The 57,671-nt window shown below is 31.6% G+C and carries 60 protein-coding genes (1 of these 60 running past the window's edge); 53 read left to right on the forward strand and 7 right to left on the reverse strand.

What is annotated here, in order from left to right; all coding sequences use genetic code 11:
• Positions 1-57: 57 nt before the first annotated feature.
• The 6 genes from murB to ABWP20_RS08645 all read left to right on the forward strand — a co-directional run bounded on the left by murB (position 58) and on the right by ABWP20_RS08645 (position 5,588).
• On the forward strand, positions 58-969 hold the full coding sequence (murB, locus tag ABWP20_RS08620; RefSeq protein ID WP_353095391.1) for a UDP-N-acetylmuramate dehydrogenase: 912 nt from the start codon (positions 58-60) through the stop codon (positions 967-969).
• Positions 970-1,737 carry a PHP domain-containing protein gene (locus tag ABWP20_RS08625; protein ID WP_353095392.1) on the forward strand — a complete coding sequence of 256 codons (768 nt, stop codon included), beginning with the start codon at positions 970-972 and terminating at the stop codon, positions 1,735-1,737.
• Between the two features lie 12 nt (positions 1,738-1,749).
• The gene (gene rapZ, locus ABWP20_RS08630) at positions 1,750-2,607 is read left to right on the forward strand and encodes an RNase adapter RapZ (RefSeq protein WP_353095393.1); all 858 of its coding nucleotides are present in this window, start codon (positions 1,750-1,752) and stop codon (positions 2,605-2,607) included.
• 12 nt (positions 2,608-2,619) lie between these two features.
• On the forward strand, positions 2,620-3,624 hold the full coding sequence (gene mgfK / locus ABWP20_RS08635) for a gluconeogenesis morphogenetic factor MgfK (protein ID WP_353095394.1): 1,005 nt from the start codon (positions 2,620-2,622) through the stop codon (positions 3,622-3,624).
• A 248-nt stretch (positions 3,625-3,872) separates the two neighbouring features.
• Positions 3,873-4,796, forward strand: coding sequence for an ABC transporter ATP-binding protein (locus tag ABWP20_RS08640; protein ID WP_353095395.1), 924 nt, complete (start codon positions 3,873-3,875; stop codon positions 4,794-4,796).
• Positions 4,797-5,588, forward strand: coding sequence for an ABC transporter permease (locus tag ABWP20_RS08645; protein WP_353095396.1), 792 nt, complete (start codon positions 4,797-4,799; stop codon positions 5,586-5,588). It begins immediately after the preceding gene.
• Positions 5,589-5,720: 132 nt separating this feature from the next.
• Here ABWP20_RS08645 and ABWP20_RS08650 read toward each other — a convergent pair whose 3' ends face one another.
• Positions 5,721-6,242 (reverse strand): hypothetical protein, encoded by a 522-nt coding sequence (locus ABWP20_RS08650; RefSeq protein ID WP_353095397.1) that lies wholly within the window; start codon positions 6,240-6,242, stop codon positions 5,721-5,723.
• Between the two features lie 149 nt (positions 6,243-6,391).
• On the opposite strand from ABWP20_RS08650, the gene ABWP20_RS08655 reads away from it, so the two are divergent.
• Both ABWP20_RS08655 and ABWP20_RS08660 read left to right on the forward strand, forming a co-directional pair.
• Positions 6,392-6,784 carry a hypothetical protein gene (locus ABWP20_RS08655; RefSeq protein WP_353095398.1) on the forward strand — a complete coding sequence of 131 codons (393 nt, stop codon included), beginning with the start codon at positions 6,392-6,394 and terminating at the stop codon, positions 6,782-6,784.
• 313 nt (positions 6,785-7,097) lie between these two features.
• Complete coding sequence (locus ABWP20_RS08660) at positions 7,098-7,343, forward strand: hypothetical protein (protein ID WP_353095399.1); 246 nt, start codon at positions 7,098-7,100, stop codon at positions 7,341-7,343.
• Positions 7,344-7,425: 82 nt separating this feature from the next.
• On the opposite strand, the gene ABWP20_RS08665 is transcribed toward ABWP20_RS08660, so the two are convergent.
• On the reverse strand, positions 7,426-8,451 hold the full coding sequence (locus tag ABWP20_RS08665) for a M42 family metallopeptidase (RefSeq protein ID WP_353095400.1): 1,026 nt from the start codon (positions 8,449-8,451) through the stop codon (positions 7,426-7,428).
• Positions 8,452-8,603: 152 nt separating this feature from the next.
• On the opposite strand from ABWP20_RS08665, the gene ABWP20_RS08670 reads away from it, so the two are divergent.
• The 12 genes from ABWP20_RS08670 to ABWP20_RS08725 all read left to right on the forward strand — a co-directional run bounded on the left by ABWP20_RS08670 (position 8,604) and on the right by ABWP20_RS08725 (position 24,751).
• Positions 8,604-9,011: an NUDIX hydrolase gene (locus ABWP20_RS08670; RefSeq protein WP_353095401.1), complete on the forward strand. Its 408-nt coding sequence runs from the start codon at positions 8,604-8,606 to the stop codon at positions 9,009-9,011.
• Positions 9,012-9,027: 16 nt separating this feature from the next.
• On the forward strand, positions 9,028-9,987 hold the full coding sequence (gene whiA, locus ABWP20_RS08675; protein WP_353095402.1) for a DNA-binding protein WhiA: 960 nt from the start codon (positions 9,028-9,030) through the stop codon (positions 9,985-9,987).
• Positions 9,980-10,366, forward strand: a complete 387-nt coding sequence (locus tag ABWP20_RS08680; protein ID WP_353095403.1) for a GrdX family protein — start codon at positions 9,980-9,982, stop codon at positions 10,364-10,366. Before whiA ends, ABWP20_RS08680 begins: the two co-directional genes overlap by 8 nt.
• A 245-nt stretch (positions 10,367-10,611) precedes the next feature.
• The gene (locus ABWP20_RS08685) at positions 10,612-14,085 is read left to right on the forward strand and encodes a DNA polymerase III subunit alpha (RefSeq protein ID WP_353095404.1); all 3,474 of its coding nucleotides are present in this window, start codon (positions 10,612-10,614) and stop codon (positions 14,083-14,085) included.
• A 41-nt stretch (positions 14,086-14,126) separates the two neighbouring features.
• Positions 14,127-14,321, forward strand: a complete 195-nt coding sequence (locus ABWP20_RS08690) for a hypothetical protein (RefSeq protein ID WP_353095405.1) — start codon at positions 14,127-14,129, stop codon at positions 14,319-14,321.
• A gap of 23 nt (positions 14,322-14,344) precedes the next feature.
• Complete coding sequence (gene pfkA / locus ABWP20_RS08695; RefSeq protein ID WP_353095406.1) at positions 14,345-15,304, forward strand: 6-phosphofructokinase; 960 nt, start codon at positions 14,345-14,347, stop codon at positions 15,302-15,304.
• A gap of 11 nt (positions 15,305-15,315) precedes the next feature.
• Positions 15,316-17,073 carry a pyruvate kinase gene (pyk, locus tag ABWP20_RS08700; protein ID WP_353095407.1) on the forward strand — a complete coding sequence of 586 codons (1,758 nt, stop codon included), beginning with the start codon at positions 15,316-15,318 and terminating at the stop codon, positions 17,071-17,073.
• Between the two features lie 15 nt (positions 17,074-17,088).
• Positions 17,089-18,099 carry an aldo/keto reductase gene (locus tag ABWP20_RS08705; RefSeq protein WP_353095408.1) on the forward strand — a complete coding sequence of 337 codons (1,011 nt, stop codon included), beginning with the start codon at positions 17,089-17,091 and terminating at the stop codon, positions 18,097-18,099.
• A gap of 177 nt (positions 18,100-18,276) precedes the next feature.
• On the forward strand, positions 18,277-19,653 hold the full coding sequence (locus ABWP20_RS08710; RefSeq protein ID WP_353095409.1) for an MATE family efflux transporter: 1,377 nt from the start codon (positions 18,277-18,279) through the stop codon (positions 19,651-19,653).
• A 69-nt stretch (positions 19,654-19,722) separates the two neighbouring features.
• Positions 19,723-20,517: a polysaccharide deacetylase family protein gene (locus ABWP20_RS08715; protein ID WP_353095410.1), complete on the forward strand. Its 795-nt coding sequence runs from the start codon at positions 19,723-19,725 to the stop codon at positions 20,515-20,517.
• Between the two features lie 141 nt (positions 20,518-20,658).
• The gene (locus ABWP20_RS08720; protein WP_353095411.1) at positions 20,659-22,551 is read left to right on the forward strand and encodes an ABC-F family ATP-binding cassette domain-containing protein; all 1,893 of its coding nucleotides are present in this window, start codon (positions 20,659-20,661) and stop codon (positions 22,549-22,551) included.
• Positions 22,552-22,567: 16 nt separating this feature from the next.
• Positions 22,568-24,751, forward strand: a complete 2,184-nt coding sequence (locus ABWP20_RS08725; protein ID WP_353095412.1) for a DNA topoisomerase III — start codon at positions 22,568-22,570, stop codon at positions 24,749-24,751.
• Positions 24,752-24,869: 118 nt separating this feature from the next.
• Here the strand turns inward: ABWP20_RS08725 and ABWP20_RS08730 are convergent, their stop codons facing one another.
• From ABWP20_RS08730 to ABWP20_RS08745, 4 genes are all read right to left on the reverse strand, one after another.
• Positions 24,870-25,322: a DUF5412 family protein gene (locus ABWP20_RS08730; protein ID WP_353095465.1), complete on the reverse strand. Its 453-nt coding sequence runs from the start codon at positions 25,320-25,322 to the stop codon at positions 24,870-24,872.
• Between the two features lie 64 nt (positions 25,323-25,386).
• On the reverse strand, positions 25,387-25,629 hold the full coding sequence (locus ABWP20_RS08735; RefSeq protein ID WP_353095413.1) for a hypothetical protein: 243 nt from the start codon (positions 25,627-25,629) through the stop codon (positions 25,387-25,389).
• Positions 25,626-26,777 carry a M56 family metallopeptidase gene (locus tag ABWP20_RS08740; RefSeq protein ID WP_353095414.1) on the reverse strand — a complete coding sequence of 384 codons (1,152 nt, stop codon included), beginning with the start codon at positions 26,775-26,777 and terminating at the stop codon, positions 25,626-25,628. Before ABWP20_RS08740 ends, ABWP20_RS08735 begins: the two co-directional genes overlap by 4 nt.
• Before the next feature lie 5 nt (positions 26,778-26,782).
• Positions 26,783-27,190, reverse strand: coding sequence for a BlaI/MecI/CopY family transcriptional regulator (locus ABWP20_RS08745; RefSeq protein ID WP_353095415.1), 408 nt, complete (start codon positions 27,188-27,190; stop codon positions 26,783-26,785).
• Positions 27,191-27,754: 564 nt separating this feature from the next.
• On the opposite strand from ABWP20_RS08745, the gene ABWP20_RS08750 reads away from it, so the two are divergent.
• From ABWP20_RS08750 to ABWP20_RS08905, 32 genes are all read left to right on the forward strand, one after another.
• Positions 27,755-28,534, forward strand: a complete 780-nt coding sequence (locus tag ABWP20_RS08750; RefSeq protein WP_353095416.1) for a hypothetical protein — start codon at positions 27,755-27,757, stop codon at positions 28,532-28,534.
• Between the two features lie 321 nt (positions 28,535-28,855).
• The gene (locus tag ABWP20_RS08755) at positions 28,856-30,511 is read left to right on the forward strand and encodes a phosphoenolpyruvate carboxykinase (ATP) (RefSeq protein WP_353095417.1); all 1,656 of its coding nucleotides are present in this window, start codon (positions 28,856-28,858) and stop codon (positions 30,509-30,511) included.
• Between the two features lie 109 nt (positions 30,512-30,620).
• Complete coding sequence (locus ABWP20_RS08760; RefSeq protein ID WP_353095418.1) at positions 30,621-31,454, forward strand: CvfB family protein; 834 nt, start codon at positions 30,621-30,623, stop codon at positions 31,452-31,454.
• A gap of 23 nt (positions 31,455-31,477) precedes the next feature.
• Positions 31,478-32,008, forward strand: coding sequence for a TDE2712 family protein (locus ABWP20_RS08765; RefSeq protein WP_353095419.1), 531 nt, complete (start codon positions 31,478-31,480; stop codon positions 32,006-32,008).
• 23 nt (positions 32,009-32,031) lie between these two features.
• On the forward strand, positions 32,032-32,352 hold the full coding sequence (locus ABWP20_RS08770) for a putative heavy metal-binding protein (RefSeq protein ID WP_353095420.1): 321 nt from the start codon (positions 32,032-32,034) through the stop codon (positions 32,350-32,352).
• A gap of 140 nt (positions 32,353-32,492) precedes the next feature.
• On the forward strand, positions 32,493-33,857 hold the full coding sequence (gene rlmD / locus ABWP20_RS08775; protein ID WP_353095421.1) for a 23S rRNA (uracil(1939)-C(5))-methyltransferase RlmD: 1,365 nt from the start codon (positions 32,493-32,495) through the stop codon (positions 33,855-33,857).
• A 219-nt stretch (positions 33,858-34,076) separates the two neighbouring features.
• Complete coding sequence (locus ABWP20_RS08780) at positions 34,077-34,973, forward strand: hypothetical protein (RefSeq protein WP_353095422.1); 897 nt, start codon at positions 34,077-34,079, stop codon at positions 34,971-34,973.
• 200 nt (positions 34,974-35,173) lie between these two features.
• Complete coding sequence (locus ABWP20_RS08785; RefSeq protein WP_353095423.1) at positions 35,174-35,863, forward strand: hypothetical protein; 690 nt, start codon at positions 35,174-35,176, stop codon at positions 35,861-35,863.
• 16 nt (positions 35,864-35,879) lie between these two features.
• Positions 35,880-37,076 (forward strand): antirestriction protein ArdA, encoded by a 1,197-nt coding sequence (locus tag ABWP20_RS08790; RefSeq protein ID WP_353095424.1) that lies wholly within the window; start codon positions 35,880-35,882, stop codon positions 37,074-37,076.
• A complete protein-coding gene (locus ABWP20_RS08795) occupies positions 37,069-37,362 on the forward strand; it encodes a DUF4314 domain-containing protein (RefSeq protein ID WP_353095425.1) in 294 nt (97 codons plus the stop codon). The genes ABWP20_RS08790 and ABWP20_RS08795 overlap by 8 nt, the downstream gene beginning before the upstream one ends.
• On the forward strand, positions 37,359-38,378 hold the full coding sequence (locus ABWP20_RS08800) for a hypothetical protein (protein WP_353095426.1): 1,020 nt from the start codon (positions 37,359-37,361) through the stop codon (positions 38,376-38,378). The genes ABWP20_RS08795 and ABWP20_RS08800 overlap by 4 nt, the downstream gene beginning before the upstream one ends.
• A gap of 65 nt (positions 38,379-38,443) precedes the next feature.
• Positions 38,444-38,731, forward strand: coding sequence for a hypothetical protein (locus tag ABWP20_RS08805; protein WP_353095427.1), 288 nt, complete (start codon positions 38,444-38,446; stop codon positions 38,729-38,731).
• A gap of 125 nt (positions 38,732-38,856) precedes the next feature.
• Positions 38,857-39,195, forward strand: coding sequence for a hypothetical protein (locus ABWP20_RS08810; RefSeq protein ID WP_353095428.1), 339 nt, complete (start codon positions 38,857-38,859; stop codon positions 39,193-39,195).
• 18 nt (positions 39,196-39,213) lie between these two features.
• Positions 39,214-40,041, forward strand: a complete 828-nt coding sequence (locus ABWP20_RS08815) for a DNA adenine methylase (RefSeq protein WP_353095429.1) — start codon at positions 39,214-39,216, stop codon at positions 40,039-40,041.
• 18 nt (positions 40,042-40,059) lie between these two features.
• Entirely contained in the window at positions 40,060-40,560 is a 501-nt protein-coding gene (locus ABWP20_RS08820; RefSeq protein WP_353095430.1) for a hypothetical protein, read from the forward strand.
• Between the two features lie 134 nt (positions 40,561-40,694).
• Entirely contained in the window at positions 40,695-41,246 is a 552-nt protein-coding gene (locus ABWP20_RS08825) for a YodL domain-containing protein (protein WP_353095431.1), read from the forward strand.
• Between the two features lie 26 nt (positions 41,247-41,272).
• Complete coding sequence (locus tag ABWP20_RS08830; RefSeq protein WP_503012521.1) at positions 41,273-41,503, forward strand: DUF6133 family protein; 231 nt, start codon at positions 41,273-41,275, stop codon at positions 41,501-41,503.
• A gap of 17 nt (positions 41,504-41,520) precedes the next feature.
• On the forward strand, positions 41,521-45,045 hold the full coding sequence (locus ABWP20_RS08835) for an S-layer homology domain-containing protein (RefSeq protein ID WP_353095432.1): 3,525 nt from the start codon (positions 41,521-41,523) through the stop codon (positions 45,043-45,045).
• 17 nt (positions 45,046-45,062) lie between these two features.
• Positions 45,063-45,293 carry a DUF6133 family protein gene (locus tag ABWP20_RS08840; RefSeq protein WP_503012522.1) on the forward strand — a complete coding sequence of 77 codons (231 nt, stop codon included), beginning with the start codon at positions 45,063-45,065 and terminating at the stop codon, positions 45,291-45,293.
• Positions 45,283-45,711 (forward strand): prepilin peptidase, encoded by a 429-nt coding sequence (locus tag ABWP20_RS08845; RefSeq protein WP_353095433.1) that lies wholly within the window; start codon positions 45,283-45,285, stop codon positions 45,709-45,711. Before ABWP20_RS08840 ends, ABWP20_RS08845 begins: the two co-directional genes overlap by 11 nt.
• A 12-nt stretch (positions 45,712-45,723) precedes the next feature.
• The gene (cpaB, locus tag ABWP20_RS08850) at positions 45,724-46,542 is read left to right on the forward strand and encodes a Flp pilus assembly protein CpaB (protein ID WP_353095434.1); all 819 of its coding nucleotides are present in this window, start codon (positions 45,724-45,726) and stop codon (positions 46,540-46,542) included.
• A 1-nt stretch (position 46,543) separates the two neighbouring features.
• Positions 46,544-47,353: an AAA family ATPase gene (locus ABWP20_RS08855; RefSeq protein WP_353095435.1), complete on the forward strand. Its 810-nt coding sequence runs from the start codon at positions 46,544-46,546 to the stop codon at positions 47,351-47,353.
• Positions 47,347-48,912 (forward strand): ATPase, T2SS/T4P/T4SS family, encoded by a 1,566-nt coding sequence (locus ABWP20_RS08860; RefSeq protein WP_353095436.1) that lies wholly within the window; start codon positions 47,347-47,349, stop codon positions 48,910-48,912. Before ABWP20_RS08855 ends, ABWP20_RS08860 begins: the two co-directional genes overlap by 7 nt.
• Positions 48,912-49,841: a type II secretion system F family protein gene (locus ABWP20_RS08865; RefSeq protein WP_353095437.1), complete on the forward strand. Its 930-nt coding sequence runs from the start codon at positions 48,912-48,914 to the stop codon at positions 49,839-49,841. Before ABWP20_RS08860 ends, ABWP20_RS08865 begins: the two co-directional genes overlap by 1 nt.
• Positions 49,842-49,846: 5 nt before the next feature.
• Complete coding sequence (locus ABWP20_RS08870; RefSeq protein ID WP_353095438.1) at positions 49,847-50,719, forward strand: type II secretion system F family protein; 873 nt, start codon at positions 49,847-49,849, stop codon at positions 50,717-50,719.
• An 11-nt stretch (positions 50,720-50,730) separates the two neighbouring features.
• The gene (locus ABWP20_RS08875; RefSeq protein WP_353095439.1) at positions 50,731-51,126 is read left to right on the forward strand and encodes a DUF4320 family protein; all 396 of its coding nucleotides are present in this window, start codon (positions 50,731-50,733) and stop codon (positions 51,124-51,126) included.
• An 85-nt stretch (positions 51,127-51,211) separates the two neighbouring features.
• Positions 51,212-51,757 carry a hypothetical protein gene (locus tag ABWP20_RS08880; protein ID WP_353095440.1) on the forward strand — a complete coding sequence of 182 codons (546 nt, stop codon included), beginning with the start codon at positions 51,212-51,214 and terminating at the stop codon, positions 51,755-51,757.
• Between the two features lie 84 nt (positions 51,758-51,841).
• Positions 51,842-52,453 carry a DUF6550 family protein gene (locus ABWP20_RS08885; protein ID WP_353095441.1) on the forward strand — a complete coding sequence of 204 codons (612 nt, stop codon included), beginning with the start codon at positions 51,842-51,844 and terminating at the stop codon, positions 52,451-52,453.
• Between the two features lie 64 nt (positions 52,454-52,517).
• On the forward strand, positions 52,518-54,209 hold the full coding sequence (locus tag ABWP20_RS08890; protein ID WP_353095442.1) for a DUF8193 domain-containing protein: 1,692 nt from the start codon (positions 52,518-52,520) through the stop codon (positions 54,207-54,209).
• Positions 54,210-54,234: 25 nt separating this feature from the next.
• On the forward strand, positions 54,235-54,492 hold the full coding sequence (locus ABWP20_RS08895; protein WP_503012523.1) for a DUF3852 family protein: 258 nt from the start codon (positions 54,235-54,237) through the stop codon (positions 54,490-54,492).
• Positions 54,493-55,072: 580 nt separating this feature from the next.
• Positions 55,073-56,890 carry a reverse transcriptase domain-containing protein gene (locus ABWP20_RS08900; RefSeq protein WP_353095443.1) on the forward strand — a complete coding sequence of 606 codons (1,818 nt, stop codon included), beginning with the start codon at positions 55,073-55,075 and terminating at the stop codon, positions 56,888-56,890.
• Positions 56,891-56,965: 75 nt separating this feature from the next.
• Complete coding sequence (locus tag ABWP20_RS08905) at positions 56,966-57,100, forward strand: DUF3852 family protein (RefSeq protein ID WP_503012524.1); 135 nt, start codon at positions 56,966-56,968, stop codon at positions 57,098-57,100.
• A gap of 59 nt (positions 57,101-57,159) precedes the next feature.
• Here the strand turns inward: ABWP20_RS08905 and ABWP20_RS08910 are convergent, their stop codons facing one another.
• Entirely contained in the window at positions 57,160-57,360 is a 201-nt protein-coding gene (locus tag ABWP20_RS08910; protein WP_353095444.1) for a hypothetical protein, read from the reverse strand.
• Between the two features lie 186 nt (positions 57,361-57,546).
• Between ABWP20_RS08910 and ABWP20_RS08915 the strand changes: the two genes are divergently transcribed.
• Positions 57,547-57,671, forward strand: the 5' end (the start) of a protein-coding gene (locus ABWP20_RS08915) for a conjugal transfer protein TrbL family protein (RefSeq protein ID WP_353095445.1). Its footprint extends 778 nt past the window's final position; 125 of the gene's 903 nt are visible here — the first part of the coding sequence; its start codon is at positions 57,547-57,549; its stop codon lies beyond the right edge, outside the window.

Below are 57,671 nucleotides of genomic sequence, written 5' to 3' on the forward strand. Positions count from 1 at the left end.
TGTTTTAACTGCATGGTCATTACTGACTATGACATTATTATACTAGGAGTGATTTATTTGAAAAAAGAAGAAATTAAAAATTTGTTTGAAAATAAATCTTTTGGAAAAATTTTATTAGATGAACTGATGAAAAATCATACTACATTTAAAATCGGTGGACCAGTAGATATAATGATTATTCCATCTAATGAAGAAGAATTAATAGGAGCAATTAAATTCTCAAGAGAAAATAATATAGATTTTTTAATTATGGGTAATGGCAGCAATTTACTTGTTAGAGATGGTGGTATAAGAGATGCTGTAATTAAAATAAATGAAGGATTTAATAATATAGAAGTAAAAGGCAATAAAATTTATTGTCAAGCTGGAGCTTTACTATCCACTATTAGCAAAGTGGCTTTAAAGAATAGTTTAAAAAATTTTGAGTTTGCATCTGGTATACCAGGAACCATAGGAGGAGCTATTACTATGAATGCAGGAGCCTATGGCGGAGAAATGAAGGATGTAGTGACTAAAGTTAGAGTATTGAATAAGAATAATGAAATAATAGAATATACAAATGAGGAAATGAATTTTAGATATAGAAATAGCAGAGTAGGAGATGAAGGATTAATTGTCCTTGGAGTGGAATTGGACTTAGAAGAAGGAGATCACTCTTCCATTGAAGAACTAATGAAGGAATTAACATATAAAAGAACATCAAAACAACCACTTGAGCTGCCAAGCGGAGGCAGTACATTTAAAAGACCAGAAGGATATTTTGCTGGAAAATTAATTGAGGATTCAGGACTTCGTGGGTTAAGACATGGAGGGGCTCAAGTTTCAGAGAAACATTGCGGATTTGTAGTTAATATTGATAATTCTACTTGTAAAGATGTATTACATTTGATTTCTGTAGTACAAAAAGTAGTAAGGGATAAATTTAATGTAGAACTAGAAACGGAGATAAAACTATTAGGGGAGGATTAGATGATAAAGCTAATAGGTGATTATCATACCCACACTATTTATAGCAGTGGTTTTAGAAAAGAAGGTAAACATGCAATAGGTACTATTAGAGATAATGCAGAAGCTGCCTTAGCCAAGGGACTTAAGGAAGTTGCAATTACGGAACACGGACCTTCTCATTATCTATATGGTGTCAGAGAAAAAAGAATTCCTCTTATGAGGGAGGAAATAAATAGATTAAATGAAGAGTTCATACCTAGGGGACTAAAGATTTTACTTGGAGTTGAGTCTAATTTAATAGGATTAGATGGAACGATTGATGTAGATGAAAAGTTTTTTAAATATATTGATTTCTTAATCATGGGATATCACTATGGAGCTACTCCAAGAACTTTAAGTGATGGTATGGGATTATATGTATTAAATCCTATATCTAAAATTCTTCCTTTAGGTAAGGAAAAGGCCAAAGAGCTAAATACCAAGGCATATATAAAAGCCTTAGGTAAATATCCAATAAATATGATTTCTCATCCAGGGTCTAAGGCAGCTGTGGATATTGTAGAATTAGCAAAGGAATCCATTAAACATAAGACTGCTCTTGAAATATCTGCAAAACATAGTCAGCTATCTGTAGAAAGTATCAAACTTTTATTAGATATGGACGTTATTTATATGGTAAATAGTGATGCCCATAGACCAGAGGATGTTGGAAATGTTGAAAAAGGAATACAGAAGGCAATAGAGGCAAAGTTGCCTCTTAATAGGATAAAAAATATTGAGATTAACTAATGAGGTGCTTTTATGGAATTTTTATTGATTACTGGTATGTCGGGAGCTGGTAAATCCCAAGCTATGAAGGTAATGGAAGATATAGATTATTATTGTATGGATAATTTACCTCCTGCCCTTCTGGCAAAATTTGCAGAATTATGTTATGAATCTAAGAGAGATATAGATAAAGTGGCTGTAGTAGTCGATATTCGTTCTGGTGAATTCTTTGAACATTTATTTAAAGGATTACAAGATCTAAGTGATAGTGGAATAACATATAAAATATTATTCTTAGATGCAGCTAATAATGTATTAATAAAAAGATATAAGGAACTAAGACGGCCTCATCCACTAAATCCAGAGGGAAGTATAATTGAAGGGATTAAAGAGGAAAGAGAACTTCTAGAAGATGTAAAGAAAAGAGCAGATTATATAATAGATACTTCTAATCTGACTTTAGGGATGTTAAAAAAAGAGATGTCAAAGATATTTTTAGAGGGAAAGAAGTCTAGGAATATATCTTTATCAATTATTTCTTTTGGGTTTAAGCATGGTACTTTGTTAGATGGGGATTTAGTATTTGATGTAAGGTTTATTCCAAATCCTTTTTATATCCCAGAATTAAAGGAACTTACAGGAGAAGATAAAAATGTAAGGGACTATGTGTTTAGATGGCCTGAAACCAATATATTCATATCGAAGGTTATAGATATGCTAGAGTTTTTGATTCCCAATTATATAAAAGAAGGAAAAACCCAACTTATTGTAGGAATAGGATGTACAGGAGGGGTTCATAGGTCTGTAGCCATAGCTAATGAGATAGCTAAAACATTAGAAACCAATGGTCATAGAGTAGCAGTAAACCATAGGGACTATAGATTAAAATAAAGGGGAATATTTATGAAAGATTTTAAATTAGAGAAAGAATTATCCACAGCACCTAAATTTGTAGTCATAGGTGGAGGAACAGGACTCTCAATATTACTTAGGGGTCTTAAAAAGTTTACATCAAATATTACAGCCATAGTTACTGTAGCAGATGATGGCGGAGGCTCGGGAAAACTTAGAGAGGACCTTGGAATGCTTCCTCCAGGGGATATTCGTTCTTGTCTATTAGCTCTTGCCAATACAGAGCCTACTATGGAAAAACTTTTACAATATAGATTTACAGAAGGAATACTAAAGGGACAAAATTTTGGCAATTTATTTATAGCAGCTATGAATGAGATATATGGCAGTTTTGAGAAGGCAATAAAAGAAGCGAGTAATGTATTAGCTGTAACTGGTAAGGTACTTCCTATGACTTTGGAAGATGTAAAGCTTTGTGCTGTTTTAGAAAATGGAGATATATTAAAGGGAGAATCACATATACCACTTGATGCAATAAAAGCAGGAAGCAAAATAGATTATATTTATACTGAACCTAAAATATCTTACCCTTTAGAAGAATCTGTAGAGGCTATTAATGAGGCAGATTTAATAGTCCTTGGTCCTGGAAGTTTATATACTAGTGTTATACCTAATCTCTTGGTAAATAATATAGTAGATACTATATATAAAGTAAAGGCACCAAAGGTATATATTGCAAATGTAATGACTCAGCCTGGAGAAACTGATAAATATAATGTATTAGACCATGTAGAGGCAATACTTAAACATAGTAATTTAGATTTTTTAGATTATGTAATAGCAAATACAGAGGAAATTCCTATGGACACCCTTCAAAAATATATACTGGATGGTTCTAAACCAGTATTGATGGAACTAAATGATGAAGAAATATTAAAATCCAAAAATATAAAACTAATAGGTGAAAATTTAATAAATATTAGAAAAGATTATATTAGGCATGACAATATTAAACTTAGTAAATTATTAATTGAAATAGCTAAAAAAGAAAAATAAGCAGAGATGCTTATTTTTTCTTTTATAAAGATAAATTATAACTAATTAAATGATTTTAGCTTATTGAGATATCTTAAAGCATATTTTTAGAATTATATAGTTTCAATATGACCTTAGTCATGTATAAATATGAATTTAGTTTATAGAAATATCCAGAATTTTCATATATACTATAGATAGATATAGAAATAGGTATATAGAGGTTTAATGGTGGATAATGTTAAAAGTACAATTGAGGAGATGATGGAATGGAGGCTGTGGAAGTTGTTAATTTGACAAAGCATTATGGTAAGGTCAAGGCAGTAGATGATATTTCCTTTGGAGTTGAAAAAGGTAGTATTTGCGGAATACTTGGACCAAATGGTTCTGGTAAAACCACAACAATTAAAAGTATTTGCAATTTAATAATTCCTGATAAGGGTAGTATTAAAATATATGGAAAAGACAACAAGAGATCTACCAACCGAGTATCAGCTGTATTTGAAGGCACTAGAAATCTTTATTGGAGGCTAACACCAAGAGAGAATTTACGTTATTTTGCGGGCATAAGAGGCCTTGGAGGAAAGAAACTAGAAAAAGACATAGATATACTATTAGATAGATTTAATCTGAAGGATAAAAAGGATATTATGGTAAACAATTTATCAAGGGGAATGCAGCAGAAAGTTGCTATAGCCATGACATTGATTTGCAATACTGATGTTATTTTACTAGATGAACCTACTCTTGGGTTAGATGTCCAAAGTCATTTGGATATTAAGAATATTTTAATGGATATAACTTCTGATCTAAACAAAACTGTTTTACTTAGTACCCATGATATGAATTTAGTTCAGGATATTTGTAATGATATAGTTATTTTGAATAAGGGAAAAATAGTTGCAAAAGATAATATGGAAAATTTATTGAATATGTTTAGAACTATGACGTATGAAATTGTACTTTCTGAAAGTATCTCAGAAGAAAACAAAAATTTCTTAATGGAATTAGACTATAAATTTTATTTTACAAATAATGAATCCAAAATAGAAATAGATATATTGGAGCTTCAAGATATATATAAAATCATAGAAGAATTAAAAAGTATAAATATTCTTGTAAAAGAGATAAAGCAAAAGGATATTGATTTTGAGAGAGTATATCTAAGCTTTACAGATGGGAAGGTGAATTAATTGACTAAGTATTTCTATCTATTTAAAGTATCTATAGAAAAGACCTTCAAGGAATTGAGCAGATATAAGTTTAATACAATTTCAGACATTATAATCTTTTATGTATTGTTTATGGCAATGTTCTTAGGAATTAAAAGTTTTGGCATAAGCTTTGGAATTTCTCCTGTGGATATGGGAAGTAATTTAGAAGGATTTGTAGTAGGATATTTTCTGTGGACAATTATGCTTATGGCTTATACAGGTGCAGCTTATGGCATAATACATGATGCCAACAGGGGGACATTGGAGCAATTAAACATGTCAGGTATAAAACTTTCCACTATAGTAACTGTAAGGAGTCTTTCTGATTTATTAATAAATTTTATAATCTCCATTGTACTACTATTTATTATTATGATAACAACTAATTATAAACTTGAGATAAAGATATTTTCAATTTTATTGCCTATATTTATAGGGATATTTAGTATATTAGGTATAGGATTGATTTTTGGAGGTTTAGCACTTATTTTTAAAAAGGTTCAATCTTTATTAAATATAGTCCAGTATTTTTTAATAGCTTTAGTTATGGTAAGTCCTGAAAATTCTATTATATACAATCTAATACCTTTTAGACCAGCGGCAGATAAAGTCATGCTATCTATGATGAAGGGGTACTCTTTTATTGATTTTTCAATATATGATTATGGAATTATGATAGGAAATTCTATTTTGTATTTTACTATAGGTTTATTAGTGTTTAATAAATGTGTTAATTTATCTAAAAGGCAAGGTTTATTAGGTCAATATTAGATTAATAAGAATTAATTAAGGACAATATGGCACTGTTTTTTAAATAAAAAATCCCTTTGATATAAATCGTATAGTCAAGGGATTTTTTGCTGTATTAATATTTAATTTTTTAGATTAACATTAAAAATACATTTATTTTTTCTTTTCTTCAATTAATCTTGATATTATACTTCCAGCTGTTCTTTTAGTTAAAGTATCATAGTTTACTTGATAATTTAATTCACCAGCTAATTTTTTAATGGTTTCCATTTGCCTAGGAGTAGGAGGTTCTTCTTGATAAGTTGTATAATTTTCTTCTCCATCAGTTACAACAGAATCTTCAATGGATAATTCTTCTATAGCAGTCATTCCAACATTGGTTAAGTCCCTAAGAACACGAGCTTTTGCACGAGTTGATGCCATTCTAATTAGATGGGGAACTAAGGCAGAATTAACAGATTGAGGAGAAGCATCTCCTATATCTTGAAATTTTTCCTTATCTGTAGTAGCTATAGCCTTACAGATGGCAGTCATATTGTTTTCCTTAGTAGGTATTTGGATTATTTCAACCTCTATAGATAAAAGATTTCTTTGATGAGCTAAATCAAGAAGTCCTTCATAAGTAACAAAAGACTTTCCCTGCAAATTTATAATAAAATTTTCATTTACTGTCATAAAATCACCTCTAAATATATATTTCCCTTATAATAATAAAATAGTCGTTTATTAGCCTTAGATAACACTGGGGAATTATGGTAATATTATATCATATAGATAATTTTATTATATATTGTAATTAGTAAAAGAGTATAAGGGGGAATTAAATGGATTTTTTTAAAAGAGACTATCATTTTATTTTTAATGCATCAAAATGGAGTGAAACTAGAGAAAAAGGGTACCTTAAATTTACTATTTTTCCTGTAATAGTTGTTTTTTTATGTTCATTATGGTATTCTTTTATATTTTTAAAAGACACAACACAGTATTATAAGCATATAATAAGAGGTTTTATTCTATTAAATAGCGGATCTGTATTTTTATTTAGAAGTTTAGCTTGGCTATGGAAAGAATACAAATACAAGAGATATATTGAAAATGAAACTAATTTTACAAAAATTGACTATCTTATATCAATAGTAAATTGTATTAGGATTGTTGGCAATTTTATTGCTGCAGCAGTAATCTTATATATAATGTATCGTCTTAGATTTGATTAAGGAAATGATGCTAGTTGATCTTAAAAAACAAAAAGGATCATATTCTAAATTTTAAAACACTTATTATATAAATAGCATAAAAATATAACATACAGTTCTGGTTGTTTATACTAAAATATATAAATTAAAGATTAAAATTAGAAAAACAACTAAACAAATTACTAAAAGTAGAATCAAGTAATTTAATATATAAAAGGTTGAGATTTGTAAAGCAAAGCCATTAGTATATGAAGGGAGGAAATATGAGGATGTAATTGAGTAATTATATTAGGGCAATAAATTAAGTCTATAAACATTAAGGAGGAAATCAAATATGAATGAGCGTGAATATCAAAGATGGAAAGAAATTAGTAGTAAAGGTATTCTTAGATATGTAGTATATAGAGCTATTATTTTTACAATAGTATATATAATTATATTTTTTATTTTATTTAAAGAAATCAATTTACTCAAAGAGTTTTTACAATGGTTTTTTGTTAATATATTAATATGTTTGACAAATTGGTCTGTGAATCAGAAAAGATATTCTAGTTATAATAAATTTGAAGATGGAAAATAGTCTATATTATGAAATATGAATATTTTTAAATTTAACAATGGTCTTAAAAATAAAAAACCCAGAGCTAATCTGGGCTTTATCATTACTTAGTTAAATAAGCTATTCCAAGCTTTATTGTATTGTCTATTGCTTCAATATGAGTTCTTTCAAAACTATGGGAAGAATCAACTCCAGGTCCAATTAAGCCAACTTTAAAATCATATCCTGCTCTAAGAGCTGCTGAACCGTCGGATCCATAATATGGATAAATATCTATTTTATAATTCAAGTTTTCTTCCTTAGCTAAATTAATAAGTCTCTTTCTTAAATCATAATCATATGGACCAGAGCTATCCTTAGCACAGATTGTAACTGAGAATTCATCAGATGTTTGACCTTCTCCAGGAGCTGCCATATCTATTGCTATAAATTCAAAAGTATTTTCTGGTATAGAGGCAGATGCACCATGTCCAACTTCTTCATATGTAGATATAAAGAAATTAGTTGTATAATTAGGTTTTATATTATTATCTACTAAATATTTAGCTATACCAAGTATGGATATGACACCAGCCTTATCATCTAAATGTCTTGATTTAATAAATCCTGATTCAGTAACAACTACTCTTGGGTCAAAATGTACGAAATCCCCTACGTTTATTCCAAGTTTTATAGTATCTTCCTTTGATGAAACTTTTTCATCTATTCTTATTTCCATATTGTTAGCATTTCTTTCTATTGTCTTAGTTCCTTCACCATGAACATGAGATGAAGCTTTTGTAGTCATTATAGTACCAGTATATTTTTTACCTTCTAAGGTTTCAATGGTTGCATGTTCTCCTTCTATGGTATTCCATACATATCCACCTAATTGGGTAATCTTAAGTCTTCCATTTCCTTTTATTTCCTTTACCATACCACCTAAAGTATCTACATGACCAGATAATGTTACTTCTTTATCTTTATTTTTACCTTCTATTGTAGCTATTAAGGCACCTTTTATGGTTCGTCTTGTTGATATACCTAGTTCTTTAAATTTTTCTTCTACAAATAATATAGCCTTTTCTGTGTTACCAGTAGGACTGGGTGTTTTTAATAATTTTTCTAAATTTTCAACGATGTAATTCATATATAATACCTCCCTTTAGGTTATCTATGTATATATTATATTGCATTATAATTATAAGTCAAAATCATTTAGCAAATCTGTGCATAATATAGTATAATTAAGTCAATATGATTTTTGAAAATAATTTATTAATATATTGGGAGTTGGTTTCAATGATAGAAGAAGTAAGTTCTGGAGGTGTTGTAGTATTTGGCAATACAATATTACTTTTAAAAAAATTTAATGGTGATTGGGTATTACCTAAGGGCAGAGTAGAGAAAGATGAAAGTGTACAAGAAGCTGCACTAAGGGAAGTATTGGAGGAATCTGGTGTAAAGGGTGAAATAATTAAGTATATAGGTTTAGTTCATTACAAATATAAAAACTTAAAAGAAGATGAAATGGTTTATAAAACCGTTCATTGGTATCTAATGAAGACAAATAGCATGGATTGCACTCCTCAGAAAAAGGAAGGATTTGTTGATGCCTTATTTGTTCACATAGATAAGGTTAAGGATTTAGTAAGATACCAGGATGAGAGAAATATAATTATTAAAGGATTAAATATGTTACAATCTTAAACAATGGGGTGATTTCATGTCATTTTCAGCAACAACTAAAAATGAACTGTCAAGGATACTTTTAGCTGATAATTGTTGTGCTATAGCAGAACTTGCAGCTCTTGTCAGAATGAATGGCACTATACAAATATCTGGAATGAAGAAGATAAACTTAAAGTTTACTACTGAAAATGCAGCTATTGCCAGAAGAATATTTTCGCTATTAAAAATTATTTATGATACAGATGTAGAAGTTATGGTAAGGAGAAATAAACAGCTGAAAAAAAATAATAACTATTTAATAGTGATAAATAATAAAGAGATATCTAAAAAAATATTGGAAGATGTGGGATTTATTAAGGGAGAAGCTAGTTTTTTTAATCCTAATTTTACGATTCCAAAAGAAATAATAAAAAATAGATGTTGTAAACGTGCTTATATTAGAGGTGCATTTCTAGGAGGTGGCTCTACTAGCAATCCAGAAAAAACCTATCATTTAGAATTTGTGACTAGTAATGAAGAACATGCGGAAGATTTATCTAATGTAATCAATACTTTCGGATTAAATTCAAAGATAGTTACTAGGAAGGATAATTATGTAGTATATCTTAAGGAGGGTGAGCAGATAGTAGATTTATTAAATATTATTGGAGCTCATCAAGCACTTTTAAAACTTGAAGACATTCGTGTCTTGAAAAATGTAAGAAATAATATAAATAGAATAGTAAATTGTGAAACCGCAAATTTAAGTAAAACCATAGATGCTTCAATGAGACAGGTGGAAAGTATTAAATATATTGAAGATACAATTGGTTTAGAAAAACTACCCAATAATTTAAAAGAAATTGCTAAACTTAGATTAGAATATAGTGAAGCAAGTTTAAAAGAACTAGGTATGATGCTCAATCCACCAGTAGGAAAATCAGGAGTAAATCATAGATTTAGAAAAATAGAAGAACTAGCAGATAAATTGAGAGGAGATAGAGGAAATGTCTAGCATAATAATTACAAATAATTCATATGTATATGAGAAATATAAAGATAGTATGGAAATAATTTATAAAGGTGATTTAAACTATATACAAATTTTAGAATTTTTAAGGGATAAAATCCATGAGGGACATAAATTACTTACTCACCCATTGTCAGGAAGTATAAAACCAAATGAAACTCCTTATAAAACCATTATGATCTCTAGAGAAAAAGGAGACTTGGACCAACAAGGTGTTCTAATAGTTGAAGAAAGCATAGCTACAGCAAAGAAATTTCAATCAAATAAGCCTACTCCAGATTGGACTGAAAGGGTATTAGATGATTTTAGAGTAATAGATTTATCCCTAATGGAAAATGTAATTGATAAATTAGGACATAGATAATTCATAGGCTATTTTATGTAGTTTCAGAATTCAAATCTATTTACTTAACAGGTTGTATAGATTTGATCCTAAGGGACACTCCTAATGAGGAATTCTACATTAAGGTTGGTGCTCGCTGCGTTTGACCTACATCAACTCACTATCGTTCATTGTGTTAGGTCATAAAAAGATTTCCTTATATATGGGAAATTTTTTATTTTGTGATAGAATATATTTATGAGAGAAACAAAGGAAAGGGATTTTTTATGATTTATAAAGATAAGTTTAATCATTTACATGTGCATACGGAGTATAGTTTGTTAGATGGGTCCATTAGAATAAAGGATTTAGTTTCTAGAACTAGGGAGCTAGGTATGGATTCAGTTGCTATAACTGATCATGGATCTATGTTTGGTGTTATTCAGTTTTATAAAGAGGCTAAAAAACAAGGTATAAAACCAATTTTAGGCTCTGAAGTCTATGTCGCAATGAATAAACATACTGATAAAGAACCAAAGGATAAAAATCAGTATCATTTAGTGCTTCTTGCGGAGACCAATGAAGGATATCAAAATTTGATGAAAATGGTTTCGGAAGGATATGTAAATGGATTTTACTATAAACCAAGGATAGATCATGACATACTTAGAAAGTATAGTAAAGGGATTATAGCACTATCAGCATGCTTAGGGGGAGAAATACCGCAGCATATATTAAATAATAATGTAGATAGAGCAAAGGAAATTGCTTTAATATATAAGGATATATTTGGAGAAAACAACTTTTTTCTTGAACTTCAGGATTATGGACTCGAAGAACAAAGAATGGTCAATAGAGAGCTAATAAAAATATCTCAAGAAACTAATATACCATTAGTAGCTACTAATGATGTTCATTATTTAAAGAAGGAAGATGCAGTAGTTCATGATGTACTATTGTGTATTCAAACGGCTAAAACAGTAGATGAAGAAAACAGGATGAAATTCCCTACAAATGAGTTTTATCTTAAATCACCAGAAGAAATGCAGAATATATTTAGTAACAATCTAAAAGCATTAGAAAATACTGCATGGATTGCCGATAGGTGTAATGTAGAATTAGATTTTGGCACCTTACATTTACCAGAATACGCAGTACCAGAAGGATTTACCAATGAAGAATACTTAAGACATCTTGTTGTCAAAGGATTAGAGGAAAGATATAAGGATATTACCGAGGAAATAAAAAATAGATTTAATTATGAATTTAATACTATTATTCAAATGGGGTATGTTGACTATTTCCTTATAGTATGGGATTTTATAAGGTTTGCTAAGGACAATGGAATAATGGTAGGTCCTGGAAGGGGTTCTGCTGCTGGAAGTATAGTGTCTTATGCCTTAGGTATTATAGATATAGACCCTTTGGAATATGGATTAATATTTGAAAGGTTTTTAAATCCTGAAAGAATATCTATGCCAGATATAGATATAGATTTCTGTTATGAAAGACGTGAAGAAGTTATTCAATATGTAGTTGAAAAATATGGTATAGACCGTGTTGCACAAATAGTTACCTTTGGTACTATGGCAGCACGTGGTTCCATAAGAGATGTAGGTAGAGCCTTAAATATGCCTTACGGACAGGTGGATTTTATAGCAAAACAAATTCCTATGGAATTAGGAATGACTATATCTAAAGCTCTAGATGTAAATAAGGCTTTAAGAGATAGTTATAATGAAGACGAAGAAGTAAAAAATCTTATAGATTTAGCAAAGGCTGTAGAAGGATTGCCTAGGCATACTTCAACACATGCAGCAGGTGTAGTTATATCAAAAGAGCCTGTGACAAATTATGTACCCTTAGTAAGAAATGGAGATGCAATAGCTACACAGTTTAATATGATAGAGCTAGAAGAGTTAGGCCTTTTAAAGATGGATTTTTTAGGGCTTAGAACTCTAACTGTAATAAGGGATGCAGTAAATTTAATAGAAGAAAATCATAAAGTCAAGATTGATTTTAATAATATAAATTATGAGGACTCATTGGTACTTGAAATGTTTGCAAAGGCTGAAACATTAGGTATATTTCAGTTTGAGTCTCCAGGCATGAGAGCCTTTTTAAAGGAATTAGAGCCAAATGTATTTGAGAACCTTATAGCTGCAAATTCTCTTTTTAGACCTGGACCTATGAACCAGATACCTACTTTTGTTCAATGTAAACATGATTCATCAAAGATAAAATATCTTCATCCAAAATTAGAGCATATTTTAAATGTTACTTATGGATGTATAGTCTATCAAGAACAGGTAATGCAAATAGTTAGGGATATTGGCGGATACTCCATGGGCAGGGCGGATTTAGTAAGACGTGCCATGGGAAAAAAGAAAATGGAAATCATGGAGGAAGAAAGAAGAAACTTTATCTATGGTCAGACTGATGAAAATGGAGAAGTTGTATTATCTGGAGCCATAAGAAATGGAGTAGATGAAAAAACTGCGTCTAAAATTTATGATTTAATGATAGATTTTGCTAACTATGCCTTTAACAAAAGCCATTCAGCTGCATATGCAGTAGTAGCCTATAGAACTGCTTGGCTTAAATATTATTATCCTGTAGAATTTATGGCAGCACTTATATCTTCAGTTATGGGGAATACCAACCAAGTATCTCTTTATATACAAGAATGTAAAAGACTAGGAATAGAAATATTATCTCCTGATGTAAATGAATCATATAGTAAGTTTACTGTTTCAGAAGGCAGAATTAGATTTGGACTTTCAGCTGTTAAAAATGTTGGTGAAAACTTTATAAAGACAGTAGTTAAAGCTAGAGAGATTGGGAAGTTTAAAGGATTTACTGACTTTATTGAAAGAATAGAAAAAGTAGACTCATCTGTAATGAATAAAAGGGCAGTGGAATCTTTAATTAAATGTGGAGCGATGGATAGTTTAGGAGGAAATAGAGCCCAATTATTATCAATATTTGAAAAAACCATAGATGGAATTCATGCCGACAGAAAGAGAAATATAGAAGGGCAATTCTCAATATTTGACACAATAGATGAGAATATATCTAAAGACCATTTACCAGATTTAAAAGAATTTCCGCAAAATGTACTACTTACAATGGAAAAAGACATGGTAGGTATATATATATCCGGACATCCATTAGAACCTTATAAATCTGAAATTGAGAGAATTTCAACAACTACGACTTTTGATCTAATAAATAATGATGAAGAAATCAGTGGGGATCTAACAGGACCAAAAGATGGAGAAAGAGTAGTTATAGGTGGTATAATTGTTGAAAAGAAAAATATGATAACTAAGAATAATAATATGATGGCATTTATTACATTGGAAGACTTATATGGTACTGTTGAATGTATAGTATTTCCAACTACTTTTGAAAGATATAATAAATCTTTAAAAGAAGATGGATTAATTGTCATAGAAGGTAAAATTAGTACCTCTGAAGTAGAGGAACCAAAGATAATAGTGGAAAAAATATCTGAGTTAAATATGTATAAAAAAGGAAAGCTATATTTAAAAATAGGTCGTAATAGTCCTACTGATACTTTTGACAGGATAAAAAATATTTTAAAAAAATATGGCGGAGAAAGCCCAGTATATGTATACTTAGAGAAGGAAAAGAAAATTGTCATAGCAGATAGATCTTTATGGATTGATATCAATGATCAAAAAGTTATAATAGAGTTAAAAGACTTGCTTGGAGAAGAATCAGTAAAGATTTCTTAAATAACTATTTTAATTGTCAATTATAAAAGGAGTGCTTTAATATGTGGACAGCAGTTTATATGGCTACAGGATTGGACAATGCACATGAGGTAGAAAAGAAACTTAAAGCAGAAGGATTTCTTGTAAAAATAAAATATTTTGCTCAAGAAGGAGAAGAGGAACTTTATGAAATATTAGCTCCAGAATTTGAAGCAGAAGATATTCAAAATGCTATGATTGAACTGGGTATAATTTAGTTTGCAAATAAGGGGGGAGTTTTATGAAGACTATAGGAGTATTGACCAGTGGGGGAGATGCCCCAGGTATGAATGCTGCCATTAGAGCTGTAGTTAGAACAGGTATATTTAATGATTTTAAGATGATGGGAATAAGACAAGGTTATAGTGGCTTAATAAATGGTGATATAGAAGAGATGAATCTTTCATCTGTTGCAGACATAATACATAGAGGCGGAACTACGCTTAGATCTTCCCGTTCCGATGAGTTCAAGACTAAGGAAGGCTTTGAAAAGGCGTTAAATGTATTGAGAATATTTGGTATAGATGGATTAGTCGTATTAGGGGGAGATGGCACATTAAAAGGTGCTAGAGAACTATCAAAGGCTGGAATCCCAACTATAGGTATACCTTGTACAATTGATAATGATTGTGGCTTTTCTGATTTTACTATTGGATTTTTCACAGCTGTAGAAACTGTAGTAGATGCTATATCTAAAATTAGGGATACTTCTACATCCCATGGAAGGGCTAATGTTATTGAGGTAATGGGGAGACATTGTGGAGATATTGCTTTATATGCAGGTCTTGCAGGCGGAGCTGAAAGTATAATAGTACCAGAAGTGGACTTTAATATAGATGAAGTATGTAAAAAGGCAATTCAAGGTAAAAATAGAGGTAAATTACATCATATAATTGTTTTAGCTGAGGGGGTAGGCAATGCTTATGATGTATCTAAATCAATTGAGGAAAAAACAGGAATAGATACTAGAGTTACAATCTTAGGATATATTCAAAGAGGAGGAAATCCTACATCCTATGATAGAATCATAGCTAGTAAAATGGGAAACAAGGCTATTGAATTATTGAAAGAGGGTAAAAGTGATAGAGCTTTAGGTATAAAATGCAATCAGATAATTGATATAGATATTAAGGAAGCTTTGGAAATGGAAAAAGAATTTGATATTGATATGTATAATACTGCAAGAATATTATCTATATAGGAGGAGTAACAATGAAGAAAACAAAAATAGTATGTACCATAGGTCCAGCATCAGAAACTGAAGATGTGTTAAAGGAATTATTTTTAAATGGTTTAAATGTCTGTAGACTTAATTTTTCCCATGGAAGTCATGAGGAACATAAAAAGAGAATAGATACAATAAAGAAGGTTAGAAAAGACCTTAATATGCCAATAGGTATTATGCTAGATACAAAGGGACCAGAAATAAGATTGGGAGACTTCAAAGATGGAGTTATAGAAATAGAAGATGGAGATATATTTACTCTAACTACTAAGAATATATTAGGGGATAAAACTATAGTATCTATTTCCTATGATGGATTACCTAATGATGTAAAAGAAGGAAGCAGAATTCTAATAGATGATGGATTAGTAGAACTTAAAGTATTAGAAATAATCGACAAGACAGATATAAAATGTGTAGCATTAAATAATGGGACATTGAAAAATCACAAAGGTGTAAATGTTCCTAATGTAAAAATAAACCTACCAGCAATTACTAAAAAAGATATAGATGATATTTTATTTGGAATTGAAAATGGTATTGATTTCATTGCGGCATCCTTCGTTAGAAAGGCATCTGATGTTTTAGAAATAAGAAAAATCTTAGAAGATAATGATGCAGGATTTATAGAGATAATTTCAAAGATAGAAAATCAAGAAGGTGTAGATAATATAGATGAAATACTTGCTGCATCTGATGGAATAATGGTAGCTAGAGGCGACTTAGGCGTAGAGATACAAACAGAAGAAATTCCACTTGTACAAAAGGAGTTAATTAGAAAATCAAATCTAATAGGGAAACCTGTTATTACAGCTACACAAATGCTAGATTCTATGATGAGAAATCCAAGACCTACTAGGGCAGAAGTAACAGATGTTGCAAATGCTATTCTTGACGGTAGTAGTGCTATTATGTTATCTGGAGAAACAGCAGCAGGAAAATATCCTATTGAATCAGTAAAGACAATGTATAATATTGCAACAAGAACTGAAGAATCCTTGGATTATGGAGAGATACTAAGCTCCAAAGTTGCTATATCTGAATTATCTACAACTAATGCCATAGGAAAGGCTACTTGTACTACTGCTATGGATTTAGGAGCATCTGCAATAATTACGGCTACATCATCAGGATATACATCAAAGGCTATATCTAAGTTTAGACCAAAGTCTCCTATAATAGCAGCAACAACTACAGAATCCGTTATGAGGAGATTATCTTTAGTATGGGGCGTTTATCCAGTACTATCACCTTATAGCAATTCTACAGATGATGTAATAGAATTATCTATTCAATCTGCAATAGATAATAATTATGTAAATGAAGGGGATTTAGTAGTTATAACAGCTGGTATTCCTGTGGGAACTTCTGGTTCTACTAATTTAATAAAAGTACATACCATAGGAAAGACTTTATTAAAAGGAATGGGAATAGGACAGGGTTCTACATTGGGAAGAGTTTGTATTGCAAATACTGAAGAAGAATTGGTGGAGAAATTTAAAGATGGCGATGTTATAGTAAGTAAAGATACCCATAGAGATATGGTAAAATTTATAGAAAGAGCATCAGCTATTATTACAGAACAGGGGGGACTTACATCCCATGGTGCTATTGTAGGATTAAACCTTAATAAACCAACTATAGTAGGTGCAGAAGATGCTACAAATATATTAGAGGACGGAGAAATAGTTACAGTAGATGGCACAACAGGTCTTGTATATAAGGGAGAAGCAAGAGTTCTATAATTGGGGGGATTGTTCTTGGAGAAGAGAGTACTAGGGAAAACTAATTTAGAAGTATCTGTAATTGGCTTTGGGGGAATTCCTATACAACGAGTTGACGGTGAAATGGCAGTTAAATTAATCCAAGAATCATATAATCAAGGCATAAACTTCATAGATACTGCTAGAGGATATAATGAATCTGAGGATTTAATAGGACAGGCATTAGAAAAAATAGGCAGAGATAAGTTTGTACTAGCTACAAAGTCTATGAAAAGAGATTATAATGGGATGCTCGAAGAACTAGGAATTAGTTTGAAAAATCTTAGAACTGATTATATAGATTTATTTCAATTTCATAATATTAGAAGCTTTGAAGAATTGGATTTTATTTTAAGTGACGATGGAGCATTTAAGGCATTAAAGGAAGCTAAAGAAAAAGGTATGGTAAAGGAAATAGGTATAACTTCTCACAATCCAGATATATTGAGTAAAGCCATAGATACAGGAGAATTTGCTACTATACAATGTCCATATAATCCTGTTGAACAGCAGGCAGAAGAGGTATTCAAAAAGGCTAAGGAAATGAATATTGGAGTAATAGTTATGAAACCATTGGCAGGTGGTGCTATTACTAACGGAGAACTATCCCTTAGGTTTATAGTGGATAATCCTAATATATCTGTAGTCATTCCTGGAATGGATACTTTAGAACAAGTAAGTTCCAATGCATCAGTAGGTATAAATAAAAGAAAATTGACTGAGGAAGAAGAAAAGAAATTATTTAAAGAGGCAAATTCTTTAGGCTCTGAGTTTTGCAGAAGATGTGGATATTGTCTGCCATGTCCTCAAAGTATAGATATACCATCTCAATTTTTAATGGAAGGTTATTATACTAGATACAATTTGAAAGAATGGGCAAAGTCAAGATATGATGCCATGGAAAAAAGAGCAGTACATTGTGTAGAATGTGGTTTATGTGAAAGTAAATGTCCATACAATCTACCAATAAGGAAGATGCTTAAAAATGTAGTAGAAAAGTTAGGATAGTTTAGTTATGATGAATATGGTAATATAAATATTTTCGTATAAATAGGATATAAAATAATATAAGTTAAATGAAATCATTTAACTTATATTATTTTATTTTACTACTTCTTTTTTTAAGATAAGATGATATAATAAATATATATTTAGCGACACGAAATATATAGAAAGTGGTGGAATATGAATAAACAAGATAAAACAGAAATGATATTAAAAGGAAGTATTTATAAAGTTCTTATTACACTATCTATACCAATTATGATTAATAGTCTTATACAAACATTATATAACTTAGCAGATGGAGTATTTGTAAGCTGGATTTCTTCAGTTCATTTTGCAGCTACGGCTTTTGTTTGGCCTGTGAACTTTTTATTTATATCCTTGGGAATCGGTTTATCTATAGCAGGAACTTCAATTCTATCTCAATTAGTTGGAGGAGGAAGAATTGATGAAACTAAAGAATATTCTACTCAATTAATAGCAATTACCATAATAAGTGCAATATCATTTACGATTATAGGCTATATAAGCAGTCCAATTATTATTAGATTAATGGGAGCTACAGGGGACTTATTTACTTTGAGTAATACTTATTTAAGAATTACTTTTTTAGATTTACCATTTATGTTTTTGTTTTTTAATATTAACTCTATTATGAATGCACAGGGAGATACTGTATTACCAACTATACTTAGTGGGATTTCAGCAGTTATAAATGTAGTTTTAGATCCTATATTTATATTTAAATTTGATTGGGGTATTGCAGGTGCGGCTTGGGCTACATTAATATCTAGAGTATTTTTAGCAGTAGTAGGATTTATGATGTTATTTAGTGAGAAAAATAAAATTAGACCAGATTTTAAAGAATTTAAATTTAATAAAAAGATAATCAAGGAGATAGTTAATATAGGAATACCATCTGCAATAGGTCAATCGGGAGCTTCATTGGGATTTATTGTATTAAATGGGTTTATAGTTACTTATGGAACAGCTACAATGGCAGCTTATGCCATGGTTAATAGAATAACATCCTTAATAATGCAGCCATCTATGGGGTTAGGTTCTGCTTTAACTGCCATAGTAGGGCAGAATATGGGTGCAAATCAAATTGATAGGGTAAAGGAATCCTTCCGCAAGGCTTTAAAGCTTACATTAATCATAGGAATCATGGGGTGTATATTGCTAATAGCCTTCGATAAGCCTATTATTAATTTTTTTATGCGTTCAAAGGATGATTTATCAGTTATAGATTTAGCTTTAGTTTATTTATTCTATACGTCTTTATCTATGCCATTGATGGGTATATTTAGCGTATTACAGGGCCTATTCCAAGGGTCTGGAAATACTAAGTATTCTATGGCAATGGAAATAGGAAGACTTTGGTTTGTAAGACTTCCAATGATATTATTATTTAAAAACTTTACAAACTGGGGTCCTACTGGAATTTGGTTCTCTATGAGTTTTAGTAATCTTATAGTTTGTCTATATGGTTATGGAGTTTATAGAAGAAATGGATGGCAAAAAACTGTACTTAAAGCAGATACCGTTTCTAATTAAGAGTTGATTTAGGATAAATTTTCATATTGAAGACTTTATTTAAAAGTGATACAATAAATCGGATAAACAATGACGAAAGGAGATGATTACATACGAAAACTATGGATTAAGGTTGTTTTTTTACTTGCCTGTATTGCTGTGATTTTTTATGCTAGTTTAGATAGAGTTCCTGTACTTTTATATCATCACATATTGCCTGAAGAGGATATTATAAACTATGGCTGGGAAAATAATAATAGTGTTTTAAGTCTTGAAAAGTTTAATGAGCAAATGAAACATCTACATGAAAATGGTTACTATACAATAACCGTAGATGAACTTGAAGAGTTTATGAATGGAAAATTAAAACTTCCTAAAAAGACTGTAGTTATAACCTTTGATGACGGCTATCTAAGTAATGCAGTATATGCTTATCCTATAATGAAAGAATATGGAATGAAAGGAACTATTTTTTCAATAGGAGAATTGGCAACTAGAGAAAAGACGGAATTTGATCCTCAAGGATTACAATTTATTTCTATAGAGGATATGGAAAAATACAAAGATGTATTTTTATTTGCTTCCCATACATATGATTTGCATCATCAAGATGAAAATGGAATTCCATTTTTAAAATCTCTTCCCAAAGAAAGGATAGTAGAGGATTTAACTAAAAATATGGAATTATTAAAATCCAATTATATAGCTTATCCCTTTGGAGAATATAATAAGGATTCCATTAAATGTGCTAAGAAAGCAGGATATAAACTAGGATTTACAGTAAGACGAGGGTATGTATGCAGATATACTAGAAGATTTAAGATTCCTAGAATAATTATAAGTCAAGATATAGATTTAGATAAGTTTATATCTTTCCTAAAATAGATTGCTGGAATGAGGTCATTTTAAAACAACTAAATAAATAAAAAAATACAAAAAACGGAGATTTAATTCTCCGTTTTTGTCTTGTATATACAATATATGTTATAATATTGAGTTAGAAAACTCAAATGAAAGGGTAATATTATGAATCTAATATCTATAGAAAATTTATCAAAGGCATATAGTGAGAAACAATTATTTAAGGATATAAATTTTGGAATAAATGATGGAGACAAAATAGGTCTTATAGGTGTAAATGGCACTGGTAAGACTACATTTCTAAAAATTATAGCAGGTATAGAAGAACCTGATTGTGGACGAGTAATTAAAGGAAATGATGTAAATATTGAATATTTACCCCAAGATATAGACTTTGATCTTGAATTAACTGTAGTAGAACAGGTTTTTAAAGGTAATTCTAAAAATATTCAATTAGTAAGAAAATATGAAGAAGCCATAATGAATCCAAGTACAAAGAGCGAAGAAATTCTAAGATTAACTGAAAAAATGGATGAAGCAAATGCATGGGATTTAGAATCTGAGGCAAAGGCAGTATTGACCCAACTGGGAATTACAAACTTTAATGAAAAAATAGGTAATTTATCTGGTGGTCAAAGGAAAAGAGTAGCCTTAGCATCAGCCTTAATAAACCCTTGTGAACTACTTATATTAGATGAGCCTACAAACCATTTAGATAATACTACAATAGACTGGCTTGAAGAGTACCTAAGTAGGAGAAAGGGAGGACTTCTTATGATTACCCATGATAGATATTTCCTAGATAGGGTAGTCAACCAAATAATTGAATTAGATAAGGGAAATATTTATTCATATAGCGGTAATTATAACTATTTTTTAGAGAAAAAATTAGAGAGAGAAGAAATAGAGGTAGCCAGCGAAAGGAAAAGACAATCTTTGCTTAGAAAAGAATTGGCTTGGATGATGAGAGGAGCAAGGGCTAGAAGTACAAAACAAAAAGCTAGGATCGAGCGTTTCAATGATTTAAATAATAGAGAATTAGAACTATCTAATGAGAAACTTGATATATCTGTTGGAGGAACAAGATTAGGCAGAAAAATAATTGAAATAAATAATATAGAAAAATCCTTTGATGGGAAAAAGGTTATAGATGACTTTAGTTATGTTGTTTTAAGAGACGATAGGGTAGGTATTCTTGGGCCAAATGGCAGTGGAAAGTCAACCTTAATGAATATTATTTCAAGTAAACTTGAACCTGATAAGGGAACAGTAGATATAGGGGAAACAGTAAAGATTGGAGCATTTTCTCAAGAAAACTTAAATATGGATAATAATCTTAGGGCTATTGAATTTATAAAGGAAGGCGGAGAATATATTGAAACATCTGATGGAGAAAAAATATCAGCTTCACAGATGATGGAAAGATTTTTATTTCCTAAGGAGCTTCAATGGACACCTATAGGAAAACTATCTGGAGGAGAGAAAAGAAGACTTCATCTTCTTAGGGTTCTGATTGAGGCACCAAATGTACTTCTTCTAGATGAACCTACAAATGATTTAGATATAGCTACATTGACTGTATTAGAAGAATATATAGAAGAATTCCCTGGAGCAGTAATTATAGTGTCCCATGATAGGTATTTGTTAGATAAAGTAGTTGATAAATTATTTGTTTTTGAAGGAAATGGAAAAATAGTAGGATATACTGGGAATTATGAATATTTCAAAGAGATTTACAAAGCTGAAAAAGAAAATAATCAAATAGAGAATAAAACAGAAAAGAAAGAAAAAGAAAAACCAAAGGAAAATAATAAATCCCTTAAATTTTCTTATAATGAACAAAGAGAATGGAATGAAATAGATGATATTATTGCTAAATTAGAGGATGATATTGTTCAAATAGATATGAAAATAGAAGAGTATTCTACTGATTATTCTAAACTTCAAGAGCTTATGACTAAAAAGGAAAAAATAGAAAAGACATTGGAAGAGAAAATGGAAAGATGGCTTTATCTTAATGAATTAGCAGAAAAGATAGAAGAACAAAAAAAGAATTAAACGAGAGGATGTTTATATGAGTAAGATATTAGTTTTAGCGGAGAAACCTTCTGTAGGAAGGGATATAGCTAGAGTGTTAAATTGCAAAAAAAAGGGGAATGGATGCATAGAGGGAGATAAATATATTGTAACATGGGCATTGGGCCATTTAGTTACATTGGCTGATCCAGAGCAATATAATAAAAAATATAAAACTTGGAATATGGAAGACCTTCCAATGCTGCCAGATAGAATGAAACTAGAAGTAATAAGACAAAGCAGTAAACAATTTTATTCTGTTAGGGAGCAAATGAATAGGAAGGATGTAGGAGAGATTATCATAGCTACAGATGCTGGAAGAGAGGGAGAGCTTGTAGCTAGATGGATTATAGAAAAAGCTAATATAAAGAAACCAATTAAAAGACTATGGATTTCGTCAGTTACAGATAAAGCTATAAAAGATGGATTTAATAATCTAAAGGATGGCAGATTATATGAAAATCTTTATAGTTCAGCAGTTGCAAGAGCTGAAGCAGACTGGATCGTAGGTATAAATGGAACCCGTGCACTTACAGTAAAATATAATGCCCAATTATCCTGTGGTAGAGTACAGACCCCTACATTATCTATGATTGCACAAAGAGAAGAAGAAATCAAAAGATTTGTACCAAAAGATTATTATGGAATTGCAGCTAATACAAAGGAATTAAAATTAACATGGCAAGATAATAATACTAAGGATATAAAAACCTTTGATAAGGGGAAATCCGATAAAATATTAGAATCAATCAAAAGCAAAGATGCTAAGGTAGTAGAAGTGGAAAAATCTCTTAAAAAGAAATATTCACCAGCACTATATGATTTAACTGAATTACAAAGAGATGCAAATAGGATATTTGGTTATTCTGCAAAGGAAACTTTATCTATAATGCAAAGACTATATGAAAACCATAAGATATTAACGTATCCAAGGACAGATTCACGATATATATCTGATGATATTGTAGGAACATTAAAGGATAGAATAAAATCTTGCGGTATAGGACAATATCAAAAAATTGCATCTAAGATACTTAATTCTCCTATAAAGGCGAATAAATCCTTTGTAGATAATTCTAAGGTAACAGACCACCATGCTATTATTCCTACAGAACAAAGAGTATTATTATCAGAGTTAAATGATAATGAAAGAAAAATATATGATTTAGTAGTTAAAAGATTTTTGTCAGTACTTTATGCACCTTTTGAATATGAACAAACAGTAATTAAAGCTAAAATTGGTGATGAGAATTTCATAGCTAAAGGAAAGAGAACCATATCATTAGGATGGAAGGAAGTATATTCAAATAATTATTATGATGAAGATGAAGAAGAAAATGAAGATCAAAACCTTCCAGTAATTAATAAAGGTGATACTCTAAAGGTAACATCACTAGGGCAAAGCACAGGAAAAACCAAACCGCCAGCACCATTTAACGAAGGAACATTACTTCAAGCCATGGAAAATCCAGTGAAATATATGAGTGATGAAAGTAAAACACTTAAAAAGATAATAGGAGAAACAGGCGGTATTGGTACAGTAGCCACTAGGGCAGATATAATTGAAAAATTATTTAATACATTTTTAATTGAGAAAAATGGTAAAGATATATTTATTACATCAAAGGGAAAACAATTACTGGATTTAGTACCAGAAGAGTTAAAATCCCCAGCATTAACTGCAGAATGGGAGCAAAAACTAGGACTTATTTCTCAAGGTAAGCTAAATAAAAATAGTTTCATAAAGGAAATGAAGGAATACTCTAAAATTGTAGTTAAAGAGATAAAAAACAGTGATGAAACATTTAGACATGATAATATGACTAGAAATAAATGTCCTGAATGTGGAAAGTTCATGCTAGAGGTAAAAGGAAAAAAAGGTAAAATGTATGTATGCCAAGATAGGGAATGTGGATATAGGAAGAGTATATCTAAGATAACAAATGCAAGATGTCCAAATTGTAAGAAGAAGTTAGAGTTAAGAGGAGAGGGAGAAGGACAAATATTTGCTTGCTCATGTGGATATAGAGAAAAACTATCTACATTTAACGAAAGAAAGGCAAAGGAAAAGAACAATATATCTAAGCGAGAAGTAACTAACTATATGAAACAGCAAAAGAAGGCAAAAACAGAGCCAATAAATACTGATTTAGCAGATGCATTATCAAAACTTAAATTTTGATATAATAACATAATTATTTAGATAATAGAAGGACCGAAACAAAAATATTAGGGGATATTATAAATCTCTATTCTATTTTGTTATTCTTAACAATAAAAGCCATTAAAATTTGAATATTTTAATGGCTTTTATTGTTGAATTTATTTTGAAATAATTTACGACGATAATCATATTTATCCTCATTGACATTTAATTGAATTCCATTAATTGAAACTGTTTCGGAATCAACCCAATAATTATCAACCCAATAACTATATATAGTACCATCTTTATCCATGTGCTTTAAAGTATCACTTTTAACTTCTTGCCAAAATATGGTTTTTGCGAGGTTTTTTTTATTATCTGGAAGTTTATTGATATCAGCCATTATATATGCGGTATCACTCTCCTTATTTTCCTTATAAATAGTTATGCCCATTCTGTAGTTTTCATCAGGAGATTTTATTAGATGAGCAAGAAAAGAAAATCTGTAATTTGTTATATCAATACGATAATAATTGTTATATACACTATAACTTATAAATATAATAACAATTACTATCATAATAAATATTAGTTTCTTATATATAATTTATCCCTCCCTCGAAAATTATAAATGAATTGCTAATATTGAAAGAACCATAGGCTTAATTATTCTACTCTACATCAGTCCAATGATCATCTATCCAATGTCCATAGGTAACAGACCATAATCTTCTCTGTAATTTACCATTATGAATTCGATATTTATACTCTTTTACTTCTGCACGTGGCATTATCTGAGAATGGCTAATAACTTGTGAACTTTCCGTAGTTGTTAAAATATCACCAGCATAAACATACGTTTTGCTATGAATGATAGTTATAAACGCTAAAACAACTAAAAAACTTTTTTTCATTTTAACGCTCCTTTGCTATTTTTTATTTTGATGCCAACATTAAGCAACTCGTGAAGTTGGCTTGGTGTTAGCTCATAGAATTCATCTTCCTCATAATATAAATAATATGATTCATTTAAATTGATAATATATGCTGTGTCTATATCAATTGCTAATCCACTACCATCATCTTCTAAATAGTCATCAATAGAGGGTATGTATGCTGGCTGTATAGTTATGGAATAAGTAATAATAAATAGTAACATAGCAAAAACAATTGGTAAAGTTTTGTTTTTATTTAAGTCAAAATCATAATTAAATACCATTTCAAATCTTTGTTTTATATTCTTTATTTGATTTTGATTACCAAAACTTGAGGTTACTAAAAATTTATTGATATTGTTAGACGAAGCTTCAACTGTGTGCATTAAAGTGTTTAAATACGCTATCTTCTCTTTAGTGTTTAAATCTTTACTAATATACGAATCACACTTTAATTCTAAAGAATGTGATAATATATCTCTTAACAAATAAATAATAGGATTCCACCAATATATAATGCAAATAATCTGTATAATTAATTTTAGCCACAAATCTTTATGAACCCAATGTATTAGTTCATGATCTAATATGTAATATAATTCCGTTTCATTATAATTTATGTTCGGAAGATAAATAGTTGGACTAAAGTATCCAAAAATAAATGGTGTAGATATGTTATCACATAATATAATTTTTATGTCAATATTATATCCACGAGATTTTTGGATCTTTTTTAATATATTCATAATGGATTTTGAGGAATGAATATTTATTCCACTGATAGTTAGTATATGTATAGAATGAAAGTCTTTTATAAGTAGTACAGCAGATATCACAGAACCAATTATTGATGTTAAATATAAAAATGATGATACTTTATATCCCATAAATGTACTATTATATATATTATAAATTTTAGTCAATATATTAAAGGAAGGTAATACTATAGTATGAGATGTTTCAAATGGAAATATAGCACGTAATAAGCAAGCTAACAGTGGCATTAAAATAAAATATATACCATATCTACATATAAATGAATTATTTCTCATACAAAGGAATATTAAAATAATTAATAAACTAATGATAAGTTGTGTTGATATAAAAGTAAAAATTGAAAAATTCACAACTATCACTCTCTCTTCTTATCATTGGATTTTTCATCTATAATTTTCTGCAATTCTCTTTTTAATTCATTTTGTTCCTCAAAACTTACTTGATTTTTTATTAATGCTGCTACGATTTTGGGTATAGATTTATTTGAAAATGATTTATTTTGTTGAATTTGTATTACGGTATAATCTTCAAAAGAAATTGTTGGTTTGAAAGTTCTGGCATATGCCTTATTATTTCGAATAAATCCATCTACTTCTATAGCACCTTTCTTTAGTAATGAATTTAATAGTATATGAATCGAACTTTTCTTCCACGTTGAATTTCGCGATAATTCAACTATTTCAGAACTTGTTAAGGCTCGTTGTTCCTTCCATAGTATTTCCATAACTTCAATTTCTTTTATTGTGAGTTGTTGAACTATCATTTAAATGCACCCTTTCAAAGTATTATGTAATTATTATATCTACTATTTTATAGTATATTATTTATCTTGTTTTTTTGCAACCATTATATCTTCCTATGTTGATCAATATAAATATTAATGATATGATATAAACATTGACGATTGATATATATATGAATAGATGATCCGTCTTCTAAATTCTAATATATTCCTAAAATTTCAAAGTGTTTTTTAATAGTACTTAATGCTAACGCTTTTAACAGTGAATTAGTTTCATCTGAAACTAATATGTTTTCAAATAATTCATTTATAAGAGCTTGAGTTTCATTCTTTAAAAGGAGTGAATAATGATGAGCAAACATATGATATAAAATTTGATGTTTTACTGATTTTGTAGCTGCTAAAGAGATAGATAGAGCCTTAAGAAGGTAATCTTTATTTTTGACATGAATTTAAATTGATATCTTCAGATGCCCTTAAATAAATATAAGAAAATGTGGAGGTGATTTCAGCTAGAGTATATTAAAAGATATGTATGTAAATAGAACTATAATTATCTTATAGTTTATAGAAAGGAGGTTTTGTATGAAAAAAATTGCAGCAAAGTTTTTTCCATTATATTTGGCTTTACTTATAGTTATTTTACTATCATTAAATGTTTTTGCTGAAAGTAAAGGCTATAATTTTCTAGGATTTAAGTTTTATAACCTTGATGAAAGAAATTCTTTAATTGCAAATGCAGATGATGAAAAAAGTCAAGCTAATATTAAAATTGAAAAAGCTAACAAAGAGGTAGCTAAAACAATTAAAGAGGAAGTAGGAATTGATGTAGAAGTTAAGGAAGGTATTTTAACTTATGAACCTGAAAAAGCTATATCTGCAAGAAATGATGAAACAGCTAAAATAATCAAGAAAGCCAACGGAATTGGTGTAGAAGTAACTGAGGGGATCCTATATATAGAGCCTGAAAAAGCAAAATCTAATAACAACTATAAATTATATGAAAAGGAACTGGAAGATAATATTAAACCAGATATATTATTTTTAAACTATCCTTATGAATATGAGCATAGTGGAATGAAGAACTTTTCATATTCAGAATATTTATTTAAACTTAATACTGAGTTTACTTCTCATAGTAAAGCCTTTTCTCATGCAGATTTCTACAGTCAGGATGATTTCTATATGTTTACTATAAGTAGAGGTAATTCAGATAATATACCTTATATATCGGCAGATATATATGAAAGTGATATTCATAATAATTCCGATAATGAGATTAATTCTTATTATATTATTTCTTACAATGATGGAAATACCTCTGCTTCTCAAGATGTATATTACTTTATAAATTGTTTGCCATAATACTATATTGAATTTTATAATTCAAATTGTTAGTATCTGCTTTCAGCGAGAGGATGAAAAAACGTTAAACTTATTGGGCGGCTGGAGATTTCTTTAATCTTGATGATCGTATATTCTAGAGGGAAAGTAAGCAATATGTTACCGTTATAGGTACCCTATTGCTTTTACTATTTAATTTTTTAATATAGAATGTACAAATCCTATATATAAGAAAAAAGTATAACATATTTAGTGATAAAATATATCATACCTTGTTCCAAATATTTAATGTATCTGTTATAATATGAGTGAGTATTATTGAATATTATAAGGGGGTCAACAATGGCGACAATAGCAAACTATAGAAGAGAAGATATAAATAAGGATAATCCTATCTTTTCTCCTATACGTACTACAATTGAATCTACTTTTTATGGAAATAATGTGGTTAAGGTTTCTTCATTATCAGAAGCATATAAGTTAGCGAGGGATTCATCAGGTACCATAGTTACGGACATGCCTGTATTTAGGCCAATGGAATTAGGATTAGATGAAGGTTCTAAAATACTTCTATTTAATGATGGTGAGATAACAGGAAGATTTGCAGGAGCAAGAGTCATTATAGGAGAACATAATGTAGATGAAGGACAACTTTCAGGTATTGCAAGGGAAGCAGTTTTTCATACAAGATATAAAAAACTATATCATGCTCAGGTACTTATAGGTCTTCATGAAGATTTTATGGTAAAAGCCCATTTACTAATTCCAGAAGGATATGAAAATACAATGTATAGTTGGATGTTAAATTTCCAATATATTACAGAAGAGTATATAAAGATGTACAAGAATTCTGTTAAGTTACCAGAAGGGGATATCTATATATTATCTATTCCAGAATATTATCCTCCTACTCATCCAAATGGATTAGCATTATTTGATCCTAATCATAATTGTGCTTTATTATGTGGTATGAGATATTTTGGAGAACATAAGAAAGGAACATTGACTTTAGCTTGGGGTATAGCAAATAGAAATGGATTTGCATCATGTCATGGTGGTATGAAAAGATATAATTTACCAAATAATGAAAAGTATACAATAGGTGTTTTCGGTTTGTCAGGTTCAGGTAAATCTACAATTACTCATGAAAAACATGATGGAAGATATGATATAAAAATTCTTCATGATGATGCCTATGTAATATCTACTGAAGATGGTTCATCAGTAGCTTTGGAACCTTCATATTTTGATAAGACTCAAGATTATCCAACAAGCCATCCATCAAATAAATATTTACTTACAGTACAAAACTGTGGAGTAACTCTAGATGATGAAGGAAATAAAGTAATAGTAACTGAGGATATAAGAAATGGTAATGGCAGAGCTGTAAAATCTAAATTATGGGCTGAAAACAGAGTAGATAAAATTGATGAGCCAGTAGATGCAATTGCATGGCTGATGAAAGATGCTACGATTCCCCCAGTGATTAAAATAAATAATCCTGTACTTGCATCAACTATGGGTGCTACACTTGCAACTAAAAGGTCTACAGCAGAAAGGCTGGCTAAGGGTGTAGATATGAATGCTTTGGTTATAGAGCCATATGCAAATCCATTTAGGACCTATCCACTTGAAAATGATTATGAAAAGTTTAAGGAATTATTCGCCAATAGAAATGTAGGATGTTATATATTCAATACAGGACATTTTTTAGATAGGAAGATACCAAAGGAAATTACTCTAAAAATTCTTGAAGATATAGTAACTAAAAAGGCTAAGTTTAAACAACTAGGTAATTTCTCAGATATTGAATTTATGGAAATAGAAGGTTTTATACCAGATATGAATGATGCTGAATATCAAAAAATGTGGATTAACAGTATTAAATACAGGAAAGAATTCTTAATAGATATGGAAACATTTAAAGGCGGAAGAGATAAATTGCCTAAAGAATCGTTGGAGTTATTAGAAAAACTAGAAAAAGAAGTTAATAGTTAATATAAAAGGATGAACTTTGTTCATCCTTTAAAATTTTCCGAAATTATTGAGATAAAATATTGTTATTGTGATAAAATAGAAGTAGAATGAATTACGAAGGAAGTGAATTATGATTAAGCTTGGTAAAGTACAAAAACTAATAATTAAAAGATTTACTTCTGTTGGAGCTTATTTAAATACAAGTGAAGATGCAGAAGAGGATATACTACTTCCTAAATCTCAAATACCAAAGGATTTAAAAGTAGGCGATGAGATAGAGGTAATGGTATATAATGATTCAAAGGATAGAGTGATAGCCACAACCAATAGCGCAAAGGTGCAAGTTGGAGAGATGGGACATCTTATGGTAGTTAGTCAAACAAAGATAGGATCATTCTTAGATTGGGGATTAGAAAAAGATTTATTCTTGCCTTTCAGTGAAACCGTTGGTTCAATCGATAAGGGGAAGGAATATTTAGTTAGCGTATATATAGATAAATCTAATAGAATATGTGCTACTATGAAGATTAAAGATATGCTGAGAACAGATTCACCCTATAAGGAAAATGATAAGATAGAGGGAACAATCTATAGCATAAATAGAGATATAGGTGCCTTTGTGGCAGTGGATGATAAATACGATGGATTAATTCCAAAGAGAGAATTACTTGGAGCCTATGAAGTGGGAGATATGATAGAAGCAAGAGTATCTAAGGTCAAGGAAGATGGAAAACTAGACTTAAGTTTAAGAGATAGGTCTTATGTTCAAATGGATAAAGATGCAAATGCAATCGTATCAAAACTAAAGGAAAACTCTGGATTTCTACCTTTAAACGATAAGAGTTCTCCAGAGATTATAAAGAAAGAGTTGAATATGAGTAAATCAGGATTTAAAAGAGCAATAGGCAGATTATATAAGGAAGGAATTATTACAATAAAAGATAATGGAATTACACTAGATTAACAAAAGGATGGGAGACGATTTAAATGATAAAATCAATAAAAACTAATTTTGAAACAGTAGAAATGATGCTTTATATTTGGCAATCAGTTGCAGAAAGAGAAAAAATAGCAGAGTCCTTTATGATTGAAGTGGCAAATAAAGAAGAGATGAAATACTTATATGGTGAAGAGTTCAACGAAGAATCCGTAAGAAAAGTATTATCAGCAATATCAAATAGAGAGCTTTTAAGTGATTCAACAAAACAAGAAAGAAAGTTTTGGAACAATAATATGTGGATGTTAGAAGACTTAGATAATATGAATAATATGGTTAAACCTGTAAAAACTTTAAATTTAGATGATGTAAAAGGAAAACTAAGTGGAGAAACAAAATATGAAGATTTGGAAGTTATATTTATACCAGGTCATGAAGCAGAATATTATATAGATGATAATAAATTAGTAATTAATTTCTTTAGACTAATGGTGGATTTTATGGATGAAACTAAAGTAAATATATCAGGAAAACCACTTAAGGAATATGTAGAGGAAAAATTATCTGAAATGGTGAAATAATAAATTTAGGAGGCATAAAAAATATGATAACCACTACAACACCAACTATTGAAGGAAAAAAGATAGTGGGATACAAGGGTATAGTTTTTGGAGAAGTAATAGCTGGAGTAGATTTCATCAAGGATTTTGCTGCAAGTTTGACTAATTTCTTCGGTGGAAGGTCTGGAAGCTATGAAGGAGAACTTATACAAGCTCGTGAAGAGGCCATAAAAGAAATGGAATCTAGGGCAAGAGAAATGGGAGCAAATGCAGTAGTGGGAGTAGATATTGACTATGAAGTATTAGGTCAAGGTGGAAATATGCTGATGGTAACTGCTACAGGTACAGCAGTAGTTATAGAATAGTTATAAATACCCTTTTATTAAAAGGGTATTTATATTTTATAGGGGTATATACTATCTAAACATGAAACAGATTAATAATGATGTATTATTCTTTTATAATGTCTTAAATTTTGATAATTAAATAGAGAATGGAGGAAGTTATGGGAATTAATGTAGGGGATGTAGTAAAAGGAAAAATAATTGACTTTACCCATGAAGGTAATGGAGTGTTAAAGATTAATAACTTTACTGTCTTTGTTACTGGGGGAGTAATTGGTGATGAAGTAACAGCAAGAATAGATAAAATTAAAAAGAACTTTGCCATAGGATCAGTAATCAATATCATTGAATCATCAAAAGATAGAATAGCATTAGATTTTAATATAACAGAGGCAAGGGGAGGAATACCCTTTGTTGAATATAAATATTCTAAACAGTTAGAATGGAAGAAAAATAAGGTGAAGATGGACCTTGAAAAAATAGGAGGATTAACCGATGTTGAAGTAAAAGACACTATTGGTATGGCTTACCCCTTTAGATATAGAAACCATGTACAAATACCAGTGGGAGAGGAAAATGGAAAAACTATAATAGGATTTTATGAAGTAAATAGCAATGATATAGTAGATATGGAAGGCAGTATCCTACAACCTGAGATTGGAGATAGGATAGTAAAAATAGTTAGATCATGGATGAATAAATACGATATTAAATCTTATAATAAAAGAAATAAAAAAGGAATACTTCGTCATATAGGTATAAGAATTAATAGAGATAACAAAGCCATGGTAATATTAGTTACTGGAAGTAATAGCTTACCTAAAGAAAAGGAATTGGTAGATATGTTAATTGAAGAAGATGTAATTAGCATTTACCAAAATATCAATAAATTAAACTCATCAATTACATATGGAAAAGAGTATAGGAAGCTTTATGGAGAAGATAGACTTTTAGATTATATAGGAGATTATAAATTTTATCTATCCCCTAATTCCTTCTTTCAAGTAAATAGAACTCAAGCTGAAGTTTTATATAATAAAGCAATTGAATATTTGAATCCAGATAAAAATGATATCATCTATGATTTATACTGCGGAATAGGAACTATTTCACTATATATTGCCTCCAATGCTGAGAAAGTATATGGTATAGAAATAGTAAAAGAAGCCATAGAAGATGCTAAAGAAAATGCAATACTTAATAATATAAAAAATGCAGAATTTATAGCAGGCAAAGCAGAAGAAGTATTCCCTAAATTAATGAAAAAAGGAATCAAAGGAAATAAAATTGTACTAGACCCACCAAGAAAGGGCTGTGAAAAAGAGGTAATAGAGGCAATAGTAAAGATGTCACCAGAAAGAGTAGTATATGTATCCTGCAACTCTACTACTATGGCAAGAGATGTGAAATATTTAGTGGAGAATGGATATAAGGTGGAAGAAGTGCAGCCAGTGGATATGTTTCCGCAGACGGCGCACGTTGAGAGTATAATTCTGATGACGTATTGTGGTTCGAAGGAGAAATAATAGGAACTAACCACAATATATAGTGGTTTGAGGGCGAAATTTGGGTCGAAATCCGGTGGAAAAACACCGTTTTTTGACCCTTAAAAATAGGGTGAAATATAGATGACATAGACTGATCCTGATAATAATCATGGAATTTTTGCAATAAATTATTCTAAATCGAATAAGTAGATGAGATAAGATCTATATTTTAATATAGCGTAAAGGGGTGATTTTATAATGAGTTATTTTGATAAATTATATAATGATTATAGATTTATACTACAAGATAAAACTAATTCTAAATGCTTATTTTTAGGCTGTGATGAGAAAGCGATTAACTCTCATATTATATCAAAAAAGATATTTAAAAAGATATCAAAGGATGGACATGTGTATTGGCTTTTTAAAGGTAAGGAAAAGCATAGTATAAATTATACATATACTTTTCCAGCTTTTTGTAAGGAACATGATCAATCGTTATTCAGGAAAATTGACAGAGAAGATTATAAAATAGGAAATACTGAGCAACAATTTCTATATTTTTACAGGAGTTATGCTGGTGAATTAGTGAAACAAATGAATAAACTCAAGGCAATAGAAGAAAGAGATTATTTTACTGATGGGAAAAATATAACTATGTTTAAGAATCCACCTCAAAACTTAAAAAACCAATATGTACTTTTAAAAGAAAAATTTGATTATTTATCTAATTTATTAAGTAGTGGGAGTTTTGATAAAATAGAAAACTTTGTTTTTACACTTGATAAGCCATATCCAATATGTGTAGGTCAATACTTAAATATAGATAGTGATTTTTATGGAAAACCAATAAAAAAATTAGATACTGGGATAAGTGTAGTAATTTTTCCTCAAGAAGATATAACATATGTAATTATTAGCTGGTTTAAAGAAGATACTATTAATTTTAGTTTTATTTCAAAAACCTTTTCTGAACTCAATCAGGAAGATAAAAGAATTCTTTTATCAATGTTAGTTTTAGGGGGATGTGAGAATATTGCATTTAGTATTGATTATTGGAATAACATTGATGACAAATTTAAGATAAAACTCAAGAAGTTATATTATTCACCAGGAATTGAAGAAGAAATAAATATATTTATTGATAATGAGTAATAGCAGTAATAAAAATGGCTGTGTGATATTAAAAAATTACAGCTTATAAAAGTTTATACTAATTAAATTTATCTTATTTTATAAAAGTACTTATAAATTAAAACTAAATATAGAAACCCAAAGAGGCGAAGTCACGATCAACTTATGATCGATAGGCTTCGTCTTTTTTATTTTAAAATAAAAAGAAAGGACTGAGAACAATGTCAAAGCTATTTATGCAAGGTACATCATTGGAGGGAATAGAACAGTTAATGCTTATGGTGCCAAATTTTCAGCCAAGGAGAAGCGGTATAGTAATTAACAACTATTTTAATTGGGAAGGAGGTGTTAAAGACTGTAATTGCAATGTGATTAATGTTAGGAAGAGATGTGCTACTTGTGGAGATATTTCTTTTGATCCAAAATTAAATATATATGAAATGGAATATAAAGATTTAGTGAAATACTGCTTTGGAAAAATTAAAAATCATTCATTCAAAGATAGGTTGAGACTTCTTACAAGCAACTTTAGAGGAGAGATATTTTTAAATCCTAAGCATAAAGAAAGATTCTATCGTGTGATTTACGAACAAGACCTAGACATCTATGATATATCTCCAAGATACATTGCAGTCATATTTCTCCTGACTTCTGATGAAATACTATGGAATCTCACAGAACATACAGTAAAACCAGATGGATTTGATTTTAATAAGGCTCATCTTAAACAGATTAGTACAGATGGCTATGCCATATATCAAATGGCAAAAACCATATGGACAGGAAAAGAAAGTATTGAGATCAGTGAAATAGCTGATGCGGATTTAATTGATGACAAGGCTTTTAAAGCAATTATTAATACATCACTAATTACAAGATATGGTACAGATATATTTTTAATTACAAAATAGATTGGAGGGATAAAGAATGAACATTACAATCAGAGGATTAGATAATTCAAATAAAAAGATTAGGGATATATGGCTTCCTATGGAAGAAAAACATTTACAGGAAATGTGCAATGACCTTGGAATAGAGATGACAACGGAAGCCAACTGTTATATAGAAAACAGTATAGATAGTAATTTTCAAAAGATATTTAATAATCAATACTGCAATATAGATGAACTAAATTATTTGGCGAAAAGATTGGATGGATTTAGTGCAAATGAAACAAAGAGGTTCTATGCTGCTGCTCATACAGAAAACCCTGAGACAATAGCAGAATTAATAAATTTAAGTTTTAATATACACTGCTATAGTTTAATCACTGACTTCAGTGATTTGCATAGGGTAGGTAAAGATTTATACCTGAGCGAAAAACAGGCAGTGGCATCAAGAGAACTAGATGAACTTGACGGTGAATCTTATGCTATGAATGTAATAAAAGATAATTCTAGTCCTATAATCACACCCTATGGAGTCCTATATAAAAACAGCAATGCACCTGAGCAAGTATATAATAGCAAGCAGTTTCCCCCATATCAATGGAAAGAAACAATAACCACAGTACAGCTGACTTCAAAAGGAGAAAATGAATACATCTATCTTCCTTGTTCCGATATTGAAATTGAAAAGGCACTAATGAGATTAGAAACACCTTACTTACATGACTGTGAAATCGCAATTGATAACCATAGCTTTCATGATAGGATACTAAATATTGTTTTTGCTGATACAATACCAGTAATTAAGGTAGATTCATTAAATAATATAGCAAAGTGCTACAGGGAAATGGGGAATCATGATATATGGTGGTTTGAAAAGCTGATAGATTATGCTAAGCCTCGAACCATTGATGAAGTCCTTGCACTTGCAGATTCGATGCATGAATTTGAACTCTTTGATGGCATTAAAGATATTGAAAGCTATGGAAGATATATGATTTGTGAGTCAGGACGTTTTGAATATGATCCAAATCTTGAAGAATATATTGATTTTAAAAGATACGGAAGAGAGAAAATGGCACAGGAAGATGGAGCATTTTCAAATGAGGGATATATCATCTATCATGGATATAATCAAAAACTTGCCAATTTATTATTTGAAAATCTCGGTATAATGATTCCTGAAGAAATTGGAATAAATCAAAACCAAATAATGGGAGGGATAAAATTTGAATAACAGAAATCAAGTGGAGAGAATTAAAAAGATGTATCCTGCAGGAACAAGAATAGAATTACTTTCAACCATGGATGATCAGCAGGGAGTTGAGAAAGGCACTAAAGGAACAGTAATTTCTGTAGATGATATTGGAACTGTACACATGAAATGGGATAATGGAAGAGGCCTTGGTCTTATTCCCGGAGAAGATAATTTTAAAGTGTTATCCCGTCCGCAAGAAGAAATCAAAGAATCAGAGGAACATTCCAAAGAACAGTCGCAAGGTATGGGAGGTATAAGTTTATGAGAGATTTAAACTATATGTGGAAAAGGCTTGAAGGAACAGAAGAAGAAAAAGCGTATCTGGATAAACGACTTAATGAAATGTCAGTCAAAGAACAATATGTTTTAGAAGGCGCTATTCAAATAATTGGAATATACGATGCATCAGATTTAATCAATCTTACAGAGCAGTTAAGCAGTTTTGATTTTTATTATAGAGCCGCAGACGAAAAATCCCTTGGAGAATATGTAGCAAGACATAAGGAAGATGCTTCTGATGAGGTGCTTCCATTTATAAATACAGAAAAGCTTGGCACAGAATACCACGAAGACTTTGAAGGTGCATTTACAGACAAGGGATATACTATTGAAAGAAACACTATCAAACAAATTTATGACGGTTCAAACTTAGATAAGCTGACTGGAGATGATTGGACTATAAAAATTAAAGTTGGAAGTAAAAAGTACCCAGAAGGCTTATGGATAAACCTGCCTGACTACGGATCTTTTAGTTTAGAACCTGATGAGCTGGATATTGCATTAGATGTACTTGGTATAGATAAGTGGGATGAAGGTTATTTATTAGATGCAAAGTGTATATTCCCAAATATTACAGAATTGAAAGATCAGTATGACACCATAGAAGAATTAATTGATAATGGCAATAATTTAGGCTATGTTTGTGATGAACAAGATCAAGGGAAGGATTTTTTTATGGAGCATTTAGAATCAGCCATGGAAATTGAAGGCTGTACAAGACTTGACTTTGCCTTGGATATTTCTCAAAATTTGGATTGCTATGACTTTATACCAAAGGGTGCTGATTTTGAAAAGTATGGAAGGATTATGGCAGAGAAATGTGGAATCGTAAAACCAGATTCAATACTGGGAGAAAATTTTGACTATGAAAAATATGCCAAGGTAACTATAGAAAAAGAAGAGCTGGAGCCTTGCAAATATGGGTTTATTAAAAGAAATGAAGAGAAGTTCTATTATGAATTCAGCAAAGAATCAGACAGTATAGAAATATCCATGGAATAGCAAATCTTTTAATAGATATATTAAGTAACTTGTGATATATTGTGGTGCTTGAAGGAGGTGGCATCATGGATGATATCGCTAAAATATTGGAAAATGCAGTAACTGAGAGACTGGAAATAGCATATTTTGAATTGATTAAGGAAAATGAGGAAGTAAAGCAAGGAGTTGAAGCAGTAAAGGAATTGAGTATAAAGCTACATGAAAATATCAATATTCCAAAAGAAGTAAGGAGGCAGATTGAAGATTATAAAGACATATCCGACTTTGTAGAAAGGGAGATGCAAAAGTTCATTTATGTAGAAGGAATAAAAGATGGCATTAAGCTGTTAAGAGAACTTGGTGTACTAAAGTAGCGCGGAAGATATCCGTGTTTTTTTATACCCAAAAATAGAGAGGCCGATTGTTAGCTGTAAATTACAGCATAGCAATCGGCCTTTTTTTGCCTAAAAACATGGTAGATGGAAAAGGAGGCAGGGAGGTGGAACATAAATTTTTAATCTATATAAAAGAGTATCATACAGGAAAACAAAAGGCTGTATCCAGTGCATATCTTCAAAATAGATTTTGCATCAGTTCAAGAACTGTAAGGATGCTGGTAAATCAGTTAAGAAATGATGGCAGTCCTATATGCAGCGGTGACAAAGGGTATTATTATGCAGCTGATAGAGAAGAACTTATTGCAAGCATCAGACAGATCTCAAGTCGAATTAGAGAGATATCGAAAGCAAGAATAGGGCTTGTCAAAGCATTGGAACATTTTCCAGATGATAACGGACATCTGAGATTGGATCTTGATAATGAAGAAGAAAAGAGGTGATGAAATATTAATAGTTTTATGAGTTGGATAGGAGGGAAAAAGGCTTTAAGAGAATTGATAGTATCTGTATTTCCTCTTTATTATGAAAGATATATAGAAGTGTTTGGAGGCGGTGGCTGGGTACTATTTCATAAACCACCTGGTAATGATTTTGAAGTTTATAACGATTTTAACGGACTCTTGACCAATCTCTATCGATGTGTAAGAGAGAAACCAAATGAGTTAATTGAGGCACTGCATTTTGTACTAAATTCTAGGGAGGATTTTGACATAGTAAAGGATGCACTCTCAAGGGAAAGTATAGAAAGTGAAGTAATAAAAGCAGCATACTTTTATCAGCTTATTCGATATAGCTATGCATCAGGACTTACCAGTTTCGGCAGCCAGCCCCATGATATGTGGAGCAACTTCCCTTTAATTGAACAGGCACATAGAAGACTCAGCAAAGTTGTAATTGAAAATAAGGATTTTGAAAAGCTGATAAGGCAATATGATCGCCCTATCAGCTTTTTTTATTTAGACCCGCCATATTATGAAACCGAAAAATATTATAAAAATGTAGGAGAAGGTGGATTCCAAGAAAAGGATCATATAAGACTTAGGGATACTTTAATGAATATAGAGGGAAAGTTCTTACTCTCTTACAATGATTGTGACTTTATAAGGGAATTATACGATGCACCTAATATTCAGATTGAAAGCTTTACCCGTATTAACAACATTAAACAGCGATATGATAACGGGGCTCAGTTCCCAGAAATACTTGTAGCAAATTATGATATGCAGGAAAGGAAGGAAAATAATCCTTCACAAATAAACTTATTTGAAATAGAAAATGGACTTTAAAAACAAGGAGGAATCTATATGAAAATTATGAAGGAAAATTCTAATAGTAATATTATTATACCAATTGAGGTATTAAAAGCCTCAAATCTTTTAAATAGTAAAGATATTGAATTAAAAACACTGGAAAATGCATTTGTAGTGATGAAAGAAACTATGAATGCAATGGAACTAATTAAACTAGCTGAAGGACTTAAGAACTTATCAGAAGAGCTAATAGTACATCTTGCAAGTGTTTGTGGCAGATGCCTTGATTGCTCATACTGTGCAGGATTTGAAGAATATGATGAGATTATTGTACCTGATTATCTTTTAGAAGAAGCAGGAATCCCAATAGATGCAAAGCTTTGTGCATATACAGAAGAAGACAGTGGTGAAGTTATAGTTATGCAGGCTGATTATGACTATGATATAGCCGATGTGCCGCAGTTTGTAATCGATATTTTTGAAATATCAGGAATCTGTATTAGGGAGCTAGAAGAAAGATTGATGATGGATGACATTGTCTATGGAGATGAATAATCTTTGGACAAATAATTTTTTAAAAAGGAATTATGAGAGGGGGGATAAGAACCAAAAGAAAACTATTAAGGAAATGAGCAGAGAGCAAAGTTATAAGTAACAAAGTGGCAAAAAAGAAAGACTGGAGGTGGAATATGAGCAGTATTAAGTTGAAAAATGATTGCATTTTCTACTATGGAAATCCTGCAGGGTATGTGGAAAAAGATATTGCAACAGTAGACTCTATGTTTCAAAATGAAGAATTTGAAAACTGGATTTACCAAAGAAAGCTTATACCTAAATGGACAGAAGGAGTATTTGAAAGACTGTCAAAGGGAGATACAGTACATTTTAATGATGAATTATTGATACCTCTAAAAAGTTGTCGTATATGGCAGTTAAGAACCGATGTAAGTCCTGATCGCAAATTTATAGGCTATGAAGAACTTAAAGAAACCTTTGGAGAGCCAGATAAGGATAACTATAAGATTGTCTATGAGGGAGAAATTGAAACCAATGATTTAGAGGAAATATACACGAAGTTTAATCTAAATCATCCCCAAGGATTCACAGGTCATTCTCTTTCCATATCTGATGTAATAGAACTTTATGATAGTACAGGCAGTGAATTTTACTATGTAGATCGATTTGGATTTAAAGAAATTGATTTTGAACAAAAAGAACAAAAACAGGATATGAGTATTTAAAAATTGAAAATATGGAGGAAAACAATATGAGAAATATGTTTAAAAAAGCAAATGAATTCACAATAAGGAAAGCTGTAGCTGTAAAAACAGCAGTAAACAATAATCGTGGTGAAGGATATATTGACACAGCAGTAAAAATCCTTATTGCTGTAGTTTTAGGAGCATTACTTCTAGCAGGACTATATCTGTTATTTGGTGATGTGGTTATGCCAACTTTAAATGAGAGAATTAGAGAAATGTTTAACTATGCAGGTTAAAAGGAGGAAACGTAATAATGAAATATAAATCAAAGAGAATAATTAATACTCTTTTAGTAGTTTGTATTCTAATGACCAATTTTATAGGTTCTGTCTATGCTGCAAAGCATATATTTTCAGATAGTATAGGGCATTGGGCAGAGGAAACAATTAACCTTCTTACAGAGAGAGGGATCATTCAAGGATATCCCGATGGACTATCTCATCCGGATAATGTTATTACAAGGGGAGAATTTTCAGCTCTCCTAGCAAGAACTATGAAACTTGAAACTAAAGACAGAGAGAATGTTGGTCTAGTATTTGAAGATATCATAGGTCATTTTGCCCAAAAGGAAATAGAAGCACTTGTTTATGAAGGAATCATTCTAGTGGAGGACTATGGTAAGTTATATATACCTAATAAGCCTATTAGTCGAATGGAAATAATTAAAATGTTAGTTAGAGCAACAGGAAAAGAAAATCATAATCCAGATTGCTCCTGTGATACAGGATTTATTGATGAAGAGAATCTAGCTAAAGAAGAAATTGAATATATTTGTCTTGGAAAACAATATAACATCATTTCTGGTTACCCAGACAGAACCCTTCGTCCTGATGGTGAATTTACTCGTGCTGAAGCCTTTACAATGCTTATTAAGCAGGAGAAAGCCAAAGAAAAGATAGAGGGAGATAAAGCTAAGGATAAAGATAAAAATGAGCAAGAAAAGCCTGCTATATCACCAAAACCAACTGATAAGCCTACGGACAAAAAAACAGATAGAGATAGGGATACAGAAAACAGTTCATCTTCAGGTGGCAATTCAACTTATGTTCCAGCACCAAAATATACTTTTGAACTTCCCCTTACAGCTTATGTTGATGAGGAAATAAAAATTGTTCCAATAGGCTCAAATGTAAAGTCAGTTACATGGGATATTAATAAAGAAGGTCTTCAAGTAGATTTACTTTCAGTTATTGATGGAGAACTAAAGGAAGATGGCGGCACTATTAAAATCAAATCTATTGGAAGTTATACTTTTACAGCCACAGCCATAAATAGCCGTGGGAAAGAGGTTAAGCATGAGCAAACCATAGATATTTATCCAGTAGTTTCTGCTGAGTTTAAACTACCTGAAACAGCCCATACAGATACAACAATAGATGTTGATCTATCCTCCGAAAACTTAGGGGATAACCCTGTAGCATGGTCAATTCAAAGGGATGGCAAAGAAATCGACTTTGATACGAATATTACAGGGGAACTTACAAATACAGGTGGTTTAATAACATTTAACAATATAGGGACATACGAACTAACAGCCGTTATCACTGATGAGTTGGGGAAAGAAATCAAAGTAAGTGATGTAATTAGAGTATATCCTGTGGGAGAGATTGAGTTAGAACTTGATAAAATAACCCATACAGATAAAAGCATTATCTTAAAAACAGAAACAAAGAATACTAATGATATGGAGTTAATATGGACTCTTACCAGGAATGGAGAAGAAGTCAATATTTCAGAATTTATTGAAGGGAATATATCATTAGAAGATAGTATCATAGGTTTCAAAGAAAAAGGTGTATACAATTTAATTCTTTCAGCTATAGACGAAACCGGCAGAACATTTACAGATAAGGTATCCATTACCGTATATCCTGTAGGTTCTGCTGGTTTTTATTTACCTGAAATATTCCATACAGATGATGAGATAAAGCTCGAAGCAACCTTTGAGGAAATTGGAAATCGTGATGCAGAGTGGTCACTTATCAAGGATGGCAAAGAAGTAGGACTTTCAGATTTTGTTAGCGGAAATCTATCCAATAATGGAGGAATAGTTACTTTTCCTTATAAAGGTGAATATATTCTAAAAGCTTTCTTCACTGATGATGGAGGGAGAATATATGACTATGAGCAAAGTTTTAAAGTTTACCCTGTGCCAGCTGTTGGTTATACATTACCTAAGTATGCCCATACTGACAGCTATATTAATGTAGAGGTAAATAGCACAGAGCTTGATGGACTAGAGATTGAATGGCTTGTTGATAATACCTATGGTTTTCAAGATTGGCCAACCTATGTAGAGGGAAATCTAGATAACTCAGGAGGCAGTATTAGGTTCAAAAGAGCAGGTGTTTATGAACTAGTAGCTAGAATCATCGATGAAACTGGCAGAGTATTTCTCTTTGAAACAGGAGATATAATCGAGGTGCTTCCTGTATTAGATATAGGATTCGAACTTCCGAAATCAGCCTATACAGACAGCATTATTAATATTAGAACCTATGGTAATAACAATGTTCTTCCAGTGGAATGGAGTATTACCAAAGATGGTGAAGTTATATCAGAAGACCAAGCAATCTCTGGCAGTTTAAATGCACAGGGTGGAAAAATTACCTTTCTTACAGATGGAAATTTTATATTAACTGCAACAATGACGGACTTCCTAGAGAGAAGTTTTTCATATAGTCAGGAAATAACTATAAATCCAGTTATAGAGTATAGCTTTACCATGCCTGATTCCATTCACTATGGCAGGGAATTTGAAGTAAAAGTAGATTCCAAAAATCTTGGAGCAAATAAAGTTAGATGGACATTAGAAAAAACAGGTGAAGTAGTAGGGTTCAATGGTGAACTAGCCAATGAAGGAGGGAAAATCTCCATATCAGATACAGGTGAGTTTACTCTTATAGTCACAATTATAGATGGTGAAGGCAGAGTATTTACTCATAAAGAAAAGATTACTATTACTAATACTGCACCAACAGTAACCTTAACAGTTACACCAACTAGAACTGTTAAGAACGGTAAATTCTTTGTTGATATAAAGGCAACAGCTAGCGATCCAGATGGAGATGCAACAACTTTGGAATATGAAGGTACAACTAGTGATAACTATTATGCAGTAGGAACACATAAGGTCAGAGTACGTGCCAAGGATAGTGTTGGGGCTTATTCACCTTGGGTAGAGAAGAGTTTTACAATTAAAAATTCACCACCAACTACCCCTGTAATTACTAGGACACCAAGTGGAAATAGTGTTGCCCCTGGTACTAAGGTAACTATTACAGCTAAGAGTACTGATGCAGATAATGATCCAATTACCTATGTTTGGGGAGGGCGTAATGCTGAAACACAAGTCTACCCGTTAGGAAAAAATACGGTTCGCGTAAAGGCTGTGGATTCCACAGGTGCAGAGTCCCCATGGGCAGCCATTGTATTCTTTGTCGCTGATCCCAATGGCAGTGGAGGTATGATGTTAACTGGTCCTGATTCAGTGATTCTAGAAAATGGTTTAGAAGGTGCGACTATTACTGAATATACATTTACTGTTCCTCCTGTTGCAGGACATAGTGGAAGTGATTATGGCCGTGTTCGTGGATACAATGTAAAAACAAAACAGTGGGATGAACTTGATTATGGAACTACAAGCAATGGTATTACATTCGTTAAAACTCTAAGTGCTGGTATGTACTCTAAGCTTGAGTTTTATTATTATACGAATCACAATTGTATGTACGATAAATCTAATATTACCTATTCTGTAAGTTACCATTTTGAATAAACAAGGAGGAAATGAATATGGAAAGAACAATTGATAAAACAAATAATTTTATAACAAATAAAGCTATAGCTGTAAAAACAGCAATGAACAATAATAGGGGAGAAGGATATATTGATACAGCTGTAAAAATCCTTATTGCTGTAGTTTTAGGAGCATTACTTCTGGCAGGACTATATCTATTATTCGGTGATGTGGTTATGCCAACATTAACAGAGCGTATTAAAGAAATGTTTAACTATGCAGGTTAAGAGCATCTTGCAAGGGGTGCTTTTTTCTTTTCTGCTGATGGCGGCATCTTATACAGATATTAAAAAAAGGGAAATACCAGATACAATCTGTATGTTTATTGCCTTAATAGGACTGCTAAGATTTAGCTTTTTAAATCTGTTTGGGATAATTATTGCTATCCCATTTCTATTAGGAGCAGTATTAAAAGAAAACAGTATTGGTGGGGGTGATATTAAATTAACTGCCTCGGCAGGCATTGTCCTTGGATTTTGGAAAGGAATCTATGGGTTAATAATAGGGCTTAGTTTATTAGTATTATTTTATTTGTGCTTTATATTAATTTCTAAGATAAAGAAAAAGCAAGTGGCTAGGAATCTACCTATGCCACTTGCTCCATTTTTAGGGATAGGTTTTATGATTATATATTTTATGAATTAGGAGGAAAATGATATGGGATTTTTAAAAAATAGAACTGTAATAGGTGTGATATGTATCTTATTATCACTTCTTATATGCTTTGGACTTACACCATTATTTAATAAAGGGATGAGCCAAAAGACTGAGATTATGAGGGTGGTAAAGGAGATTAAAGCAGGGGATGAAATTACAAAGGACATGGTTCAATCTGTGGAAGTAGGAGGATTTAATTTACCTGAAAATATAATTCGGACAAAGGATAATGTTATTGGAAAATATGCTACATCAGATTTAGGAATAGGGGATTATATCTTAAATACAAAGCTATCTGATATACCAGCAGCAGAAAATGCCTATTTATATAATCTTGATGGAAGTAAACAAGCTATATCCATTACCATAAAAAGCTTTGCTAATGGGCTTTCTGGAAAACTTCAAAGTGGAGATATAGTGTCTGTGATTGCACCTGATTATAAAAAACAGGGTGAAACAGTTATTCCATCAGAACTTAAATATGTAGAAGTTATATCTGTAACTGCTTCATCAGGATATGATGCAAATACTGGTGAACAAGGAATAGAAGATGAAAGGGAACTTCCATCAACTGTAACCCTTCTTGTGACTCCAGAACAAGGAAATATCCTTGCTGAACTAGAGTCAGATTCTAAGCCACATTTATCACTGATCTATAGAGGAGCGCCAGAAAACACAAGGCAGTTTATTGATATGCAGGAAGAGATAATCAAGGAACTTTATTCAGAAGAACAGGAAAAAACAGATGAGGAAGTACCTGAAGAAAATAAAGTTGAGGAAAGCAAGATTGAGGAAACAATAGAGGGTGGGGTGGAGTAAATTGCTGAACTTTAAAAAGAAAGGTATATTCACACGAAAGACACAAGAAAAAGAACAAGAAGAGGTTCTTCATGGAGGTGTTTTAGCTGTTTGGGGAAGTCCCGGAAGCGGAAAAACAATCGTAGCCACAAAGATTGCCAAGTATCTAGCAGATAAGAAAAAGAACGTAGTATTGGTTTTATGTGATATGACAGCACCTATGCTCCCCTGTATTTGTCCTCCGTCAGATCTTGAATATGAAAAGTCCTTGGGAAGTGTTCTTGCTGCAGCCCATGTAAGTGAGGTCCTTGTAAAACATAATATGATTACCCATAAGAGATTATCATATCTAACAATCCTTGGAATGCTTAAAGGAGAAAATGAATATACTTATCCTCCATATACAGAAGTACAAGCAAGGGAATTAATTGAAAATCTTAGGAAAATAGCACCATTTGTTATTATTGATTGTGGCAGTTATATTGCAAATGATATCTTATCTGCAGTTGCCCTAATGGAATCAGATTCAGTATTAAGACTGGCCAATTGTGATTTAAAAAGCATCAGTTATTTATCCAGCCAATTACCCCTTCTTCGAGATAGTAAATGGGATGCAGATAAACAGTATAAGATAGGATCAAATCTAAAGCCACAACAGAGCATTGAGCATATCTGTCAGGCTCTTGGTAGTGTGGCTTTTAAACTACCTCATTCACAGGAACTTGAAGAACAATATCTTGCAGGAAATCTATTTGCAGATTTATCCATGAAGGATAGTAGGGCATTTAGAAAAGAAATAGAAAAGATTGCAAGGGAGGTGTTTGGGTGTTAGGTAAAAAAAGAGGTAAATCTGCGTTTCTAAAGGAAGAAAATCGACAAAGTGGAACATTTGCAAATGAAAATACAGCAAAAGATGAACTAATGAGCGATATATCTACTACTGAAGATTTAGCAGTAGAAGTGTTGGAAGTAGCAGAAGTAGCAGAAATAAGCAAGGTAGTAGAGGAAGTTAAGATAATCCATAGGGAGTTGGGCTCTGATAATAGAACCCACTCCCTATTTTTTACCCCAGAATCAGATGGTAAAGACTTTTCTACAGTCTTAAAAGATGTTCAAGAATATATTTCAAATAACTACTCTATCCTTATTACTGATGAAACAATAGAAGGATCTAAGGAACATCTAAAAAGATATATATCCAAATATGTACAAGACAGCCGAATCTCAGTAAAGGGAATGAGCGGGGATGAACTTATAGATGCCTTATACAGTGAAATGGCTGAGTTTGGATTTTTAACAAAGTATATACATGGAGAAGGTATTGAAGAAATTGATATCAACTCATGGAAGGATATAGAAATTCAGTATTCTGACGGAAGATGTGAAAAGTTAGAAGAACATTTTGACTCTCCTGAACACGCAATCAATGTGATAAGGAGAATGCTCCATATATCTGGAATGGTCCTTGATAATGCAAGTCCTGCTGTACTTGGACATTTATCAAAAAATATTCGTATAGCAGTCCTAAAGACCCCATTAGTAGATGAAGATGTAGGCATTGCAGCATCCATTCGTATTGTGAATCCTCAGAACATGAAAAAAGAGGATTTTATAAATGGTGGTACAGCAACAAATCCTATGCTGGACTTTTTATCAGAATGCATCCGTTATGGTATTTCTGTTTGTGTGGCAGGGGCAACCAGCTCCGGTAAAACAACAGTTGCAGGCTGGCTTCTTACTACAATACCTAATAATAAGCGAATATTTACCATTGAAAATGGCTCAAGGGAGCTATCTTTAGTCCGTGAAAAAAATGGAAGAGTGGCTAATTCCGTCATTCATACCATAACTCGTGACAGCGAAAATGAAAGGCAAAGGATAGATCAGATTACACTCCTTGATATGTCTCTTAGATTTAATCCAGATATTATTGTTGTAGGGGAGATGCGTGGAGCAGAAGCCAATGCAGCACAGGAAGCAGCAAGGACAGGGGTAGCTGTTCTTACAACGATACACTCAAACTCCTGCGAGGCAACTTACAGAAGAATGGTCTCTCTTTGTAAAAGAGCAGTAGATATGTCCGATGAAACACTGATGGGGTATGTAACAGAGGCCTATCCCATAGTTGTATTTTGTAAACAGCTTGAAAATAAGGAAAGAAAATTGATGGAGATTATGGAATGCGAAATCTTACCTGATGGTACGAGAAATTATAGACCATTATTTCAGTACATCATTACTGAAAATAGAATGGAAGATGGAGAGTTTATAATTAAAGGCTATCATGAACAGGTTAATAGCATATCAGAAAGTCTATCAAAAAGATTTTTAGAAAATGGAATGCCAATTAATACTATAAAAAAACTTAAAAAGAAGGAGGTACAAAGTTAATGAGTACCATCTTGTTAATGGCCTGTATCGGAATGGTTACAGGTTTTTTTATTTTGTTTAATATCTCACCAATGGAGTTTACAGATAATATCTTTAAAGGGTTAATGAACAAACCTAAGAGTATTAAAGATCAGATTAATGAAACGACTAAACGAAAGAAGTTATCCTTTTTCAGACGTGAAATTATTGAGGTTCAGGAGATTTTAAGAATAACAGGAAGAGAGAAGAAGTTCCCCATGCTTTGTGCCTTATCTCTTTTACTTTTTGCTATAGGAGGATCAATTGCAGTCATCCTTTGTAATTACTTTTTAGTCCCAGTAATGGCAATAGGCTTAATGTTTATACCATTTTGGTATGTTCGTATTACACAGACTCATTTTAAAAAGGCTATAGTAGCTGAACTTGAAACAGCACTTAGTATTATTACAACAGCGTATTTAAGAAATGAAGATATATTAACTGCTGTAGAAGAAAATATGAATTATTTAAATCCGCCTGTATTATCTGTATTTAGGGAATTTATTTCAAGGATAAAGCTTATAAATCCAGATATTACAGCATCTTTGCAAGAGATGAAAGGAAGAATTGACAATGCAGTGTTTCAAGAGTGGTGTGATGCTTTAATTGCTTGCCAGTTTGACAGAAGTTTAAAGACCACATTAACTCCAATTGTAAACAAATTGTCTGATATGAGAGTGGTAAATGGGGAACTTGAAAATATGGTGTTTGAACCAAGGAAAGAATTTATTACCATGCAGATATTAGTTCTTGGAAATATTCCTCTTTTATATTTTCTCAATAAAGATTGGTATCATACATTGATGCATACTGTAATGGGGCAGATTGTACTTGCAATATGTATTACTGCCATATTTATATCTACAGCTTTTGTAATCAAATTAACCCAACCAATAGAGTATAGGAGGTAGATAAGATGACATTTTTAATTATTATCTTTGGAATACTCCTTGCTCTTGGACTGTTTTTTATAATGGCTGATATTTTAAGACTTCCAAGTATTGCCACACAAAAAGCCATGCAATCAGCAGAAAAAAAAGGAAAAGAAAAGACAAAAAGTATAGATATATTACTTCTAGGATGGGCAGTAAAACTGGCAAAATACATTCCCATTGATGAGTATAAAAGAAATAGAATGAAAAATACACTGAATGCCTCTGGAATAAATATGAATCCAGAAGAATATATGGCATCTGCTATCGTTAAATCAGGTTTAATTGCATTGGTTGTAATTCCTTGCCTTATGATATTACCTCTCTTAGCACCAATTATTGCATTTCTAAGTATCCTTATATATTTTAAAGAAATACGAAAAGCAGATGAAGAGCTAAAGGGAAAACGAGAAAGGATAGAAAGAGAACTGCCAAGATTTGTAGCAACCATTACCCAAGAATTAAAGGCCAGTAGAGATGTATTATCTATACTAGAAAATTTTAAGAAAAATGCAGGAGAGGATTTTGCAAATGAATTAGATATATTAACTGCGGATATGCGATCCTCATCTTATGAAGCAGCCCTTACAAGGTTTGAAGCAAGGATAAACTCACCTATGTTATCAGATATTACTAGAGGGTTAATCGGTGTTCTTCGTGGAGACGATGGATCAATGTATTTTCAAATGCTTTCCCATGATATGAAACAATTGGAACTTCAAAAATTAAAAGCTGAGGCTATGAAGATACCACCTAAGATTAGAGTATTCTCCTTTATAATGCTTATGTGTTTTATGATGACCTATATGGCTATTATCATCTATGAAATAATCCGCTCTTTCAGCGGATTGTTTTAGGAGGTGCTTAAATGCTAAAGGTATTAAGAACTAATAAAGGAGAAGGGTATATTGATGTAGCAGTACTTGTACTTTGTGTTATGCTTATTATTGCTCTTGCAGTAAAGGTATTTCCAGTATACATTATAAAACAGCAAATAGATACATTTGCAACAGAACTTGTTAGAGAAGCAGAGATAGCGGGAAGAGTAGGGGCAGAAACGACAAATAGGGAAATCTTATTAAGAGATAAAATGGGTATTACACCAATGGTTAAGTGGTCAAAATCAGGACAGATTCAGTTAAATGAAGAGATAACTGTAACTATTACCTATGAAACTAATATTGGTCTGTTTGGAGGATTTGGTTCCTTCCCTATAACTTTACGGGCTGATGCTGCAGGGAAGTCAGAAGTATATTGGAAATAGGTGGATGATATATCTGTTTAAATAGGTAGTAAAAGTAAGAGAAGGTAGGAGTGAGTAAGAGAAAGTGAGAAGAGTAGGTGAAAGGATGCAGAAGATCAGACAAATATTAAGAGAAAAAAGAGGAAGCTCCTTTCCTTTAATTGTAGCTGTAACTTTGTGCCTTGTAATAATCATTACAGGTATATCCGAATATTTTAGATTGATGATTATAGCACAAGGTGTTCGTGATGCAGTGCAAGATGCCGTAATCTCTACAGTAAATGATAATTATGATGATGTCTATCATGGAATTCGTGAAGGGTATTCAGGAGGATATCAGCCAGTAGCAGATGATTTCGAAGAATCCCTTGATTATGGAGATGTTTATAATAGATTAGATACAATTTTAGGTTTAGAGCGAAGTGACGGATACCATGTAAAAACTATATCAGATAATAAAATGGAGTTCAGAATATGGAACTTAGATGTGGATATAAGGAATGCACCTATTGGAACAAGAGATACAGCAAGTTCAAGATTTAAGGTTGATTGCACCATTATGCTTGAAGTACCAGTATCCTTTGGAGGTAAACTTCTTCCTAGTATGAAGATACGAATAAAGACAAGTGGGGGATATACCCCTAAGTTTTAAGAGTTTAGAAAATATGAATAGACATTTGAAGACTCTTGTGGTAGGGTGTGAATTATAAGAAGCGGAAAAAGGAGGCAGAAATCTATGAAGAATATAAGTGATAAAACTAAAAAGTGGCTTGTAGTTACCGGAGGTTTGGTGATTTGTGCAATGCTTATACTTATGATAAGCTCACAGTTTAGAAAAGAACCAATAGAGGATACACTGCCAAATCAAAATATAGAAGTTGATGATGTAACAATAGAAAAACCAAAGGATACCGAAAAGGCAGAGAAAGAAGAAGTAACGAATGATGAAGATAAAACGGATAATGAAAAAGAAGATGAAATTATAGTACCACCAATTAAAACTCCAGATACACAGTCTACAAATAAAAATGGTGTAGATAAGGGAACAGAGCAGACTATTCAAAAAAATGTTGAAAAGCCTAAAGAGCCTACAAAAGAACAGCTAACAGATCCAACACAAAAACCTAGCGGTGAAAAGGTAACAGAGCCACCTGTAAATGTGGATCACGAGAAGGTAGAGAAACCTGAAGAGTTACCAAAACAAAAGGATGAACCAAAGGGTGGAGATAAAAAAGATGGTAAGATTTACGTGCCTGGATTTGGATGGATTGATGATATTGGAGAAGGTGAAGGAACTAAAGCTGAAGATATGTATGAGAATGGTAACAAAGTAGGAAATATGGATTAAATACAAATAGCAAGATAAACACTGTAGAAATGCAGTGTTTTTTTCTTTGCAGAAAGGAGATTCCATGAAGAGAATATTAACGTTTTTTATAGCCATTTTGATGATACTTAATTTAATAATACCTATTTCTGTACTTGCAGTTGGAGATGGAAACATAGATTCAGGCGGTGGAGGAATGGGAAGTGGTACAAATGACAATAAATGGTCACCTGGATATGATGGGGTGAGAGTGACTATAGTTCGTGCCAATAATCATTCAGTGGTAACAACTCCCATTGATTTAACTAATAAACAACCTGCTAATGTTCGCTTACATTTTGGGAAGGTTAGTAAATTAAATTATAACGGAGGGAGATCCATTTCACCTAGTAGTGATAGTTACTCTTTTATTAATCCTTCACAGTCCATCCCTAAAATAGTAAGTACAGATGGGAAAAACAATATAGATGCAATAAAAAGCTATTTTACAGATGAGCAGGTTATTCGTTCAATTGCATCTCGTACAGGAATGGATTATGACATATTAATTGGTGGAGATTATAAATTACTTCTAGAACCTATGGCATATTATACATTCCAAGGGGTTATGGTTGCTACAACAGCAACAGAAGCAGCTATGTATGATGAAAAACTGAGTGGGGGACTTAGGAGTAAGATGGTATCCTTATCTCATAAGAACTTGCCTCTTGCTATGTTTTTAGAGGTAGGGGATTTAGGATATCCTGCGTGGAAGGGTAGTACATCAACTCCTGCTTCTAATGCGGATATAAAATCTTCTCTAGGCCTTGGGATTGTACGTTTTACAGAGAAACCAGAACCACCAGTTGTAAGCACATATGATTATGAATACAGAGTAAATACTGAGGTAATCACATCTGTAATGGTAAGTGGAGGGCAGTCTGATCCTGATAATCCAACCTATGTGAGTTTTGAAATTGAAGCTAGAACCTACACTGTTGGAAATATATATTATCCTAGAGGTGATTCGCAGCTTGCTTGGGTAAAATGGATCACTCCTGATACAGAACAGGATATGATTATTAATGTAAGTGTACATGGTTCAGGAAGTACAACAAAATCGATTATCAATGTAAGGATTGTTGATTTAGATAAGAATCCGCCTCCAAATCCTGTAGCTGATGATAGAAATGATACATTCTCACATGCTCCTGTTCCAAATAGAGAGCAGAAAACAACAGCTAATTGGAGCATATGGAGTCCATGGTGGCAAGAGTATTGGGTATGGCATAGAACTGGGGAAGATTCAGGATATTGGTGTGACCATGGATGGTGGGAGTTTGACCTTGACCAATATAGTGCAAGACTTTCTGCTGATATGAGAATTACAAATGATAGTAAGAATCCTACTGCAAGCGGAAGTACTTTTAAAAGTGGATATGGCATTAATCAATTAGTAACATGCAATGTGAGTAGTAATCAAAGTTCTGCAATTACCTATCCTCAAAATGCTGTTTCTTACTTCCCAGAATTTCAATATGAAATCTATTGGAGGTTGTTAGATCGCACATCTAGTGGTTCAAGTCCGAAATTTGAATTTAAGAAAAATAAGTATTCCACATATAAGAACCGTACACATTTTACTCCCATATGGATGCCAGATGGAGCATATACAGTAAATACTTGGGTCATAGATTCTTGGACTCCTGATGGAATGCTCTCTATGAACCTTGCAGACTCACTTACAATAAGGGGAAATCTATGGCAAGACTGGCACATTGCGCCTCTAAAACCTTAAATACAGAAAAAGAAAGGTGGATTTTATGAAGAGATATAAGAGAAGTACATTAGCTATATGTATAGTATTAATGTTTACTTTAATGTTTAGTACTACAGCTTTTGCTGCAGGTTCGGGAGATGTAGCAGGTGCAATCGAGGGTACTTGGAAAGATGCATCCGGGCAAATTAAGACTGTAGTTAATAAAGTTGTGTTTCCTGCAATAGATCTTATTTTAGCAGTGTTTTTCTTTGCTAAACTCGGTATGGCTTATTTTGATTGTGCGCCCGTAAAGGCTATCTAATAATTGTGGAACTAGCAATCCAACAGGCTTGTGCTTTAATGCTTGTCATCAACCAATTTACCTGAGAGAGAAATCTTATAGGGGAAAATAGCATATTGGTAAAGCCATAAGTTGAGAAGTCGTCATCTCACGACTGAATGGCAAGATGAAAAGAATTATATGAGGATAAAGGTCATACTACTTGAACCGCAGTCTAAAGGGCTTATATAGGAGCTAAAACTCAAGACGGCTATAAGAGTTTTATTGCATATCTGTATTATATTAATCGAGTAAATACAGCCAGAGCTATATGCAACCTAACCACATAAATGGTAAAGGACGGAAACGGTATCCGACAATAATTCAAGCTATTATTATTTAGTTAAACGGGGATTACCTAACCCAAAACGCTGGTAAAAACTAGCTATGTGTAATGCCGAAAGGTGATAAATTTCAAGAGTAAAATCGAGAAAGATGACACTGAATATTTGGTATGGTAACGGAGCTTCCGTAGTAGTCCGAACAGGATAACGACCTGTACATGGCGAAGGGAAGCAGTTTGTTATCTTAACATTAAAGAAAGGAAGATGTGTGATACATTATGAGAAATCCAATCAATGTGTTAAGCAGTTTACAATCCCATAGCTCTAATAAATCATATGAATATGAAAGGTTATACAGAAATTTGTATAACAGAGACTTTTATTTACTTGCATACCAAAACATTTATGCAAACAATGGTAATATGACAAAAGGAACAGATGAGCAGACAATAGACGCTATGAGTTTAGAAAGAATTGATAAGCTTATAGCAAGCCTAAGAACTGAAGAATATCAACCAAATCCCTCAAGGAGAACATATATCCCTAAGAAAAATGGGAAAATGCGTCCTCTTGGTATTCCATCATTTGATGACAAACTAATACAGGAAGTAATTCGTATGTTATTACAAGCTATTTATGAAGGATACTTTGAAAAATCATCTCATGGATTTAGACCAGGCAGAAGTTGTCATACAGCACTTGATAGCATACAAAAATCATTTACTGGAACAAGGTGGTTTGTAGAAGGTGATATTAAAGGTTTTTTTGATAATATCGACCATAAAGTTATGATAGGAATAATGTCAAAAAGAATTAAGGATAATAGGTTCTTGCGATTGATAAATAAATTCTTAAAGGCAGGATATTTAGAAGAATGGACATATCATAACACCTATAGTGGGACACCACAAGGAGGTATTATCAGTCCTATTCTTGCTAATATATATCTTGATGAATTTGATAAATATATGCAAGAACTAAAATCAGAATTTGATAAGGGTAAGAGAAGAAAAATATTACCACAAGCATTAAAATTAGAAAGCTTAAAGGGAAGACTTGCTAAGAAATTAAAACAGACAGAGGATGAAAACCAAAGAACAGAGTTAATAGAACAAATCAAAGTAGTGACAAAGGAAAAACAGAATATTCCATACAGTGACCCTATGGACATAGATTTTAAGCGACTTCAATATGTAAGATATTGTGATGATTTTATAATAGGGATTATAGGAAGTAAAGCAGATGCACAAGAAATAAAAGATAAAATAGCATTATTTCTTAAAGACAATCTTAAATTGGAGTTATCAATAGAAAAAACATTAATTACAAATGCTCAAAATAAAGCACGATTTTTAGGATATGATATTTCAGTTAGGCAAAATAATGTTGTTAAAAAGAATGATAAAGGCATCAAATCAAGAGTTTTAAATGGTAGTGTGTCTTTGGAAATGCCAACTGAAAAAATGAGAGATAAGCTATTAGAATATGGTGCTATGACTATTGAAAGAACTGTATATGGAAAAGAGAATTGGAAAGCTAAATCAAGATATTATCTAAAAGATAATGATGACCTTGAAATCTTAGAGCAATATAATAGTGAAATTAGAGGTTTCAGGAACTATTACAGCTTAGCCAATAATTCCTCATGGGCAAATTCCTTTGGATATATTATGCAATATAGCATGTTTAAAACCTATGCAACAAAATACAGAATATCTATGAGTAAAGCAATAGATAAAATGCGTATAGGAAAAAACTTTGGTATTCATTTTAAAAATAAGAAAGGGGAAGAAAAAATACGTCTGTTTTATAATGAAGGTTTTGCTAGAAAACCCTTAGCTAGAACTTCAAATGTTGATATTATACCAAAAACGGTAATGTATTCAAGTAAAACAAGTTTAAAAAATAGGCTAGAAGCAAATATCTGTGAATTTTGTGGTAAAGGTAATTGTAAAATAGAAATACATCATGTTCATAAACTAAAAGATTTAAAAGGTAAGAGCTATTGGGAAAAATTCATGATTGCAAGAAATAGAAAAACCATGGCATTATGTATAAAATGTCATACAGACTTGCATTTAGGTAAACTGAATTAACAAATGGAGAGCCGTATACATCGAGAGGTGTACGTACGGTTCGGGGGCGAGTATTTGAAAACCTACCATAGCAATATGGCAAGGCGTTGGATACTTAGCCCACATCGAAAACATGGACAATTTGAGTGGAGTGGGCCAGCGATTTTGTTTGCATGTTTGGTATTCACCCTAACAGCTCCAACATATATTTGGAAGATACTCGGGATGTAATAAAAGAGTAGGATGTATCCATTTGGATTCATCCTACTCTATAAATTGAAATTTGTAATTTATTTTATCTTTTTATTATTACTATCTAAGATAGAACCAACAATAATACCAATAATCATTCCTAATCCAGCTCCTAAAGGTATGCCAAATGTAAAGTTACTTTTATTCATGATAATGCCTATAATAATTCCTACACCAGCACCAAAGCATAATCCAAGGGATATACCTATTGCTAAGTATTTATTTGTATCTTTTTTCATGTTATACCTCTTCCATAAATTCTTGTCTGTCAATATAATATCATATTCCGTTGCTATCTTCAAGCAATCTGTGAGTATTGACTAATATATACTCGGTATTAACTAGCTTTGAAAAGTATCACTTATTCTGTACATCTAACAGCAAGATGTACATTTTTTATTTCTTTGAAAGGAGGCAATAGTGAAATGTTTATATGGGATTTTATCTTGGGCGATATAATGAACCAGATTGTTGATTGGATTTATGGACAACTTATAGGTTTTCTTGCAGATTTCTTTGCTCAGATGGGAAACATGGGAGTGGAACTCTT

It is taken from the genome of Tissierella praeacuta, assembly GCF_040396155.1.
GTDB lineage: Bacteria > Bacillota > Clostridia > Tissierellales > Tissierellaceae > Tissierella > Tissierella praeacuta_A.

What these genes read in the sequence shown, in the direction of transcription:
- ABWP20_RS08625 (WP_353095392.1), top strand. Translation starts at nt 970, where the DNA reads ATGATAAAGCTAATAGGTGATTATCATACCCACACTATTTATAGCAGT.
- rapZ (WP_353095393.1), top strand. Translation starts at nt 1,750, where the DNA reads ATGGAATTTTTATTGATTACTGGTATGTCGGGAGCTGGTAAATCCCAA.
- mgfK (WP_353095394.1), top strand. Translation starts at nt 2,620, where the DNA reads ATGAAAGATTTTAAATTAGAGAAAGAATTATCCACAGCACCTAAATTT.
- ABWP20_RS08640 (WP_353095395.1), top strand. Translation starts at nt 3,873, where the DNA reads ATGGAGGCTGTGGAAGTTGTTAATTTGACAAAGCATTATGGTAAGGTC.
- ABWP20_RS08650 (WP_353095397.1), bottom strand. Translation starts at nt 6,242, where the DNA reads ATGACAGTAAATGAAAATTTTATTATAAATTTGCAGGGAAAGTCTTTT.
- ABWP20_RS08655 (WP_353095398.1), top strand. Translation starts at nt 6,392, where the DNA reads ATGGATTTTTTTAAAAGAGACTATCATTTTATTTTTAATGCATCAAAA.
- ABWP20_RS08660 (WP_353095399.1), top strand. Translation starts at nt 7,098, where the DNA reads ATGAATGAGCGTGAATATCAAAGATGGAAAGAAATTAGTAGTAAAGGT.
- ABWP20_RS08665 (WP_353095400.1), bottom strand. Translation starts at nt 8,451, where the DNA reads ATGAATTACATCGTTGAAAATTTAGAAAAATTATTAAAAACACCCAGT.
- ABWP20_RS08670 (WP_353095401.1), top strand. Translation starts at nt 8,604, where the DNA reads ATGATAGAAGAAGTAAGTTCTGGAGGTGTTGTAGTATTTGGCAATACA.
- whiA (WP_353095402.1), top strand. Translation starts at nt 9,028, where the DNA reads ATGTCATTTTCAGCAACAACTAAAAATGAACTGTCAAGGATACTTTTA.
- ABWP20_RS08680 (WP_353095403.1), top strand. Translation starts at nt 9,980, where the DNA reads ATGTCTAGCATAATAATTACAAATAATTCATATGTATATGAGAAATAT.
- ABWP20_RS08685 (WP_353095404.1), top strand. Translation starts at nt 10,612, where the DNA reads ATGATTTATAAAGATAAGTTTAATCATTTACATGTGCATACGGAGTAT.
- ABWP20_RS08690 (WP_353095405.1), top strand. Translation starts at nt 14,127, where the DNA reads ATGTGGACAGCAGTTTATATGGCTACAGGATTGGACAATGCACATGAG.
- pfkA (WP_353095406.1), top strand. Translation starts at nt 14,345, where the DNA reads ATGAAGACTATAGGAGTATTGACCAGTGGGGGAGATGCCCCAGGTATG.
- pyk (WP_353095407.1), top strand. Translation starts at nt 15,316, where the DNA reads ATGAAGAAAACAAAAATAGTATGTACCATAGGTCCAGCATCAGAAACT.
- ABWP20_RS08710 (WP_353095409.1), top strand. Translation starts at nt 18,277, where the DNA reads ATGAATAAACAAGATAAAACAGAAATGATATTAAAAGGAAGTATTTAT.
- ABWP20_RS08715 (WP_353095410.1), top strand. Translation starts at nt 19,723, where the DNA reads ATGACGAAAGGAGATGATTACATACGAAAACTATGGATTAAGGTTGTT.
- ABWP20_RS08720 (WP_353095411.1), top strand. Translation starts at nt 20,659, where the DNA reads ATGAATCTAATATCTATAGAAAATTTATCAAAGGCATATAGTGAGAAA.
- ABWP20_RS08725 (WP_353095412.1), top strand. Translation starts at nt 22,568, where the DNA reads ATGAGTAAGATATTAGTTTTAGCGGAGAAACCTTCTGTAGGAAGGGAT.
- ABWP20_RS08735 (WP_353095413.1), bottom strand. Translation starts at nt 25,629, where the DNA reads ATGAAAAAAAGTTTTTTAGTTGTTTTAGCGTTTATAACTATCATTCAT.
- ABWP20_RS08745 (WP_353095415.1), bottom strand. Translation starts at nt 27,190, where the DNA reads ATGATAGTTCAACAACTCACAATAAAAGAAATTGAAGTTATGGAAATA.
- ABWP20_RS08750 (WP_353095416.1), top strand. Translation starts at nt 27,755, where the DNA reads ATGAAAAAAATTGCAGCAAAGTTTTTTCCATTATATTTGGCTTTACTT.
- ABWP20_RS08755 (WP_353095417.1), top strand. Translation starts at nt 28,856, where the DNA reads ATGGCGACAATAGCAAACTATAGAAGAGAAGATATAAATAAGGATAAT.
- ABWP20_RS08760 (WP_353095418.1), top strand. Translation starts at nt 30,621, where the DNA reads ATGATTAAGCTTGGTAAAGTACAAAAACTAATAATTAAAAGATTTACT.
- ABWP20_RS08765 (WP_353095419.1), top strand. Translation starts at nt 31,478, where the DNA reads ATGATAAAATCAATAAAAACTAATTTTGAAACAGTAGAAATGATGCTT.
- ABWP20_RS08770 (WP_353095420.1), top strand. Translation starts at nt 32,032, where the DNA reads ATGATAACCACTACAACACCAACTATTGAAGGAAAAAAGATAGTGGGA.
- rlmD (WP_353095421.1), top strand. Translation starts at nt 32,493, where the DNA reads ATGGGAATTAATGTAGGGGATGTAGTAAAAGGAAAAATAATTGACTTT.
- ABWP20_RS08780 (WP_353095422.1), top strand. Translation starts at nt 34,077, where the DNA reads ATGAGTTATTTTGATAAATTATATAATGATTATAGATTTATACTACAA.
- ABWP20_RS08785 (WP_353095423.1), top strand. Translation starts at nt 35,174, where the DNA reads ATGTCAAAGCTATTTATGCAAGGTACATCATTGGAGGGAATAGAACAG.
- ABWP20_RS08790 (WP_353095424.1), top strand. Translation starts at nt 35,880, where the DNA reads ATGAACATTACAATCAGAGGATTAGATAATTCAAATAAAAAGATTAGG.
- ABWP20_RS08800 (WP_353095426.1), top strand. Translation starts at nt 37,359, where the DNA reads ATGAGAGATTTAAACTATATGTGGAAAAGGCTTGAAGGAACAGAAGAA.
- ABWP20_RS08805 (WP_353095427.1), top strand. Translation starts at nt 38,444, where the DNA reads ATGGATGATATCGCTAAAATATTGGAAAATGCAGTAACTGAGAGACTG.
- ABWP20_RS08815 (WP_353095429.1), top strand. Translation starts at nt 39,214, where the DNA reads ATGAGTTGGATAGGAGGGAAAAAGGCTTTAAGAGAATTGATAGTATCT.
- ABWP20_RS08820 (WP_353095430.1), top strand. Translation starts at nt 40,060, where the DNA reads ATGAAAATTATGAAGGAAAATTCTAATAGTAATATTATTATACCAATT.
- ABWP20_RS08825 (WP_353095431.1), top strand. Translation starts at nt 40,695, where the DNA reads ATGAGCAGTATTAAGTTGAAAAATGATTGCATTTTCTACTATGGAAAT.
- ABWP20_RS08830 (WP_503012521.1), top strand. Translation starts at nt 41,273, where the DNA reads ATGAGAAATATGTTTAAAAAAGCAAATGAATTCACAATAAGGAAAGCT.
- ABWP20_RS08835 (WP_353095432.1), top strand. Translation starts at nt 41,521, where the DNA reads ATGAAATATAAATCAAAGAGAATAATTAATACTCTTTTAGTAGTTTGT.
- ABWP20_RS08840 (WP_503012522.1), top strand. Translation starts at nt 45,063, where the DNA reads ATGGAAAGAACAATTGATAAAACAAATAATTTTATAACAAATAAAGCT.
- ABWP20_RS08845 (WP_353095433.1), top strand. Translation starts at nt 45,283, where the DNA reads ATGCAGGTTAAGAGCATCTTGCAAGGGGTGCTTTTTTCTTTTCTGCTG.
- cpaB (WP_353095434.1), top strand. Translation starts at nt 45,724, where the DNA reads ATGGGATTTTTAAAAAATAGAACTGTAATAGGTGTGATATGTATCTTA.
- ABWP20_RS08865 (WP_353095437.1), top strand. Translation starts at nt 48,912, where the DNA reads ATGAGTACCATCTTGTTAATGGCCTGTATCGGAATGGTTACAGGTTTT.
- ABWP20_RS08870 (WP_353095438.1), top strand. Translation starts at nt 49,847, where the DNA reads ATGACATTTTTAATTATTATCTTTGGAATACTCCTTGCTCTTGGACTG.
- ABWP20_RS08875 (WP_353095439.1), top strand. Translation starts at nt 50,731, where the DNA reads ATGCTAAAGGTATTAAGAACTAATAAAGGAGAAGGGTATATTGATGTA.
- ABWP20_RS08880 (WP_353095440.1), top strand. Translation starts at nt 51,212, where the DNA reads ATGCAGAAGATCAGACAAATATTAAGAGAAAAAAGAGGAAGCTCCTTT.
- ABWP20_RS08885 (WP_353095441.1), top strand. Translation starts at nt 51,842, where the DNA reads ATGAAGAATATAAGTGATAAAACTAAAAAGTGGCTTGTAGTTACCGGA.
- ABWP20_RS08890 (WP_353095442.1), top strand. Translation starts at nt 52,518, where the DNA reads ATGAAGAGAATATTAACGTTTTTTATAGCCATTTTGATGATACTTAAT.
- ABWP20_RS08895 (WP_503012523.1), top strand. Translation starts at nt 54,235, where the DNA reads ATGAAGAGATATAAGAGAAGTACATTAGCTATATGTATAGTATTAATG.
- ABWP20_RS08900 (WP_353095443.1), top strand. Translation starts at nt 55,073, where the DNA reads ATGAGAAATCCAATCAATGTGTTAAGCAGTTTACAATCCCATAGCTCT.
- ABWP20_RS08905 (WP_503012524.1), top strand. Translation starts at nt 56,966, where the DNA reads ATGGCAAGGCGTTGGATACTTAGCCCACATCGAAAACATGGACAATTT.
- ABWP20_RS08910 (WP_353095444.1), bottom strand. Translation starts at nt 57,360, where the DNA reads ATGAAAAAAGATACAAATAAATACTTAGCAATAGGTATATCCCTTGGA.